This window comes from Paenibacillus hemerocallicola (assembly GCF_006265175.1).
In the GTDB taxonomy this organism is placed as follows: domain Bacteria; phylum Bacillota; class Bacilli; order Paenibacillales; family NBRC-103111; genus Paenibacillus_AB; species Paenibacillus_AB hemerocallicola.
Genome location: NZ_VDCQ01000026.1, coordinates 58,347 through 111,764, shown reverse-complemented (window position 1 = coordinate 111,764; position 53,418 = coordinate 58,347). Strand labels below are relative to the sequence as shown.

The window sequence follows — 53,418 nt, the reverse complement described above, 5'->3', positions numbered from 1 at the left end:
AGAGCAGCCGAAGCTTTCTCGCTCGTCGTAACGTCCAGCGCGTACTCGACGTTTTTGTTGTCGGAACCGCTATTGACGTTGGAAACAGCCGTGTACGAAGCAACGGAGCCGTTGTTCGCCTTAACCGTACCGACCGAACCGTCGCCGCTGATGCCCAGAGCTTCGGAACGCATGTCGCCTACAGTGATCGTCATGCTTTGACCGCTGTTTGCACCGATTTGGAACGTTGCCGTGAAGTCGCCTTCGGACGAGTTTTTGGTGGATACTTCTGGAGCTTTCTCGGATGTAGCGAATTGCGTTTGAGTCAGCACCAATTTGCCATCATCGCCGACGGAAGCTGTGTATTTGCCTTTCAAATCAGCATTGGTGTTAATTGCATCAGCCAATGCTTTTGATTGGTCTGCGAGCGTTTCTGCTACTTTAATCGCTGTCCCATTGTCATAACCGACATGTTCGTTCTTATTGCTGATCAAGATCTCTACATCGTCAACGATGAATTTCGAGCCACTCTCCAGCAATTTATCTTGATCCACTACAAATTGTCCTTGAGTTCCGCTTGCACGAACAGCCGTTGATTCAGCCTTCAAATCTTTACCCGAAGCTGTCTTTTCCTTGAGTTTGATCGACAAACTTTCGATAGAAATTTCAAATTTGCCTGCCAAGTCTTTATTCAACCCGATTGCATCTGCTAGACCTGCCACTTGAGAGGTCAAGCTTCCGCCCTCAATATTAAATTGCCCTTTATACGGGTCGGCTTCCCCATCTACTGCAGTGAAGTAGTGTCCGTTGATTTCAACAATGTCTCCCGCTGCAAACGCCCGAGTGACCTCAAATTCGTACTGGCCCTTCTTCTCTGCGGTACCGCCTGCCAACGTACCTGTTGCTGATTTAATGCTGAGTCCGGTTGTGTTTTTATCCCAATTCCCTTCAGCTTTGAATTCCAGTTTACTGAAATCGACGCCGCCGGTGTACTGCTTCCCTGCAAGTTTAGCAACCTCTTTTTGGATTTCCGCAGCCGTATTTTTGCTAGCTGTTTCGTTAGCCAGATAGATCTTCAAATTGCCGTTATTTTGCTCGACAACCAGCTTATCTCCACCGGCTGGAATATCAGTGATACCACCACCAAAAGTAAGCGTGGCTTGAAGATCAGTGAAAGCAGCGCCAGCATCAACAGTAAGAGTGTTCTGGAAACCAGCTTTTGACAAAGCTCCATTAATGGCAGCTGTAGCTGCTGCTACATTCGCAAACCCGCCTGTTACATTAACAGTAAAGGTTTTTGCGTCAAACTCGGCCTTACCACCGGTACCTGCCGCTACAGTAGTGTCACCTTTAATTTTCAATCCATTTAATTCTGTTCCAGCTACATCTGAAGTAAAAATAGGCGTACCGCCACCAGTAGTAGCAGTTGCTCCCGTCTGAGCACCATTAGGTGCGCTGACTATTTCGATGTTTTTCAAGTTTTGACCGCCGTAATTGGTCACAACCAATTTATCATCGGCACCATAGCCTTTTACTGAAGGATTAGTCAAATTAACCCCGGTGGCTTTTCCAGCTTTCTCAGTAAGTATAAGATTGGAAGTACCACCACCACCATCTGTCACAGCAAAACGAGCACCTAAGACGCTATCGTTCTCAATAGCAGCTTTCAAACTATCTCTTTGTTGTTCTGCGGTTAACGTTACACCCGAACCATTGGTAATATCAAACTGACGCAATGTAGGGTCCGCATTTTCAGTAACTGCAGTAAATGTTCTACCACCGATTGTGATCGTATCCCCTGCTTCTGTAAATGCTCTCTCCACCGAGAACTCATAAACGCCTGCGACTTCATTAACACCACCGGTAAATTTGTTTGTAGAGTTAACATTTGATACCGTAGCATCCGTACCAGACGGCTCTGCAACAGTGAACTCCATTCCCGCGGATCCACCTGTAAAGGTAAATCCGTCAATTTCTCCTTTTATCGCATTGTATAGATCTGCACGTGTCTTGACTAGAGAAGTACCATTATCGTCTGTTCCAATAGTAATAGTGAACTTACCATTACCGCTTGCTACAAACTGCATATCATTGGTTGCATTTACGCCGGTTGCCTGCACGATTTCAATTTCAACGTCATTTAGTGCATTGGCTGCCCCTGGTGCTACTACATCCATATTAGCTTTAAACGTGATGCCATTAGAAAGTGTTACCGAAGACCCCTTTGCTGCCGTGCTACCTGTAAATGTAAATGTAGATTCACCTGTTGTTTGATCATTAATCGATCCTGTTGCCTCTGATCTACCTGCTTGTACCGAGGCTGTGGATTGAATAGCTACCACACTTTTTTGAGTGGTTACCATGGAGGAAACTTCTCCTACAGCTACACCAGTAGTACCGGCAGTGACTGTATTCAAGTTCGCAGCCGACTCCACTACAGGAACATTCTTACCTTTCAACAGCGACTGCGTATTGAACTCGGTCGTGTTGCCGATCCGGTTGATCTCGGAAGTCAGCTGGTTGATTTCTTTTTGGATTTCTTCGCGGTCGACGGATACGTTCGTGTCGTTCGCCGCTTGAGCAGCCAGCTCGCGCATACGCTGCAGGATGGAGTGCGATTCGTTAAGAGCACCCTCCGTCGTTTGGATCATCGAGATGCCGTCTTGCGAGTTGCGTTGCGCTTGATCCAAGCCGCGGATTTGCGCGCGCATTTTCTCGGAGATGGCAAGACCCGCTGCGTCGTCGCCTGCACGGTTGATGCGGAGACCCGAAGACAATTTCTCGATCGATTTACCGCTTGCCGTCGAGTTCGTGCTCATTTGACGATACGTGTTCAATGCCGCGATATTGTGATTAATTCTCATGCCTTTTCTTCCTCCCTGAAGTAACTAATTCCCACATCCTTGTGGGTCAGGCATTTCTATCAGGCCGGCCGGTCCCGATAGAAAAGTCCTACTACATATATCGAAATTTCGCGAGAAAAATATAAGAGCAAATTTTGAGCGCTGCAGATAGCTTAAGGCGGTTTTCGGCCATTTCCCGACCAAAAACCGCCTATATCTCTACATTACGGCTATTTACTTTTCTTTTCTAAAGAATGCGGATAAATCCTGTGCCAAAACGGTGCGCTCCGTCGCTTCTTTATTGGACGATTGGATCGAATCGTATAATTCTTTCCGGTACACTTCGACAGATTTCGGCGCGCGAATGCCCAGCTTCACCAAATCTCCTTCTACTCCGATCACTACCAGCTCTATGGAATCGCCGATCATGATCGATTCGCCCTTTTTTCTCGTCAATACAAGCATAAGCTCACCCCTCCTCGCTCAAGGCTGCAGCGGTGGAACCGGCGGCCTCCGTCTCCGGCATTAGCCGATGCTTTGTACTGTATTTAGAGCCTGCCAGAATGATCTGCTTGCCGCTCCGCTTGCTTTTGTTGAACACTACGGGAGCGAGCAAATTCACCGTCGCGTCCGCGATACGCTCGCGCACGGAAACGACGGCGAGCACGACTACTTCGGCGCGATCCCCGATTTCCAGTTCTTCCTTGACCGAATCCGATAGCTCCACTTCATAGTCAGGAAAGAAAAAGAACGGGTCGGTCAAAACGAACGACAGCGCCTCCTCTTCTACGGATTGCAAGTAGTAAAACGAGCTGCCCTCCCCGGCCTGCAGCATAATAAACGCCGTTCGATCCTCGAATCCGGGAATGCCTCCGGCGAACCGGTAAATGTCCTGCTCCTGCGCCTCGATCTCGCCGAAGTCTCTTGTCCTCAATATCATGTCGAAACCACTCCGTTTCCATAAAATCTTCTTGACTCGAACAATACCGAAAAAGCGTCCGAAATACAAATAGCTATAGACGCTTGGGCTTCCTGCGACATCCTAGCGCAATGGCCCGACGACTATAGCTACTATACTTTCATATCGATCTGGGGCGGAATCATCTCGACGTTCGGATACTGCTTCATATAAATTTCCATCTTGCCCCTACGGTATTCCACGATCGGATTGTTCACCTTCGTATTGAATTCGATTCGTCCCGGCGTAACCTCGATCTGAGCTTTACGCGCCGTGTACGTAATATCTACATTATCGAACGAAGTGGGTCCCGCATAATCCATCTCCGGAAAGCCGGTAAGGTTAGCCTGCGCATTGTCCGCGATCGGGTTGCCGCCCAAGTGGATCGCCGCCAGCCTATTGCCGTTCTCCACGATACGGGCGATCCCGTCCATGGCGACGTTACGGGCGGACGAATAAATCCGATGCATCATTTCCAGATTGCCGCCTTGTCCGAGGGCATCCCGTGCCTTGCTGGAATCGATCTGCAAATCTCCGCGCGGCTGCTGAATGTCCAGCTTCGGGTCGATCCGCTTCATTTCGAAAGTCGGCCTCGGCTGCTGAATGTCGTATTTCCCCAAATCGGCGTCGATATGCAGCTTGGCGTGCTGAAGCCTATAATGAATTCTGGGCAAATCCATCGAGCCTGCTCCTTCCTACTTCAGGAAGTCTACGAGGCTCGGTCGAATCAACTTCGATCCGGCCGCAAGCGATGCCTGGTAAACGTTCTCGTCCGTCTTCAGGTTCGTGATCACTTCCGCGATATCGGCATCTTCCGTCTTGGACTGCAGCGTCTGCAAGTTGATGCTCATATCGTCCAAACGTCCCTTAGCCAATTCGATACGGTTCGTCTTCGCGCCGATGTCCGAACGGATTTGCAGCACTTTGTCCAGCCGGGTCTCCAGCTTTCCGATCATTGTGGAGATGTCGGTATATTTGCTCTCGGACAAGTAGCCGGCGAATTCGTCGAACAGCTTGAACAAGTTATCCTCGGAATCCGGTTCGCCGAATACTTGCGTTCCGGTTACGTTTATGCCCAGCTTGACTCCGGCCCCGATCTCGTAATGGATAACCCCTTGGTCCGTATCGACCAGCAAATTTTGCGCGTCCGGATAAGGCGTCTGATCGGTCTTTTGCCCGTTGAACACAAACTTCCCGTTAAACTCGCTGTTCGCGATATCCAATACCTGATTTTTCAACTGGCTCACTTCTTGGCTCAGCGCCGTCATCGCGTTGTCGTCATTGGTGCCGTTGGCCCCTTGAACGGCAAGCTCGCGGACGCGCTGCATGACGTTGCCCAGTTGATTCATCATCGTATCTGTAAAATCGAGCCAGGATAATCCCGCATCAACGTTGCTTTGGAATTGGTCGGTCGCTCCGAGCTCGCTTCGATATCGCATAGCGAAGCTGATGCCGACGGGATCGTCGGAAGGCTTGTTGATCCTTTTTCCCGTGGCCAGCTGGTTTTGCAAATTGTTCATCCGATTCAAATTGTTGTTCAGGTTGAGCAGCAGCTGCGAATTCATCATGCCTTGCGTCACTCGGTTCAAAACGTTTCACCCTCCGCGGATCGGCTTGTCGGATTACCTGCCGACGACGCCCATTCCATTAATGACTTTATCGAGCATCTCATCATAGGTGGTCATAGCGCGAGCAGCCGCATTGTATGCGTGCTGGTACTTGATCATATTGGCCATTTCCTCGTCCAACGACACGCCGCTGACCGATTGTCTTCTGGATTGCACATGCTCGACCAAAACTTGCTGATTGGCCATCTGACGATGCGCTTCCTGTCCCTCGATCCCGAGCTTCGTAATGATGGATCGGAAGAAATCGTCAACCGTCCCGGTCTGTCCGGACGTATATTCGAGTTTTTTGTTTCTTAATCCCGCGACCAGCAATGCCAGCTCGTTGCTCCCTTGAACGACCTTCGTATTTCCTTCTTCGTCCACATACGTACGGTTGGCTGCGGCAATCGTAAATACGTCATCCAGTATGCTCTGGTTTAGCTTGAGCGTAGCCGCCTCACTGCCAGTCGTCATCTGGAAAAACGGAGCGCCCGGATTGCCATTCATATCGTATCCGAGCTGATGCAAACCGTTCAAACCGTTTACCCGCACCGTCTTCTCCGCCGTCAAAGTTCCAGTGACCGTAGTGCCGTCGGTTGCGGTAAGCGTAACTCCTGTCGGCAGCATCGTATTGGCCGGCAACGTAATCTCGACCTGACCGTTGACCATCGATTTGACCATCGTGTTCAACTCATCCACATAGGACTTCACGATGGAATCCCTCGACAGGATCATGCCGTATACTTCGCCTGTCTGCATATTTCCGTTAAAAGCCGCTTCCAAATAGGCCGGGGTCACTTCCACCTGCTTCGTATTTCCCTCTACAAGCGAAGCATTTCCCATCGTAATGTTATAGCCCGACGTCTGTTCAGTTACGGATATATTAATCATTTTGGAGAGGTCGTCCACGAGCAAGTCGCGTTGGTCCCTCAGATCGTTCGCATCGTTTCCGAGACCCTCCACCCGGAAAATCTCGTTATTCAGCCGGGCGACCTGGCCGAGAATCGTGTCGATTTGCTGAGCTTTGACTCCGACGTTCTCCGTCAAATCCTTCGACAAATCGTTCAGCTTCGTAGCCGTATCGTTGAGCGCATCCGTCATCGCGATCGTGCGTTCCTTCACGAGCACGCGGTTCGTCATGCTGTCGGGATTTTTGGTCAGCTCCTGCCAGGCGTTCCAGAACCCCTCTATCGTCTGACGGATCCCCGTGTCGGAAGGCTCGTTGATCACCTTCTCCAGCTTCTCAAGCGTATCGCTGCGAATCGTCCACTCGCCCAGCGACTTTTGCTCGTTAATGAATTGATCGTCCAGAAACTGCTCGCGAATCCGTTCGATTCCCGAAAACTCGACGCCTTGCCCGGATTGTCCCGGGAGGTTGGACCGCTGCATGCCGACGGCTTCCATCGGCCGCGCGGCTACGAACTTTACCGTCTGTCTCGTGTATCCCGCCGTATTCGTGTTGGATATGTTATGGCCCGTAGTCGTTAGCGCAGCTTGGTGGGTGAACAAACTCCGCTTCGCTATTTCGAGGCCGCCGAATGTCGATCTCATGGTCGTATCCTTCTTTCCGAATTCGTTCCTTGTGAGCGTCTTTTACCATCAAGCTTTCCGGTCAAAATAACTGCGCTGGTACGTCTGCTGATCGTGCTGCGGATGATGGTACACCGCGTCTTGTTCCGGCGGCCCCGCAATCACGTCGATCGAAAAATCGATGAAGGCCAGAGACTGCTGGATCAACTGACGGTTCAACTCGTTCGCTTGCTTCAGCTCCTCGATCAGGCGCAGCAGCTCGCTCCGCCGTTCCGACAGCGCTTGCTTCTCTTCCAATTTGACCGCGATTTTGCTCAGCGTGTTAATCGTAATGGCGCCCGTCACATACATATTTCTGGAACGCATATACGCTTGCACCGTTTCCGCGCGCTCCGATTCGAATTGGTCCACCAGCCGGATCAGCTTCACTTCTTTTTGCGTCAATTGCATCAGCCGTTCCACTTCATTGCCGACGATCGCTTTCCGTTTATGTTCGCTTAACTCGAGCAGGATACGGTGAACTTCAATCTGTTGATCCAGCGTACGCACTATCGCTTCCATCGCTTCCGTTCACCCGCTCCCCCGATTATTTGATATACGGAAACAGCTTCTCCGCGATTTGCCCCGACTCCACGTGGTAAGTGCCCGTAGAGACCGAATGCTTCAGCTCCTGCACCTTTTGGCTGCGCAGCTCGGAGGTTCCTTGAGCGCCGTGCAGCTCTTGCGCTTGCGCGGAAATTTGCACTTCGTCCTTCTGCTTCTCCCGTTTGCCTTTCAGCTCGGCCTGCTTCGCTTCTTGCCTTGCATAAGGATTCATTCCGCCGACGCGGTTTATGCCGTTGATTTTCATAGAGATCACCTGCTCTTTCGCTTGCTTTACGTTCCGACAGCCTGTTATAGCATATATCGGACGGCTCCGTCCGTTTGTTTAGTCCAATTTACCGTTTATCGAACTTGTCGCGGTCTTTCATGTACGTGTTGCCGAAATCCAAGGCGTTCTGCCTCTCCGCTTTCCGCTTCTCGTCTTCCTGCATATGGCTAAAGTCCTTCGCCAATTGGCTCTTGCAGTTCGCGCACAGCGTTCCTTCCTTAATCAGCTCACCACAAGATTCGCAGGGCGTCAACACATTGGGGGCGTCCTTTGTCGCGATACGGCCTTCACGGATAAACCGGGTTATCATCCTTATCGGAACTCCCGTGCCGTCGCTTAACTCATGAAGGTTGCAGCTGCGGTTTTTACGCAAATAGTCGACGCATTTCCGGTATTGGTCCTCGATCTCCCGCAAGCAGTTCGGGCACAAGTTGTAGCTGTTCTTCACGTATACTTTCCCGCACTGCGGACAATTCGACAAATTCATAGCTCAGCACCCCTTACCCATATTCGAAACCGGGTCCGCGCCGCTTACCCGTTGCGGCTCCAAATCATCTTGCCCATGTCAACCCGTACACGTTCGCATCCGCATGCTCGGCTATCGTCTTGGCGCAATGATGCAAGGTGCTCCCGGTTGTATACACATCATCGATAATTACTATGTTTATCGGCCGCAGCACCGTTTTTTTTAATATCATCTTTATTCCATCTTCATCAATGGCAAAAGCGTCCTTCAAATCGTCCAATCGTTCCGATCGCGACTTGTAGCTCTGCTTCGCCGTATCCCGGCGGCGTCCGAGCAGCGGGACGACGGGAATGCTCGCCCGGGCCCCGAAGCCTGCGGCAAGCTGCCCCGCTTGGTTGAATCCGCGTTCCTCCATCCGTTGGCGGCTCACCGGGACGGGAGTGATCCAATGAATGGCGCCAGATCGGGCATACTCGTTTTCGTACCGCTTGTAGGTCTGGAACAGCATCGAGGAAAGCAGTGCTTGCAGCCGCTCGTTTCTCCCGTATTTATAAGCCGCCAGCCATTCTTTCATCCGCTCGTCATACTTTACGGCGCTCCGGTTGAAGCTTAAGCTGGATCTCCCTCTTCTGGTGCAGTCCATGCATCGCTCCATCCTGCCGCAATGCGGGCATTGGATCGACTCGATCCATGGAATTTGATTCGTACAGCGTGAGCATAGAGCCAGTGACGGGAGCGCATATCGTTTGACGGAAGCCCGGCAGTACGCACAAAGATCCGTCGGCGCTCCCAGTAACGATTCGCCGGTCCTGACCAGCCGCTCCCACAATCGATTGATCATCATAACCCTCCTTTTGTTCTGTTGTCGCGATCGGCTGCTGCCTTTTCTCCCTCCACCTTCTTCCCGTCAATTAAGTATCCTTTTCGTTTGGCGACCCGATTCATCTGGCGAATTTGTCGAATGGCGCGCGATTGAGAGTTTGTAAGGGCGGCAGCGGCAAAAAACACTCGACCCGCGGGATCGTCCTTGGATCGGCCGGAGCGTCCGGCCATCTGGATCAAAGCTGCGGAATCGAACGTCGCCGAATCGGCTTGCAAAATAAAGACATCGGTTTTGGGAACCGTGACGCCCCGCTCCAGAATGGTCGTGGTCACCAGAACCCGTATGTCGCCTTGCCGAAACCGAACCACCTTGTCGGCTCTCTCGGGATCTTGGGAGGAGGTTCCTTCAACGGCATATCCGGACAAATGAGCTCGTATGGTTTTTACCATCGGTTCGACATCGCGAATTCTCGGCACGAAAACGAACAACTGAGCCCCTCTGTCGATAGACTGCTTCAGCGCAGACCTTACATTCCCCGGCAAGCTGTCTTTCCATTTCGACAATTCCTTGATTCGCAGCGCACGCGGAACCGGAAGCGGGTGCCGGTGAAAACGAACCGGAACCTTGACGTGGGCAAGTCGACCCCGATTAGCTAATCGTATGAGATTCGCCGGCGGGGTGGCCGACAGCAAAACGTATGCTCCGGACCGTCTACACACGCGTTCCGCCGCAAACTGCAACATAGGATTGTTATGATAAGGGAATGCATCGATTTCATCGATGATGACCAAATCGAAGCTTCTATGATACCGGAGCAATTGATGCGTAGTGGCCAATGTCAGCTCGCCTTGCTCCCAACGTTCCTCGCTGCCCCCATAGAGCGTGACGATCTTTCGATCGGGAAAAGCGCGTTTCAGACGCGGTTGAAGCTCAAGAACGACGTCCCTGCGGGGAGTCGCTATCAGCACCTTTCGTCCGAGCCGCAGCTCGCGGTCGATGAACGGGAAGATCATCTCCGTTTTCCCGGCGCCGGTAACCGCCCAGATCAGAAATCGTCCGGGCTTACCCGTACCGTTTTCTCTTGTTAAATAGGCAAATCCGGTTTTCACCGCCTCCGTTTGGGCCGGACTTAGACTCCACTGCCATGGACTCTATCGGAGTTACATCGGGTCTCGAGACCGAGACCCGTTCGTTTTCGGCTTCCGATGAACCGTAAATAAGCAACGTACACGTTTGGAGCCGGCCCATTGTCAAGCATTCCTCGCAGTACACGCATTCTCCCGAGCAATATAGACAATCTGCCGGATACATCCGGTCGCCCCCCGTACCGCAGCGATTGCAGCTATAATGGCGCTCGGGCTTCGACCACATATAACGGCGCTTGCGTGAGCTCTCGATCCCGTTGCCGAGTTCTACCCGTCCTCTTAAAAAGGCCGCCTGCAAATAGCTTGTCCACGCTTGGCTCGCCGCTTCGAGTCCGTGATGCTCCAGAAAACGAAGCAGCTCTTCTTTGGAGAAGCAGCGCCCGACGAGCAGCCGTTCCATCTTCAACAACTCCTGCGCATCAATCGATTCGGTTTTTCTCTCCTTCACATATTCTGTATATGTGACCGTCCGGACTTCCACCGTTCCTATTCGGAGACCGGCTTCCGCGCTTATCGAAGCCCACTTCCGCAAGACATGGTTCACATTGTCTGCCGACTCCCGGTTTAAATCCGCCATCAGCGCACAAGCCTCCGATAAAGACAAAACTGGTTCCAACAGATGCAGGGATGCTTTCCCGCCGGTCTGTTCGAACCAGTATGCGTAATCTATATCGATATCTAGACTAAATCGCCACTCTACCCGTCCCGGGACGGCAGCGGCGTATAAACGGACTTTCACCCGAGTCCCCCCAACACCGTTTTTGTAAGCGGTTAATTATTGGAATAGCGGAATGTTCTGCATTTCCTTTTCGTTGCTCAGCCGAACGAGGACAACCTCCTCATTCTCGTAACGCGTAATCAATTGATCCAGCTGCGCGGATTCGTTCCATTCGCTTATTTCGATATGATCCGGCCGTGTCGCTGCCAGACGTCCCGCTATGGCCATCGTATCGTCTTCGGAGCGTTCGTCCATGACGACGATATGAATCGTCCTTGCTTTCAGCCGCGAAACGAACAGCAGCGTGCGCAAATACCATTCGATCTGCATTGCATTGTTTCTTGTAATGAGGACGTAATGGATCGGTTTCCGCCGGTTCCACCGGAACCGGGAACGGCCCAAGTGGACCAAGGCTATCGCGAGTCCGTACGCTCCGAATATCGACAGCAACCCGACTATCATAGCGGCTCCCTCCCTTACCGCTATTATATGCCGCCATGATGTCCAAGGTTCCTGCGCTCGTGCTTGGATTATAACGTTACCCAGCCGTTTTTGATCGCGATAATGACCGCTTGGGTCCGATCTTCCACTTCCATTTTCTGAAGAATGCTGCTGACGTGGTTTTTCACCGTTTTCTCGCTGATAAACAGCATTTCGCCGATCGACTTGTTGCTTTTGCCTTCCGCCAAAAGACGCAGTACTTCCGCCTCCCTGCGCGTAAGCGGACTGTTGGGCTGGTGTATGTACTTGACTCCGGCTTCTTTCGGGCTCTCATTGCCCCCGGCGATGCCGTTCGGATCGAGATAGGTCATTCTCCGCAGCTGGTTGATCAGCTTGCCAGTTACTTTCGGATGAATATAGGCATGTCCCGCGACGACAGAGCGAATAGCGTTTATTAGCGACTCCGCTTCCATATCCTTCAACAAATAGCCCGACGCGCCTTTGCGCAGCGTCTCGAATACGTAGGTCTCGTCGTCATGGATAGACAAAATAATGACTTTGATTTCCGGGAAAAAATCTTTCAGTCTTTCCGTCGCGACTACCCCGTTCTCGATCGGCATGTTGATATCCATCAAGACTACGTCGGGGCGGAGCGAATTGCACAGCTCGACCACTTGGATGCCGTCGCCGCACTCGCCTACCACTTCAAAATCTTTTTCCATATTCAATATGCGCTTGACGCCTTCCCGCAGCAATTGGTGGTCGTCAGCGATAACGATTTTTACATTGCGTTTTGGTTCCATTAGATTACTCCTCTCTTTGTTCCAGACTGATCGGGATGATCATCGTGAGCTTCGCGCCTGCATTAGGCTCGGACTCGATATCCATTCGCCCCCCCAACAGCTCCACCCGCTCGCGCATCCCCATGATGCCGAAATGCGAGTTGCCTCTGGCAATCATGGCTTCCAGCTTATCGACGGAGAAGCCGACGCCGTTATCTTTTACGACAACTTTCACCATTTGTCTCTGGTACGTGATTTCAATGCCCGCATGGCTGGCCTTCGAATGCTTTAATACATTGGCAAGACCTTCCTGAACCAACCGGAATACAGCCACTTCCATTGCGGAAGGCAACCGCGTCTCCACGCCGATAACTTCAAAACGAATATGGATTCTCGTACGGTCCTCGAAATCCTGCACATATTTGCGCAGCGTCGGCATGAGCCCGAGATCGTCAAGGGCCATAGGACGCAGGTTAAAAATAATTTTCCGGACTTCCTCCAGGCCGAAACGGACGGCTCCCTTCAGATCGGAGAGCTCTTCCTTCACGGTAGCATATTCCTGCCTGTCCAGCATGCGTTCGGCAATTTCGGAACGAAGCACCATATTGGCCATAGCTTGAGCGGGACCATCGTGAATTTCCCTAGCGATCCGTTTGCGCTCCTCTTCCTGAGCCAAAATGATTTTCAAACCGATCAACTGGCGATTTTTCGCCGATTCGAGAATACGGGTTACTTGATTCAAATCTCCGGACAAATATTTGAGCACGACGTTCATTTGCCCTACAAGCGCTTCGGCGCGTTCGACCGTCTTGTCGACATTTCGTATGCGCTTCTGCAGTTCGTCGCGCCTTGCTCTCAGGTGGTGCTCCTTCTCGCGGGCCATGATAAGCTGCAGCTGCATTTGGGTGGCTGCTTCGTAGGCGACCCGGATATCTTCTTCCTTGAACCGGTGGAAATCCCGGCTTACTTCCGTCAGCCGGATTCTGGAACGTTTGTATTCGACTTCGAGCTTGTCCACTTGGTCGATCGTCCGGGAGACTTCATCCATCACCTGGTGAAGTTCCTTATTCAGCGCCTCCCATTCGCTACGGGCGCTTTCGCATATTTCGAACATTTGATATTTGCTGGATTCCATGACTCCAATCGCATTTTTGATAACTTTGTCGATCGCGTCGAATTGCAAGCTATCCCGTACCCCTTTGCCTGGTTTTGGACCTAGTACGCAATGGCCATAACGATAGCTCAGCCACTGCGTACTAAATCTTATACTATCATATTTCGACAGGTTTGGAGCGGGATATTTGGCCCTAATTTATTCCAACGTAACCGAACGGGTTTTCTCGTCCCATGTTACTTTCCAGCCCATGTTCTCGGAAATGACACGCAGCGGCACCATTGTCCGTTCCGTCATGAGCAGCGGCGGCACTTCCGCCGTTATCGCTTCCCCGTCGGCGATGAGCTCGGTTTTGTCCAACCATAGCTCGAGCAGATGGTTGTCTTTCATAATAATTACTTTACGCTCTCCGTCGACCCACGTCAATTGTCCTCCCATCGCCTCCACTACGAAGCGGACTGGGACTAAGGTATTCCCATTGTATATAACCGGAGCCTGATCCAGTACAAGCGGCTTGCCGTTAACGGTCAGCGATTTTTGATCGATCGTCAGCTTAACGGCGTTTTTCGTTTGGGAAGTCGATTTTTTATATTGAAAAGCTATATCGTCGAACATGATCTGGCCTTTCAGCTCGCGCTCGTCATGCCCGTTTTCGGGATTGGCCACATACAGCCTGGTCAACGTAATCGGGTACGCAAAGTTGTATTTTTTCAAATCCGCACTTAACGTTTTCCAATCCGACCAATTCGTTAATTCGGTCAAGCTGATCAATTGCACTTTGCCGGCACTATCTTTGATTTCGGCCCGGACCCAGTTGCGGCTGTTATCGCCCTTCACCTTGACGCTGAACGACTCCGGTTGACCATCGATTTTTAATCCATCGGAGAAGGAGGCGTATGCCGCCGTTGTTCCCGTCCCCTGCGAGAAATCGTATTGCAACCCAAGAGCTTTGCTTCCTGCGGCAAGTCCTTCTACCCCGGATACTTTATACACGTTTCCTGTAACTCCCGGCGTAGAAGTAAACGTCGGCTGCATTAAGGTTTCGAACGCTTCGACAATTCGGCTATCGACCACGGGCAATGTAACCATTGTCGAGAATCCGTCATAGCGGGCAATAATTCGGCCTTCAGTCGCATCCTTGTCGATGCTGTCGATCGTCAGCCGGCTGCCTTCCATTCGTCCTTTGAAGCCGATAAATTCAAATTGCATCGCTTCGGCCGGTATGGTTCCCTTCGCTCCGGACTTGGAGGTTACGTTAGCGGTAAGCGTGTAAACCGAGTTGGCCAGCAAAGAGGTTGACGAAGCATTCAGCTTCAGACTCGCCACATCTTTGCCTCCGATGACTTCCACGTCTATGCTTTTCGTGGCTTTGTCGGATACGACGGTCAGCTGTGTTTTGCCCGGTGCGGACGCCGTGAACGTATTGCCCGCGAACGAACCGAGAGGCTGGGTGGTTGACCAACTGGCCGGGATTTGATCAGCCGCTACCGGGTTGAAATAGTCGTCGTATGCTTTCAAGCTGTAAGTGGCCTTCTGGCCGACGAATAACGCGGTTGCACCTTGAATTTGAATATCCCTGACCTGTCCTTTGGGTGATAACGAATAGACGCCAACGCCGTTCACGACCGGACGCTCGTACCCGATATCCGCGCTGACCAGCGCTGTCTGAAACTCGCCAAGCGGTCTTGTCGCCATTTGGGTAGAGCCGCCGCCGTCCAGATTGATTCCTTTCCATACTCCGGCCTTTAGCATGAACTGCTGCAATTCCGCGAGCGTCATACCTGAATCTACCGTTATTAAATAAGCATACTGCTCGTCCTTGGAGAAGCCGATTGCCGAACGGGCGACAGGCGAATAGCCGCTTACTCCATTCACTTCATGTGAAAAGGCTGCCGGTTGGCCCTCGTCCACCAGTATCGTATGCCCGCCGATCATCGTCTTGAAATTGGCCGTATCATATTGCATGGCAGGATTTTGGGCCGATACTTTATAGTCTGCGGTGATCTTGTCGCCTACTTTCAAATGCTGGGCCACAAACTCGTCCGCCTTGCCGGAAGCTCTCAATATATAACCGTCGGCAGGCGCCACCATCTCGAGAACGCCTGGACGCAAAATTTGCTGCACTATCCCGTTTTTGACCAATATTTCCGTTGGCACCGTGACCCCGTCATTGGAGCGATTGACTTGCCCCCAAGTATTCGTATACATATATAGACCGTCGATCATACTATGGGCGCCTTCTTCATGAATGCCGTCATTCTCGTACCAATAGTACGTTTTATTAATGCCTCCCAGCGGATACGAGGTTCCATCCTTGGCTACTATTTTCCCCTGGAACGTAAACATATCGATTACCGGCTTATTCTCCTTAGTCAAAGCGAATGAATACCAGCCAACCAAATACGGAGGGGTAGCCAGCAGCTTGCCACCGGAAATTTGCGGCCCCATCGGCACTCCTTCCGCCTGGGTGTTGAAAAAATCTCCGTTAATCGCAGCGACGGCTCCCGTCTCGTTCGCCATCTTTCGTACGTTTTGCTTCTTCGTATACTGTCCGCCCGTACCTGCGATTGTGTCGAGTTTGACATAAGGATTTTTCAAATCTACTTCTACCACGTTTGCTTTTACGGTAACCGGTTTTTTGTTTCTTTCAAAATTCCATTCATATTTTTTGAGAATCGCTCCATACGTTAGCGGCTCTTGCGCAGTCATCGTTACCGGCGATTCCGCAGCCGAGGCAGCATGAACGGGCACAGGCGCAATCCATGGTTGTACCGCGATCGAAGCGGCCAATAGGACCGCAGCTAATCCTTTTCTTCTTTTCTTTTTGTTGCTCTTGAGCTGTAACAAAGGTGAATCTCCTCTCCGAATCTCTCTATCTCTCTCCATGATTTTTGTACATCATTATAGACTCCAATTTCCCCGAAAAAGTTACGTTTTCCAGCCGGATTCCGTTTCGTTTGTCGCTTTGGAACTAGATATTGTCGATTTTTGGCGTTATCCTATAGCTTTCGTAAGCATTGCTCGGCTTCTGGGTATCGGACACAGAATATTCCAAAGCTTTACAAAGACCCGATAACTCTACTTTTATCAATAAAAATACCACCCCTTTCGGAGTGGCGTTTTTTTAAGATATATAAAGTCCGCTGGTCTAGTTATTAGCTCAGCGCTTCTTTTTTAAGCTGCTCGGCTTTGTCGGTACGTTCCCAAGGCAGGTCCACGTCCGTACGTCCGAAGTGACCATAAGCCGCCGTTTGACGGTAGATCGGACGACGAAGATCAAGCTCTTTAATGATACCCGCCGGACGAAGGTCAAAATTGTTGCGAATTACTTCTTCCAGCTTATCTTCGCTGACTTTGCCCGTTCCGAACGTATCCACGTTGACGGAAACCGGACGAGCTACGCCGATTGCGTAAGCAAGTTGAATTTCAACCTTTTCGGCCAAACCGGCTGCTACGATATTTTTGGCGACATAGCGTGCTGCATAGGCAGCCGAACGGTCGACTTTCGTCGGATCTTTGCCGGAGAAAGCACCGCCGCCGTGACGGGCATAGCCGCCGTAAGAATCGACGATGATTTTGCGTCCGGTAAGACCGGCATCCCCTTGAGGACCGCCGATAACAAAGCGTCCAGTCGGATTGATGAAATATTTCGTTTCATCGTCCAGCCATTCCGCCGGCACAACCGGCTTAATGACATGCTCCCGGATGTCTTGCTGGATTTGCTCCAAAGTAATTTCTTCCGCATGCTGGGTCGATACGACGATCGTGTCTACACGAACAGGTTTGTCCCCTTCGTACTCGACCGTTACTTGCGTTTTACCGTCCGGACGCAAGTAGCCCAGCGTACCGTTCTTACGCACTTCCGACAACTGGCGGGCCAGACGGTGTGACAAGGCGATCGGAAGCGGCATCAGTTCAGGCGTTTCGTTTACGGCGAAGCCGAACATGAGGCCCTGGTCCCCTGCGCCAAGCGCTTCGATCTGCTCGTCCGTCATCGTGCCTTCTCTCGCTTCCAGAGCCTTGTCTACGCCAAGGGCAATGTCAGCCGATTGTTCGTTCAAAGAAGTCAGTACGGCGCATGTAGAAGCGTCAAAACCGTATTTGGCGCGCGTGTAGCCGATTTCCTTGATCGTATTCCGTACGATGGAAGGGATATCTACATATTCCGAAGAGCTGCTGATCTCGCCGATTACGAGAACGAGGCCCGTTGCTACCGATACTTCGCACGCTACGCGGGCATTCGGATCATTTTGCATAAACGCGTCCAATACCGCATCGGAAATTTGATCGCAAATCTTGTCCGGATGTCCTTCCGTTACCGATTCCGATGTGAACAGACGGCGACCGTTTTTTAATGCCATAACTCCATTCAACCTCCTGCAACTATTATTTATCATGAGTACGAACTCTACACGGGAGAGGCGATCACGCTTCTTTTTCGACATGCAAAAAATGAACCTTTTCCAGTAGGAAAAGGCTGCAATGCATGACCTTCAAATATTGATGTTACTGGATTTGTCGAGCTCTGTCAATAAATGAATGATTGAAATTACTTCAGTCCGAAAAGTACCTGCTCCGCTTGTTGCACGAGACGTCGTGTTATGGTTCCGCCGACCGCTCCCGCATCTCTGCTTGCGATATGCCCCCAATAATTTTCTTTGATCGAAGCGGACGGCATACTGCCCAATTCCGTTGCAAATTCCACATTGCCGAATGAAGCCAAGCCATTGCCCACCGGTAGACCCAATTCAGCGGCGATTTCATATTTCATTTGGTCCAATGCTTGATGGCACTCGGGAACGACTTTACGATTGTTGCTGGCCATATTGGTTCACCTCCCTGATAGCTGATGTACCTGTATTATGGCCGCATTCCCGTTGTTCACCCGTATCGATTATTGTTAATAGGGGTAAAATTATGGTGTTGCTGTCGTTCCATCCTCTTTTAGCAATATGTAGATTCCGCGTACCATGACGTAAATATCGCCTTTTTGCTTTGGATCGGGCTTAATCCCTCTTCCTTCACGAGGAATAATAAGAAGATGATTGTTCTCGACAGCAGCCCCTGAGACAATATCTTTTCCTGCAGTAACGTCAGGAATACCGTCGCTATTGCTAACTGCAATCGTCTTGCCTGAGCGCACGATCAGTTCGGTGCCGACTCCTCCGTACAAAGTTTGGCCTGCCTCCAATTGGATGACCTCCAGCGTCGACGGTGCTCCCGTAGATGGTGCGGCCGGTTGTTGCGGCTGGGTCTGTCCCCCTCCTGTTGACGGGATTTGGGCCAGCAGCTCTTGCTTGGCTTTCGCAATTTCAGTCGCGAGTAACTCTTTGACACGTTCTTCCGATACACCTTGACCGGTGCTCGTTTGACCAGTCCCTGTAGTTGGAGTACCGGTCCACTGGCCACCCGTTACCTTTTTAAGCTGCTCATCTAAATAGCTTTTGGTTACAAGCGGGTCATCCGCTGATCCAGGCTGCACCGCCCCATCCGCTCTCGATACGATGGCCGCTTGTCCTGCATATACACCCACTGCAATGGTTATACCGATTAATCCGGTAAGCAACAGCTTTCGTTTCTGTATCACTTTATTCGCCTCCTGACCTTGTTACATTCGACTCCGTAAAAAGAAATCCTTTCGGCCAACGGAAATTGGATCGAAAGGATTGTTTGTTCGGGATTGATTTTCTCAGTCGGAGAAATAAAACCATTCAAGGTCTTTGCTGGCTACAAGGCGTTTCTGACCTTGGAAGACGACATATAAGTTAAGCTTGTACTTTTTGAGCATTGTAACTTTATATCTAAAGTCCTTATCGGTCTTTGTAACCTCCATTTTATTTTCCCCAATTTGGAAGGTAGTCGAACCTACAGGTGTTGTGGTATTTGAAGCTCCGGTTTGTGTACTAGAGTCTTTCTCCATATTGAATGTCCAATCCATCTTCGCCTTCCCATCGGCATCTTCAATTTCCAGATTCAATTTGTATTCATCCGTGTTTACTTCATATTGCGTATCTTTTTCTAACATATAATCAAAATTCACTTTAATGACGTCCTCGTTTACCGTAGTACCTACTCGACTTAAACTAAGCTTATAAGGAAATATATCAATGTCTTTGATGGTATCAGGCGTAACTGGCTTTTCTTTTGGTAAATCAAAAGCCACGGAATTCACGTATGCGTCAGGTTTGTCTGTAATCAAAGAATATTTCCCTTGGGTAATCCCTTCTCCAATAAGCAATTGTGTAATTTCCTGTGATTTACTTTTTGCTACATTTGCCCACACGTTTACCAATGCTTTACCCGATGGACTTATTTTTGTTTTTATTTCAGTTATCGTTGCCGGATATACCGTCCCATCAGAGCCTTTAAAATGCGCTACCAGCTTGGAAAGATCATTTGCTCTTTTTTCCAAATTTTCAATCTCCACCTGAGCCGTAATTACATCCGAGCTCTTACCGCTGTAATTATGAAGCGCATGAACATAGTAATCTCCAGAGCGTCCTATTCCACCGATCTTAAAACGTTCGCCTGCTTTGACTTGAGGTATGTTGTCTAATACTGAATCTACTTTAAATGATACCAAATCAGTCACTGTTCCGGTTGTCGTTGTACTGCCGCTCTTAGCTGCTTCTTTTTCCTGAAGATGTACGGTTAACTTTGAATACTCGTAAGTATAAGGAACAGTCCCCAACAGTTGTACTCTGACTTCTTTTTCCGGTTGCAGTCCGATTACGTTGTCGGTACGAATAACTTTTACTTCTACCTTTACCGAATCGTCTAGCTCGATGTATCCGGTAAGCTCTGGGATAGGTAGAGGTTTTGACTCTTTGGACTTTAACAAGATAGAAGCGGATAATAAATCGTCATCTTCCCATGGAACTCTTTGTATAGATTCCAGTGTAGCAACATAAGTTCCATCTTCATTCGAAAATGATTGCTCTTTTTCCGTTGACGATGTGTCATCAGTTGGATTTGGAATTTTAAATTCCGCGAAAGCCGTATTAACAGTAGTGGTTTCTCCGGTAGACGTATTCTCGGTAATGACCAATTCCCAGTTTTGATCAGATATAGTTCGAGGAAGCTTGCCGGTTAAGGTTATTTCCTTCTTCATTAAAGGGTCAATCGTAGTTGTATTCGTTACGCCAGCAGCTGTTAGCGGATACAACAAGCCATCCGAAGTGCGAATCATATAGTTCATGGTAGGCAGCTTTAAACTGCGAATATCCGTATTTTGCAGTTCCAATAAGATGGATGGCAAAAAGTTCTCTTCATTGCTGCTGATTGTTGATCGTTTTATATAGCCCTGTAGAGATGTCTTGGAAATTTTGATATTGGCTTTTGATCCTGCCGGAGCAACTGTAGTATAATCGGCCGGTATTTGAAGTGTCCCCAAAGTTTTTTGATATTCTGCGGCTGAAAAGTCCCATTTGATAACTTTAAACTGCAAATCCTTCAATTGGATCGCTGAAGTTACATTGGCATAAAATTTGATTTCCTGCGTGCCACCAGCCGGAATAACATTTTTATCCTTGTCCTGCGGCATTACATTAATTGTAAAATTAGCTCCCGAAGACGATAACATACGAACCCAATAATCTATAAACAGGATGTCGCTCGTTCCGCCATTAACAACCTTTACAGTAAATGTCACCGTGTTACTTTCCGCCCCGACGGATAGCCTTGCGTCCTTTAGCTCAAAATAACTATTATCATTAACCCATACGGATCCTACAGATGGCACATCAAAAATGGAATCAGACGTAACTTCCGTCCCGTCAGCATATGTATGGATCGGTGCCGTTGCGGCCAGTAATGAGAATAACACCAATGATTTGACGGACAAATGCTTGAATTTTGATTTCTTTCGCATGTATATCCTCCTTTATTACTTCTATACTAATAGACGAAAGAAATCTCATTTTGTTTCAGTCCTATTTCAGATTTCTTATGAATTACACGATCAGTAATTTGTTTGTCATTAGGTTAATTGCCCGACAAACAAAAAAGAAGCCCGAAGGCTTCTTTTTTGTAAAGCTTATAATTAGCGGATTCTTACAAACGTGCTTACAACTTGACCAGTTGCCGCGACAGCTTTCAGTGTAAATGCTTGCCCGGAAGCAAGATTCTCGAGAACGCCTGTCTTCGCATTGACTGTTACTACACTAGATCCTTCGATCGAGTAGAACACACCAGTAATATTGTCGTATTTGTTGATATCTTCTTTAGTGAACGAAACACCATATTGATCTTTCAATGTCAAAGTCATAAATTTGTATGCTTTATCATACAGACCAATATCCGAAGCATTGATTTCAACGATACTATTTGCCGTTACAGATTGAATAACCGGCACTTCGTTTTTAACTTCAACTTCAAAATTGGTGTATTGAAGAGCATCCTTGAAGTCTCTGTACTGAACAGTAATTGTGGATTTACCGGCTTTAACCCCATGAATGTAACCCGTGCCCATAACCGACATTGGAGTAGCTTGTGCAACCGAGTAAACGCTGCTCGATACGGAAACAATACGTTTATTGCTAATTGCTACCGTGTTGCCCGATGCGTCTTTAGCGCTAAGTTCGATTGCCTTTCTGTATTTATTATTGCCACTCGAAGTTGTGTTCTTGATATCGGATGGAATCAAGTTCATGTCTGGATCGAGCGCAGCATACATGGATGCTGGTTTAGTAACCGAATAAGTCAAGCTTTCAGTTGCAGCGTTGATATATTCGATCTTCTTAGTGATAACATTGGAGATCGCTGTCCAAGTAGTGCCACCGTCGATCGATTTTTGCAATCCGACTTTCAATTCAAGACTTTGGCCAGGAGCGCCAGCAGCAGCATTAAACGTCATGATTTGGTTGAAATCATCAAAGTTTTCGCCTCTGATGTCGAACGAATTACCAGCGTTGTATGTTGCAACTACATTTTCAAGACGGTCTTTTCTCTGAAGCGTCACGCCGCCATTGCCGGTAACTTGACCATATACGCGGTAAGTTACGCTGTTTCCATTTTCATTTACAGCGCTAACGCGATCCAATTGCTTGCCGTTTTGATCGACAATGCTGAATCTGACATTCGAGTTGCCGCCTGCCGTCTTCGGTGCGTTATCCGTTACAACGTTGATCTTATCCGGCGTACGTGCTTTCAAGATCGGAATAGATTTGGTCACATAGCTATTATTTCCGGTTGTAGAGGTGAGGTAAGCCGAGATGAACGCCTGCGAATTTGCAGTACCGGTTACTTTACCAATGTGAATGTAGCCTTTGTATTGACCGTATTCTTCAATCGAAGCATTGGAGATAGCCGTCGTCAAGTCTGCTCCCACAACACCTTGCGCCGAAATGTTAATTCTTGGTTTGTTTTGGGAATCAATAATATCGTCAACGCTCAGTTGGTTACCATCGGCATCATAAGCAAGAATCGGGATATAAATATCCTTGATATCGCCTTCTGCCAGAACGTCAGTTGCTTCGCCGATCTGGATTTTCGTTGCCAGTTTGGCCGAAGCTACTTTGACTTTAGTCGTAGCGCTTGCTCCGCCGATTTGAGCCGTAACCGTATACTCTTCGGTTTTCTCCACACGATCCTTCAGAATAATCTTCAGCTCGCCGAAGTTGTCGTTGTCGAAATCCTTGAATTCTGCTTTTTGGAATGCCATGCTGTAAGGCGTTGTAAAGACATTTTCATTCCAAGTCGTGTTGCTGTCAAACGCCATCGGATTGCCGTATTGATCGAACAATGTAGCTGGGATCAAGACGAAATCGCCATTGGCGGAAAGACTTGTTTTGCCAGACGGGTATTTAACATCACCCAGTTCCATTTTTTGTACAAATGGAGGCGTGCCAAGTTTGAAGTTTTGTTGAATCGATACACGAGAATCATTCTCGTAGATGTAAACCGGAATTACTGTCAAACCAGGTGACGGTTGACCGCCAGTCATCGTAGTGGTATCGATCGTTACAACGAACGTTCCCATATTGTCTTTGGAAATGCTGCTCGAGAATCCAGGAGTATTAACCGTGAAGCTACCAGCACTCAGGGAAACATTTTCACCATATTGGTTTACAGCACGGAACTGTACGCGAGCTTTCGTGCTTTGAGCGATCGTATCGCTAGCCGTCGAGAACTCGATCTTCTTAACAGCTTCTTTCTCAGCAGTAAAGCTTCCAGTAGCCGTTCCGATAGCATCAGCAGCAAGACCGCCGAGGGTGACTGTATACTCACCTTCATTGATTTTTGCGTCTTTCAGCGTCAGAGTAGCTGTTTTCTTATCTTCAGACCATTTCGTTTTAGTCGCGTCAATCGCGATGTCCAAGCCGGCTTTCTTCAACGAGAAAGTAGCTTTAGTCGTATCCACATCACGGTCAAGCGTTACTTCAACTTTTTGTACACCCGCAGCTTTAACGGATTTCACCGAAGCTTTAGCCGGTTTTACCGAATCAGCAATAGCTTTTTGAGCGCTGTACGAAGCTTCTACCAATTCAGCGCGGATAGCTGGTTTCGTGTAGTCCGTTTTCTCGGTCAACAAACCGTTGGCGACAGCGGCTGCTACATAACCTTTAGCCCACTCGGATACGTTACCTTTTACAGTAGCGGAAGTGTTTTGTTGCAGACCCAGAGCGCGAACAGCTACTGTTGCCAGTTGCTCAAGCGTTACTTCGCCGGCTGGATCGAATACGCCGGTTGCTACGCCGTCCATCAAAGGAGGAGTTGCTTTGGATACGGCTTGGATGAAGCCAGCGGACCAACGATCGGATGCAACGTCCGTGTAGCTGGTGCCCGTTACTTCTTTCAGGCCTTTCAATTTGAAAAGGATTTTCGCCAATTGCTCGCGGGACATGTTAGCGTCAAGCTCGGATCCGTTACCTGTTCCGTCTTTATCAAACACGCCAGCAGCGATCAATGCATCCAATTTTTGTTGGGTCGTCAATGTGTCAGCTGCAAATGCAACGGATGCGAAAATGGACGACACCATAGCAGTTGCTACGAGTACAGACAAGCTTTTCTTCATAACCTTTTTTTCTCCTCCTCGATTATCATCATTCGATGTTTGAGAGTTTAATTTAATTTGTAAGCTCTTCTTACTCATCGGCCAATTCACCTCCTTCCCAGAGTTTTGAGCGCTACTTCCTATTTGGACTCTGCAACGTTTGTCGCAGAAACTAGTAAACTGTCGAAGTAGAAAACTAGAGATATAGGCGCCACTATAACATTATACAATGGTGCTTTCATACCGTAAAGCATAAATTGAGAAAAAGTACCACCGCACTCCAGTTTTCTTATGTGTTTCGTGTGCGTTGTTTGTTGTTTCACCTAATTAAACGCAGCGTTTCGAAAAAAGTTGCGACTTTTCGAAAAAACTTTTCTATGTTATGCGCTCAACTCTGGGCCATCCACCTTTCCGTGTAGCAGCTCGTATATCTCTTTGCTACAAACCAAGTATACCTGCATCTGATACATTCGTCATCACGAAGTATTTTCCATGTCCGCACCCTGTAAATTGGCCAAAAAAACCGCCGGTTCTAAGCGAACCGGCAGTCTGTAACTTGCCTTTTTACTTCGGTATTTTCTTCTGATTTTTCAGCACGCGAATGGCGACTGCGGCCGCTTCGGCGCGGGTGAATGTCTCGAGCGGGTCAAAACGCACCGTCGTTTTCGTTTGTCCTTGAAGCAATATGTTCTCCTTGCCCTCGATCAATCCGGCATTCGTAACGGCTTCAACGGCTGTTCTTGCATAAATATCGATGCTGTCGCCGTCGGTAAACGATTTGCGCAGATTCGCCAGTACTTTATCCATATTGGATTCCGAAGACAGCTTCAAATCGGCCGCTCTGGCTATCATGATAGCCGCATCCTGGCGAGTGATCGCATTGTCCGGCATGAACCGTCCGCCTGCAGCGCCACGCACAATCCCTGCCTTTGCTGCGGTCTCGATATATTTGTAATCGTACAGCTTGGTCAGCAGGTTGACTCTTTGCACGTCCGTGAACGTCGGAACTTCCGTATAGTTCAAAGGCAAATCGAAAATTTTAACCAGCATCGTCGCGAATTCGCCGCGCGTAATCGAATCGTTCGGCACGAAGCTCGAGCTTTCCTTGTTCAGCATATAACCTTTGGCGTAGAGCGTATCCAGGTCGTTACGCGCCCAAGGATGGCCTGTCACATCGTCAAAGCTCTTGTCCATGTAAACGACTTGGTAGTAGCCGAACGATTCGAAAGGAACAGTAATCGTGTTTTTGTTCATGTCCACAACACCGCCGAGGTTTTTCCAACGGCCTTGAACGATGCCCGTATAATCCTCGTATATGTCGAAATGGTACACGCTCAAATATTTCCACGCATCGTCCCGAATGGTGGAGTCATACTTTAGAGTAAGAGTTCCGCGTTCGGTCGGTACGACCATATCCGGTCTCGTTCTAAGGTAGAACTCTTCCTTGTCGTAAGGGAGTCGGCCGCTTCCATTCAATGCTTTGATCATATCGGTTTCATTTTTCTTGATCGTTCCCGCATCGATCCAGAACAAATTGCTGGCGGAACGGAAACGTCCCGAAGTTTCCGTGAGCATCAGTTTGCCTACGCCGTCAATTACCGGGTTCGGATTGCCGATTTGACCGTCCGATGCGGACGGGTGTTTGACTTTGTCCACGCGTCCGTCGGCTTTGCTGGCGATGCCGTATAAAATTTTGCGATCCGAGGTCAGGAACTGATTAACCGCTCCCGGTTCGTTCCGGATAAAGTTGGTACCCTTAGGGAATTTCAAGGACAACTGACCGTCGAATATCGTTGTTGTCGATTGCAGCGGAGCTTTATATTGGGCACCATCTACGGCAGTATCCGTGTTGTATAAAATAAAGCTGCCGTTCGTTTTCTCCGTACCGCGGACGACCGTGAACTTAACCGTATTTTTGCCCGCCTTCAAGCCTGTCACTTCATAGAAAAAGTGGTTTTTCTTCACGCCGTTCTCGACCACTTCGCGAATGACCGCTTCATCCTTGCCGAACAGGACGGAGGTCGCATTTTCCGCTTCGATTTGGATTTCCATATAGTTGCTGTTGATGTTGGCTTGATCTTCTTTCTTCTCGTTCTTGATCAATTTCGGAGATTTGATAATGTACGAAAGCGGCTCTCTGTTGATCGTAATCACTTTCGTCACGGTAATCCCCGAAGCATTGGTGATCGAGAATTCGAAAATCGTATCGCCCTTCGACACCAGCGGAATCGAATTCGTACGGAACAGTCCGTTGCCGATCGAGCTGAAAAAGTTCGGATTGCTCGTCTGCGGATCGGCGCTTCCGAAGTTGCCTCCAAATCGGCGGTCATACTTTACGACCGGCAGACCGTTGGCGTCCTTCGTCCGTACGGTTAGTCTGATTTCGGACGCATTCGCAAACTGACCGGAAAAAGATACCGACGTTTCGCTTGTCGCATACGAGTCAGGGTTCGTTCCCGATATAAATTTCTTCACATCGGTCGTCTCGACCGGATTGACCGAGATGAATTCCGGAGCATCCGTGCTGAATACGAATATTTCATAGGAAGTCGTCGTTACGAGCACTTTGTTGACATAGATTTGAAACACGAGCGTATTTTTGCCTTCTTGCAAGTCGCTGACCAGCAACGTGAATGTATTGCCTGCCCCGGTTAGCAACGACGTGTTCTCAATGCCGTTTAACGTTACCCGAATGCGATTGTCTGCATCCAATACCGGCATATTGATTATCCGGCCGGATACACAGCTTCCGGTTAATCCTCCCCGGTCGCATGTAATCTGAGTACTATGGGTTTTGACAACCATTCCGTTGTAAATATTATTTACGATCAAATACGGAGTATTGGAGATCAACAGATCGTATGCTCTTTTTCCGGACAAATTCTCAGCGGTTTTATCCAAATCCGTATTGGCTCCAGGTACAATCGTCATTTTCGTTAGCCCGTTTACAACATTCGCGGGAAGGCTGAACGTAAATACCTTATAGGTGACGTTTCCGATCGTCTCGACCGGGCTATTTATCGCGTCATAAACCGCTGTTGTAAAAATGGACGAGTTGCTCGTGAATTCGCCCATATAAACATTCAGCTTGTTCGTATTGGTGTTCGCCAACACTCTGAACGTTTTAGGCAGCTCTGTAATGTTGTTTACAACTGTTTCAGACAAAGCATCCACTTTCTCCACGTATGGCAACGTAGTATTGACATAATTGAAGGTGAACGCGGTAACAGGGATATCGTCGGTCGTTGCATTGTAAAACTTGAACTGGACTACCTGCAGACGATCGGACGGAATATCCAGATCAGCCGAAAATTGAAACACTTTGAATCCGGATTGCGACCATTCGGCAACTTCGTTCAGCTGCGTCGCAGCGGCGTTAACGCTGTAATTGAACGGATTACCAACAGCCGTATCGTTATAGAGCAAACTGACAGTATATCCGCCGTTGGATAGGTCGGAAGGCTTGTTGAACTTAACCGTTCTTCCCGATACGATCTCGAGCGCCGGGGTTTCGGATACATACGAGGCATTGTCGTTGGCGACAAATCTCAGCTTCAGCTTGGAGCTGTCGCGTCCGAAGTTCATGCCTGTAACGGATATCGTATTATCAGTTACGCTAAAGCCTGTCGGAATAGGGTCGACTACCGTAAACGGGTATTGTCCGAGCAGCACATTATCGTACATGACTCTCATTAAATAGTTGCCCGCGGTAATACCGGCAATATTGGAAAAATCGCCGATCACCGAAGTCGTTGTCGAAGCGTTAGTATCGATTCTGGCGTTCCGCTGATTGGAGCCGTCCTCGTTCATAATAACGGCAGCTACGCCTTTGGTCGGAGTAACGTCAAACCCGCTTCCTTGAATAGAAAACGTAGCCGTATTTACTTCGGACAGCGAAATTTGCGGTATCGTAACCGAATCGATTCTGGCCGGTGTCGTCGCTGCCGACACATAGACACTATTCGTAACCGTTCCGCCTGTAATCGTTGGCGAAGTGCCTGCGTCCCCCCCGTTCGGATACCTTAATTTCTTCTCGAACTGGACTTTATAGCGCGCGCCCGGCACCAAATTATTTTGACTGCTGGTCAAAGCGCCATCCAACGGTTGAAGAAGCAAAGCGGTATCTCTTACTTCATACACTTTGAGCGGTACAGGTGGAACTACCGCCGGAATATTCGCATCGACGAGCTGCGGATTCAAAATATCGCTTGCGATTGTCCCCAAATTCGTTCCGGGAACGTAAATGGTAGTCGGCGACGTCGTCTTCGTCGTATTGATTTGTCCGGTTAGCTGCAAGGTTGGCAAGTCCGGATCTTTCAGCGCGATCAGGAATGGCGTTTCCGTCAGCGGAATGCTTTTATAAGTAACCTTGTACTTATACAAGCCGTCAGTTGTAATAGTAGGACCGGCAAAAGTAAAAGTAGTGTTCGTTCCATCGTTGGTCGATGTTACGACAGACGATTGCCCTACCGGCTTGCCTGTCAAATCGGTATAGTTGATCGCAAAGTCCGTCGAATCCAACCCCACGCCGCCAACTACCACATTCGGCTGCGGCATTGGAGATTGCCCCGCCTTGGCGAAGTTCTGAGGTACGTCAGGAATCGACGTGCCTACTATAGTCGGCAATGGCGCAGACGGCGCATTAACCGTAATGGAATACGACTCTTTATTCAATACGGGAACCAAGCTTGCAATAGTGCCGTTGCGCAAATCGGCTTTGTACGGACCATTGGCCTTTACAAACGTATTCGCCGGAATCTTATATACGGCGACGGTTTTGGACGTGTTGACCGCTTCAGGTGACAAGTCCTGTAAAACGACGGCACCGGCCGTGTTGGTCAGCGTTAACAAGATGGAGTTGCTCAATGCTTCCCCGGACACAAACAGCCTTGTCGCGCTATGCCCTTCATACACGATGTTGGGAGAAACCGAGTTCGTTTTGGGGGCAGCGGCGGCACCGGACAAATTATACGGTCCGAACGATTGACCGCCGACCAGAACGTCGACAAAATTGTATTGCAAATCCCCAAGAGTAGTTAAATCATCCTTCAACAAAGCCGAAATGTTTACTCTGGAAGAGGTAACCGTCGGATTGCTGATGAGATCCTTGGAGGCACCGCTAGGCAATTCCTTGATCTTGGCGTTGAATGCGAACGGCAAGCCGTTGTTGTAAATCAGGTTTTTGCTGATTTGGTACGTCTTCGTGTTGTTGACGGCCATTACGGTAAGCGGGTTATCCCCGGCACGCAGACGCAGGTTGGCCGTCGATTGCGTATTGTTCACATCGTCCGCCACGAAGAAAAAATCTCCGTTGTTCAAATAGGCGTTTATCGGATTCGGATTGCCTTCCGTATAGGCTTTTACTTCCGTTGCATTGGGTGCCGTACCGGAAATGTTCAGCATTGTGGATTGAGCCGGATTTTCCGGGTACATTTTGCCGTCTTGAAACGGTTGGCCGTTAATGTTGATCGTCGTAAGCGTAGTCGTCGGCGTAAAATAAACCCACGCCGGAGCGGACGATATGACGCTTGTCTCGCCGAGCTTGATAATAATTTTGTTCAAGCCTTCCGTTAAAGCGACATTTTTGAACGTAACATCGAACTGCCCGACTTTTTGCGCTTTATTCGCTTTCTCCACAACCGGCGTTTTCGTCGTGGTCATGTTCGTCACTTCATAGTACAGCTCCGTTAGCTGCGAATCGCTAATATTCTCGATCGTGGCCGATAAATCTATCGGACTGGAAGTTACTCTTGTAATGCTGGAATCATCGCTCGGCTGCGTATCCGCGACATACAAATCCTTTATCGTAATTCTCGCGGTAGCCGCGAATGCGCTCATGGCCGGAAGCAGACTCATCAGCATGGCTAGAACGAGAACCATGCTCATCCATTTTCGATATGTCTTTCTCAAAGCCGTTTCCTCCTTAATGGTGTTGAACTTATGAATTGCGCTGCTGTGCAGCTTTTGTTAAAACGTATGGATTTCGTTCTCTCCTCCGTCTCCTTCCCTCTCTGTAACAGCTCTCTTTATTCCAATAGGGCAGCGTTCTCCCTGAGAAAAGATTCTTGTAGTTTTGTTATCGGTTATTTCAAGTCGAAAATTTAGAGATTTCGGCGTAAAAATGAAACCGAACTATAAATGATGAATGACAAAAAAATCCCGACCTTTTTATCGGCTGGGATTTGTTGTATTCCTTCATTATAATATACATTTATTTGGATACGTTTTTGGACCTTGCCCGCAAAAACAAGTTCAGTACGGGACGTTTGCTTTTGCTCACGATCCCGATCGCTTCCGCGCCTACCTGAAGAACTAAAAGGATAACCGCTATAAGCCCGAGCGCAACCCACTGCGAAGTTTGAGACAGCAGAATGGCGCAAAGCCCGAAAAAGAGCGACACTCCGTAGATGAGGAGCACCGTGTTGCGGTGGCCGAATCCCAATTGCAGCAAGCAATGATGGAGATGATTTTTGTCTGCTACTGAAATCGGCATCTTGTTTAGCTTCCGCCGTACGATTGCGAAGAACGTGTCCGACAACGGCACGCCTAGAATCAGAATCGGAACGATAAAGGAAACGAGCGTAGCTTGCTTGAAACCGAGTACGGATAAAGTGGCCAAACAAAAACCTAAAAACAATGCTCCCGAATCGCCCATGAAAATTTTGGCGGGATGGAAATTATAGAACAAAAAGCCGATGATGCTTCCGAGCAGCAGTGCGCTAAAGAGAATAACCGTGACATTGCCCATCATGATAGCCATGACCAGCATCGTCGCATTGGCGATTCCCGAGACGCCTGCAGCCAAGCCATCCAAGCCGTCAATCAAGTTAACCGCGTTTGTAACGCCTACGATCCATAAGATCGTGAGCGGCATGCTCAACCATTTCGGTTCAAACACGTCGCCAAACGGCAAGTTGACCAAATCAATCTGAATATCGCCGTAGAAAACGATAACCATTGCGGCCACCAACTCGACCAGCAGCTTAGTCTTCGGAGACAAATCGAATCTATCGTCAAACGCTCCGACCAAGACAATCAGCGTACCTCCGATCAGCAAGGCGGATGCGACTTTCCAGTTCAAATCGTCCGTCATCGGCGCGATGACGAAAAAAGCTCCCACGAATGCCAGAAATACGGCCAAACCGCCGAGACGCGGCATAATGCGCGTATGTACTTTGCGTTGGTTCGGTTTATCCACCGCTCCTACAAAGAAGGCAAACCGTTTAACTGCAGGTGTCAGGATGACGGCTAAAATGCATGCTGCTAAAAAACCTATGCCGTAGTATAAATACTCCATCCGACTGTACCCACCCCCATTATCTGTCTGCAAATCCCCCAATAAATCATTGCTCTCAAGAGACCAATGGTCCTATTATACCCCGAATCGCAAGGGAACTCCAATGCGAAATAAAGCAAAAAGCGTTGTTTTTAGGCAAATTTCAATCCCATTTACAAACTTTTCGGACATTCTCGTGCAGCGGAAAACCGTTGCTCGACTTCTCTCGGCGGGGCAAGCATTTCATTCATGATCTGGCGGATTTCACAATCGAGACAATTTGCTCGGCGGGCTGTTGTGCCTGCAATTTTAATCGGATGATCGAATCCTTTTTGGAATCAATCCAGCCTTCACGGTTGTCCAATATACGCACAGCTTCCTCGGCGAAGGCCCGAGAATCAAAACCGTCAGTGGAGGCTGCGGCTTTCATTCCGAGTCGTTTAAGAAACTGATCGATCTTCGGATCATAGGAAATGCCTATCAGCGGAACTTCTTGGGAAGCCGCATAAATTAACGAATGGAGCCGCATACCGAGCAAAATATCGCAGCCGCTCACTTCCGCCAGCATATCTTGCGGGTGAACAGCATTCTCGATCATATCCATATCGGACATTCCAGGCATCGTTCCAATGCGATCCATCACATAACGAGAAGCTTCTACGTCGTCCGGCAAGTGAAATGGCAAAAATCTTATCTTAACCGGACGCTGCTCCGCGATTGTCCGCAGCGACTCAGCAAGGCCATCCAGTTCCGAGCGGTCTCGATTCCAAAACCGTACCGAAACGCCGACAATCGGCCTCTCCTGCCTGGACAGTACTGTACCTTCCTTTAAAGGGAGTCCCATGACCGGATCGGGCACTACTTCTACCCGCCCCTTTACTATACCCATTTTTCCGAGAAGCGACTCGGATTCTTCATCGCGAACGGAAATATACTCGCACTTGTTGAAGACGTTTCGAATAAACGGGTAAAACAGCTTCCGGCTTACCGGACCGATACCTTGCGCATATATAAAGGTAGGTTTCCGGTAAAACTGGGCCAGCTTCAATATCGCCAAATAATACGGAATCGTTTTCAGTCCGGTTGCATCCTGCAGCAAGCTCCCTCCGCCGCTAATCAGTCCGTCGCACTCGTGCAATGCTTTCTTAACGTCAGAAAGACGCATCCGATGAACGGCGGAAACGCCATATACGCGGGACGTTTCCTCAGGCCTTATGGAGAGAACGACAGGCTCGATCCGTATGCCTTGCCGTTCTCCTTCCGCTCGCAGAGCGAACAAAATCGATTGAAGTACCGCTTCGTCCCCGCTGTTTCCGAACCCGTAGTAACCGGATAAGGCTATACGTTTCACTTGGGTGCCCATCTTCGCCATCCCTTCGCGAGCAATTCCCACACCGCGACGTACGCCAAACTAATGACGATGCCCAATACGATGCCTAATCCGATTCGAATAAACGAAATGTACAGAGGCGTGTGCAAGTGCGCAAACGTATCGATGATCGATAGCTGGCCCATTACCGCGCCGGCGAACAGGTAGATCGCATTGCGGTGCTTCATGAACAAATATGCCGCGAAAATAAACAACGGATGCGCGAACACAAATTCCTTGAAGCGGGGGCGAACGCCCAAGCCGTTTTCCAAATACGTGCGGAACAACTTCTCCATCTGGGAGGCTTGTCCCTCGTTTCCGGTGCGAGTCAAGTAATAGTAGATCGTGCCGCCGAATACAGCGGCCAGTACGATCCACAATACCGTTATTTTGGCGAACAAAATCGCCCGGAGCCGCTGAAGCAAATCGCTCAGCTTGATTGAATCGGCAAACAGTAGAGCATATATACTTACAAGCACGATTGGAAGCAAATGAAGCATGGCTACGCCGCGATACTGTTCTAGCACCAAATAATACGTAATGCCGCTCAACAACGCTACGACATACATTACGCCTACTATCGTCAATACCGTAGCACCGAGGAAAACAACAAGCGCACGGCCCAATCCCGAGCCTTCTCCGTTACCTTTTCTACTACGTGTATATCGGATAGCCAAAATCGTCGACAGCGTCGGAGCGCAAACCCCTACCCCGAAGGCCATCGCCTGCAGTGCAATCGAGCTCGACAGCACGTACAAGCCCAATACGCCAACGGCGCCAATAACGAAAGAGGCGGAAACGATCGCCGGGATAAACAGTCCGATCGTCAGTGCGATTAACGCCGCACCGGCTACTAAAAGCACCAGCTTCAACGGCTTCCAAGCTTCGCCGTGCAAAACGAACGCATGTGCCTCGTCAATGGTGTACCCCAGCTTTTGGATTCTCGCTACCGCGCCTTCGGAAGGCGCTTCTTCAGGACCGGTCAAGCTGCCGATGATGTTGTCGAGGTAATCGTTTATATATCCTTTTTCCATATCTTTGGCCGCTCTCGTATTCAAGAACAGCATCCTCAGATTGCGGTCCTTGACGGCCAGCACGAGCTTATCCGCAATGACTTCGGGCTTCAGATTGGCCTCCGTTTCGTACAAAGGGAAAAGTCGGACGACATTATAGTCCAGCTCTTTGACGAAAGAAACGTTGAAGCCTTTCTGCGGTGCCTTCAGCCGGTCGATGATGGCTGCGCCCATTTTGTATTTATTCATGAGCTCGGCAGTAAGTTTAACGTTATCTTCGTCCGGTTCCTCGTCATAGCCGGTTACGGCGTTTCCGTCGAAGACGATCCGCTTAATGTCGCGCTGACTCAATTTCCTCAGCAAGCCTTCGAGCTCTTCTTCCGTATACGGCTGCATCCGGTTCGATAAACGGGCCACTAGGCGGAAGCCTTGGGCTTGCAGCATGTCCATCGTAATCGGATCCGGCTCCAACGGCTTCGTGTTCGCTTCCTCATACGGGACATTGATAATCAGACCCGGACGGTTGTTATACGACCACGAGCTGACGCCGATCTTCAATCGTTCCTTGTACGATTTCTCGATAATGGGTTGAATCTTGTCCCTCGCCTCTGTGCTCGTGAACAGCAAATACGTGTTGTTCTCTCCCGAGGTTAGCGGCTTGCCGGTCAACAACGAATATTCTTGAGGCGTATACACCTGAATGCGTCGACTGTTTTTTAGCTCGTCCAGAGAACTTTCATAGACGGCCATACTGCCGATGCCCGCCTCCTTCATGGTTTTCAACGAATCTTGGATATAAGATTCGGGATTCGGCCGATAGGCGGACGCCTCGAGCAGATCGCGATAATCGAACACAATCTCTACATTTTTCGTGGACCTTTCCGTCTGTACCCGTTTGTAGGCGAGCGGCAGCGATGCGATCAGCCCTAGCACAACCAACCACCAAAGCCATTTTCGCAGTCGCTCATTCACCGATAAATATCGCTGAAGCAAACCATTCACTCCTTGTTACGTGTCTTGTATGTTCAAAGCCTGGTGAAAACCCGGAAAACCTCTTTGACTTCGCATCGGCGGCACGGGCTCGTGCGAGACGACACGCGGTCAAAGAGGCAACGTATCCGTTATTGAATTTGATCGACCCGGGACATGACCGAAACCCGCAGCTGTTCCAGACGCTCTCCCGCATCCTCTACGGAAGATCCGCGAACGGCGAAGTACATTTTGATTTTGGGCTCCGTGCCCGAAGGACGAAGGCAAAACCACGAATCGTCCGCAAGCGTGTACTTCAGGACGTTTTCGACAGGTAGACCGTCTATTCCTTTCGAGTAATCCTGCACGCCGACGACCTGTATGCCCGCCACCGAAGCCGGAGCATTGTTGCGCCAGTCTTCCATGATCCCTTTGATTTGTTCCAAGCCGTCCTTGCCCTTCATCGTGCGCGATTCCAGCTGCTCCCGGAAATAACCGTATTTGCCGTACAGCTCCTGCAGAACGTCATAAAGCGTTTTGTCTTGACTCTTATAGTAGGCGGCCGCTTCGCATATCAGCATCGAAGCGAGCACCGCATCCTTATCGCGGCAATAGGTGCCCGCCAAATATCCGTAGCTTTCCTCGTATCCGAATAAAAAGCGGTACTCGCCCGTTTTCTCGAACTCGGTCATTTTCTCGCCGATATATTTGAAGCCGGTCAACGTGTTGATCGTGCTGACACCGAAGCTACGGGCAATAACCGCACCCATCTCGCTCGTTACGATCGTTTTGATCAATACCCCGTTGTCCGGAAGCTCGCCGCGCTGCTTCAAGCTATCCAAAACATAATACGCCATAATGGCTCCGGACTGATTGCCGTTCAGCACGATAAAGTCGCCTTGATCGTTCTGTACGACCGCACCCATCCGATCGCAGTCGGGGTCCGTTCCGATAATAATATCGGCTTTCGTTTCTTTGGCCATACCGAGCGCGAGCGTAAACGCTTCCCGCTCCTCCGGATTCGGAGATTTCACCGTCGAGAAATTCGCGTCAGGCTTTTCCTGCTCCGGAACGACGTGCACGTTGTCGAATCCGATCCGTTCGAGTACGTTGCGCACGGACAAGTTTCCGGCTCCATGCAGTGGGGTGAATAAAATATTAAACCGATCGCTCATCCTCTTCACCGTATCCGGATGCAAGCTGACTCCCGATACCGCATTTACGAAAGCCTCGTCGACTTCGGAACCGATCCATTGCAGCAGCTCCTGTGCTTCCGCAGCGCTTCGCTCCAGCCGCTTAATCCCGGACAGCTTATCAACCGTGTAGATTTCCGCCAGCACTTGCTCGGCGTCATGCGGCACGAGCTGGCCGCCGTCGTTTCCGTACACCTTGTATCCATTATATTCGGGCGGGTTATGGCTCGCCGTTACGACGATGCCCCCCGCGCAGCCCAAATGACGTACGGCGAAAGAAAGCTCGGGAGTCGGACGAAGCGACTCGAACACGTAAGCTTTCACGCCGTTGCCTGCCAACACCAAGGCGGCCTCGAGGGCGAACTCCGGCGACTGGTTGCGCGAGTCGTAAGCGATGGCGACTGATGACGGCCGTCCTTGAGCCTGCTTCTTTATAAATTGCGCCAAGCCCTGCGTCGCTTTGGCTACCGTATACCGGTTCATCCGGTTCGTACCCGCGCCGATTACGCCGCGCAGCCCGCCGGTTCCGAATTCGAGATCGCGGTAAAATCGGTCTTCCAGCTCTTTATCATTGGTTTGCAGGGACGCAAGCTCGTGTTTCGTTTCTTCGTCGATCAAAGGATCCTTCAGCCAAAGCTCGTATTGCGCCAACGCACGCTCAAGACTCAACGCTCATCTCTCCCAATCTCATAGTGATAGGCTTAATTTCACCCTTGCAACTTACGGATTCGCCAACGCGAACATGAGCTCGCCTTCGGCAACAACCTTCTCCCCGACCTTGGCCACTCCGCGTCCTTTGCCGATCGTGCCTTTCATCCGGGTAATTTCCATCTCGAGTATAAGCGTATCCCCAGGTCTGACTTGATCGCGGAAACGGAACTCGTCGATACCGGCGAGCAGTCCGATTTTGCCCCGGTTCGCTTCCGAGCTGAGCATGGCCACGGCCGCCACTTGGGCGAGCGCTTCGGCGATCAATACGCCGGGCATAACCGGATAGCCGGGAAAATGACCGACAAAAAACGGTTCATTGATCGTCACGTTTTTCAAGCCGACGGCGCGTACTCCCTCCTGCACCTCCAGAATGCGATCCACGAGCAAAAACGGATACCGATGCGGTATCGTTTCCTGTATTTGCTTACTATCCATCATTGACTTCGGCCCCTTCCACGTCACCTGCATAAAATAATGCGAATTAACTTAAACTAGTGGATGTCCCTTCACGACCTGCAGTAGTGAAGGTTGATATAAGGGAGCATAGGTGGAAGGACTCCGATATAGTCCTATACATATGCTCCTTTTTATATTTCAGTAAAATCTTATTGACTGAGCGTATCGTTTTTCCGGTTTAAAGCCAGAAACAGGATGATGTAAATAATGGACGTAACGAACGAAACGCCGACTACGAACCAGAGATAGGCAATCGCAAACGAAAAATCGAAAAAAATAAACAAAAAGGCAAAATAATACAATACCGTCGTCAGCTTGCCCAAACTGTTGGCCGGAACCGTCTGTTTGCCGCGGAAGTGAAAAAATGCGGAACCGATAATCATGCCTGCGTCGCGAATAAACATGGCTACCGCCACCATCCAGGGGATCATCCCGGACACCAGCAGCGAAATAATGACGGTCAGCATCATGCACTTGTCGGCAAGCGGATCGAGCATGGCGCCCACTTGCGTAATTTGTCCCCGCTTGCGGGCCAAATAGCCATCCAATACATCGGTAACCCCTGCCAATACGACGATCAAAAAAGCCGTCTTGAGTTGGTTTGTAGTGAAAAAGACGACGTAGATCGGGATCAACCCAAATCGACATAGCGTTAAAAGATTTGGCAAGTTCACCCGTTTCGCTCCCCCGGATTGTACTTCCACACCTATCCATTATACCGTTGTTACCTCAAAAATAAAACTCCCCGATCCGGGGAGTTCAGGGAGTTGCCGTGATAGCGATTGTCGGATTGTCAAAGTAGCATGACCGCATATAAGCTCGACTTGATGGTAAAGTCACTTAGTTGTTAGCTGGCAAAGACAAGATCGAACAAATGCTTCCACGTACTCCATTCCCAAACGTCCGCCCCATCTTTGCCGCCGATATACACGTACCCGAGCCATAAGCCGCCGAGAAGAGCCACGAGGCACAATACCGGGACGAGCAGCGTTCTGAGCAGCCAAATCAATATCCGAACCCATCGCCGTCTCAGCTTGGGTTTGTTTTTCGCTTTGGCCTGTCCTTGCGGTTTAGGACGGACACTGGTTTCTTTATCATTCATTACGGGCCTCCTCGAACGTCGAATTAGCCGCGGAGTGAATTGGCCAAAGACATCATGTTGTCGGCTGAAGTCAGCGCTTTGGCGTTCAATTGGAACGCCCTTTGTGTCAGCATCAGCTCCGTCATTTCTTCTGTCAGGTTGACGTTGGATTGCTCCAAAAATCCTTGCTGCACCTTCACCTTCGCCGCTTCCGGATTCGCTCCGTCAAAAGCTACTACCCGCAGCACTTCACCGAGCGCGGGATCGATCGCATCCGGAATCGTATACATGTTATCGCCTATGTTCTGCATCAATTGGGGACGCACGACTTGAACGAGCTTGAGACTTCCAGCTTGTACGGGCGGCTGATCCGGCAGAAGATTGTTGTATGCCACAACGGTCCCGTCGGCATTAACCTGGATCCGGTGATAGTTGGGAACGCGAATCGGCTGGTCGTCCGTTCCCATAACGAGATGACCTTCCTGTGTAGTCAAATAGACGTTTTCCAAGTCCCCCGGCTGCGCCTTCAAAGAGAAAGCCCCATCGCGCGTCCATGCGGTCCGCTGCCCGGCTTGTCCATTCTCGTCTACGGAAGGAATGGTTATTTCGAACAATGCATCGCCTTCGATTGCCAAATCGGTCGGCAAATCGGTCTGCTGGAGCGACCCTTGGGCCATCAGCGTCTGAATCTGGCTAAGCTTGGCTCCCCAACCTTGGGTCAACCCGAGCGGCGACAACCGTCCGACTTGCTGGAACGTATCAGGCTGCCTCATCGTCGTCGTCAATACATCGTGGAATGTAGCTTCTTTCCGCTTAAAGCCTGTCGTATTGATGTTGGCCATATTGTTCGCGACAATGTCCAGCTTCTGCTGAAGACCTTGCATGGAGACGAGCGAATTGATCATCGAATGGTTCATGCGTTACCCCTCTTACACTCTTCCGATTTCGTTCACGGCTTTTTCCATGCTTTTATCGTACGCTTGGATTACTTTCTGGTTGGCCTCATACATCCGCGTCGCTGTCATAATGTCTACCATAGCCTGAGTCGGATCGACGTTGGAGGTTTCCACGAAGCCCTGCTTCACTTCAACGTTGTCGGCGACGGCTACCTGCGCAACCGTCCCTTCGTCGTCCGGCTCCAAACGGAACAACCCCGTCCCTTCAGGGATCATCCGGACCGGATTGTCGACCCGGGAGATCAGCAGCCGGATCGGGTTTCCCGCCGCATCGAGGAGAGCTTGTCCGTTCATGGAATCGAGCAGTTGTCCGTATTTGTTGACCGTCACGTGGGTGATCGGAATTTGGGTCGCCGGATCGAGCAGCACGATCGGCTGCCGATTGTCCCCGAGAACGCGGAATCCTTCCGCCGTGACAAGCTCGCCCAGCTCATTAACGCTGAATTTGCCGTTACGCGTATACCGTTCCACGTCATCTCCGGCAGCTACCGTGAAAAAGGCTTGGGGCTGGAATATGCGCTGTCCGTCCGCCGTAATCGTCTTGCCCCCGTCGAACCGGAGCCCGTCCACTTGAATATCGGAAACGATAGCGAAATCGAACGGATTGGCCGTTTCGCGGATTTCTCCTTGGACATTGACCGTTAACGCTTCTTCCGCCAAAACACCCGTGTTCAGTCTGCCTCTGTTCGCCACTTCCATCCCCGGCTTCCCTTCCAGCAGCTCGATCAGCATTTCCGGGAATGAACGGGAAACCGCTCGGCTCTGCTTGAATCCGGGCGTGTTGATGTTCGCGATATTGTTTGTTATCGTGTCGTGCTTGCGCTGCTGCGACAGCATGCCGGCTGTGGCGGTATACAGTCCTCTTAGCATGGGAAACCTCCTGGAACTTTTCGTAAGAAAAGTCTCTACGTAAGCATATACTGAGCTTTTTCTCCGAAAAAGCGGCTATGTAAGCAGAGGCTAAACTCCTCTTACCTTATATATCGGTACGGTTACCCGAATTTTTTCTTGGATACTTTATCCAGATTATCCAACATGATGCCTGTGCCGCGCACGACGCAGCTCATCGGATTCTCGGCGATTAGCACGGGAACCTTCAATTCGTCGGCGAGCAGCTGGTCGATGCCGTGAAGCAATGCCCCGCCCCCGGTCAAAATGACGCCGCGATCGATAATATCGGCCGACAGCTCCGGCGGAGTACGCTCAAGTACGACTTTCGCCGCGGAAACGATTGACGCCACGCTTTCAGACAACGCTTCCTTCACTTCATCCGATCGAATGGTCACCGTGAGCGGCAGGCCCGATACCATATCCCGGCCGCGGATGTCCATCTCCTCTTTGCGCAAATCGGAATAGACCGTTCCAATCTTCAGCTTGATATCCTCGGACGTACGTTCCCCGATCAACAGCTTGTACTTCGATTTGATATATTTCATGATCGCGGCATCGAACTTGTCCCCCGCAATCTTAATGGAAGAGGAGGTTACGATGTCGCCCATCGACAATACGGCGACATCCGTTGTCCCTCCGCCAATATCGACAACCATGTTGCCGCTAGGCTGGAATATGTCCATTCCAGCCCCTATAGCCGCGGCTTTCGGTTCCTCTTCCAAATACACTTCCCTCGCTCCGCTCCGTTCCGCAGCTTCGCGAATCGCCTTTTGCTCCACGGAAGTGATGTTGGCTGGCGCGCAGATCAGAATTCGCGGATGACTGAACCAACGTTTCCCACCGATTTTCAAAATAAAGTGCTTCAGCATGAGTTCGGTTATTTCAAAATCGGCAATGACTCCGTCCTTCAAAGGGCGAATTGCCACAATATTGCCCGGCGTACGGCCGACCATCCGGTGGGCTTCCTCGCCAACGGCGAGAACCCGTTTCGTCTCGCTCTCGATCGCCACGACGGACGGTTCATCCAACACGACGCCGCGCCCTTTGACGTGAATCAAAACATTGGCCGTACCCAAATCGATTCCGATATCTTTGCTAAACATCCTGCATCCTCCCGGGAACATTACGAAACCATGTCCGCGTCGCGATTTTTCAGTCGCGCACGAACGTTCCGTACGATACCTACATACACATAAGTATACTTAATTCGACAGTTTTTTCAAAACTCCTCTTTTTCCATCACTGGTTTGCTCAAAGTTTAACCGATTTCTGTACAGCGTCAACACCTCACGGAGAGGGACGGGTATAGGTTCTGGTGCGAGGTGCCCGGTTATCTGACTGTAACCAGATGATCGGCGGGCTTTTGCTGACGGGTGCGTTTGTATTTGACCTTCGTGGCTTCTCCTCCTCTTAAATGCCGGATCGACTTGTGGTATTCCAAAATCAGCTTTACTTGGTTGGCCAGCTCCGGATTGATCTCGGGCAGCCGCTCCGTCAAATCTTTATGAACCGTGCTTTTCGAAACTCCGAATTCCTTGGCAATCGTGCGCACCGTTTGCCTGGTCTCCACAAGACTGCGACCGATCTTGATTGTACGTTCTTTGATGTAATCGTGCACGCCCCTCGCCTCCCTACTCGAGTTGGTTTGGTACAGTATATGAGGGGCAGGACCATATATTCTTTGTTTCCAAGCCTGACAAGCTTGCCTGTTCAATTATTTTTGCGAAAAAGACAAAAAAGCAGAAGGCGCGCCCTCTGCTTTGGCCTTGCTATGTAAGGTTTGTTCGGCTTATTTCTCGCCGATAAGCGATTCCGGATTTACCGGAACTCCATTTTGCCGAACCTCGAAGTGGACATGCAATCCCATATCCTTCTCCAGCTCGTTGCGCCCGGCGATCGCAATAACATCGCCCTTCTTCACGTCTACGTCCTTGGCCACCTTCACGTCGGACAAGCTTTGGTAGATCGTGACGGTACCGTCGTTGTGCGTAATTTCGACCAGTTGACCGACGACCGGGTCTTTCTCCACTCTCGTCACTTTCCCGCTCATGGCGGCCATTACGTCGAACGGCTTGTCGTCCTGACGGGCGAAATCGACGCCTACGTGCGGAGTCAGCGTGTCACCGTACTCGATCATCGCGGCTTGACGAACTTCATTGGAAGACTTGCTGTCAAAAAACTGCATCAGCACTTCAACTTCGTTGCGGTCTTTCACCGGCCATTGCATCGTTTCGGCGTTGGCTGTTACGGCGAGCGCTCCCGGTTTGTTCGTGGCGTCAGTGACGGTTTGCGTCTTGGCAACGTCGAGGCCCAACTCGGCTTCGGACAAATTCTTCACGCCCGAATCCGTGTAGACCCACATTAACGTTAAGATAATTGCCGCTGCTGCCATGTAAGTCGCCGGGAATACCCATTTTTTTGCCATCAGTCGTTTCCATCCGGAAGATTTTACGGCTCCATCGGTCGATTTTGGAGCACTTTCGGTTTGCAACTCTTTTTCTTTGTTTTGATCACTCATGTTATATCACCTCAGTCACCATTGTTGCCAGTTCAATAGGTTTTATACGTGAGGTGATAGAATAATTGTATCGAAGCGAGATTGCCCCCGGGAGCCCGCTTAAGCCCCCGGCTTGACGAACGAAGACACGTTCTCCAGCTCCACTCCCTGGTAGTAGTATTTGAGAATCGCCTCCGCATTTTTCCCTTCCTTCGCCATCCCGTTGGCGCCCCATTGGCTCATGCCTACGCCGTGTCCATAGCCGAATGTCGTAATTTCGATAGAAGACCCGTTCAGCTTCCATGTAAATTGAGAGGAATTGAGCTCCAGCTTCTCTCTAACCTCACGCCCCGTAAATGTTTTCCCGCCGACGGTAATCGTCTTGATGCGATGGCCGGCCGTCGTCGACAGCACCTTCAGGCTGCCGCTCTTCGCCAAGACAGGAACCGAACCGATGCCAAGGCGCTTGGCAAACTCCTGCAAGCTTAGCTTCGTCGTAGCCGTATATTTGGGAGATAGGTCTTTATCCCACGGACTCGGCACGCTGCGCAAATAAGGGATATAGTCCCGCCAGTACTCTTCCGAATTTTCCGTATATCCGTTGCTTGTCGAGAAGAAAGAGGCTTGGATCGGTTTATGCTGGTACGTAATGACGATACCGCTTGTTTCGTCAACCGCCCGGTTCAGCTTGTCCAAACGAGTCGCATAGTCGGCCCCCTCCCAATTGCGCTTCATCTGTTCTTCCGTCACGTACGCCTGATGTGCCACCGTATCGGTCACGATAGCCCCTTGTACCGGAACCTGCGAGGAGTCGCCATCAAGCCACCGCTTCACGATATAAGTTCGGGAGGCGATCGCCTGCGCCTTTAGCGCTTCAAGCTCGAACAGCGTGGGCATCTCCGCGGCAAGCACATTGCGGACATACGTTTCGAGCGGTACTTGGTCGACTCGCTGTTCTCGGGTCAAATAAATAGGGATGAGCAGCTGCTGTTGCTGCTGCAATTGGCTGCCGGTCGAAACGGTCTGTTCGGCAGAGTTGCTTCCGGACATCCGATTTACTAGAATACCCGGGACAAGCAAGGTGACGATCAGCAAAGCGGCAAAGACGGTGGCGGCAGGCAGCCAGGCTTGGGCGGATATACGGTTTCTCATCGTTTCCTCCATCATAGGTAGAAACTGTCGGCAGCAATGCCGCAACAGCTCCAAAGGTCGCATTCCTTCATACTCTAGCGAATCTTCCCTTTATCCTATGAGAGAAATAGAGAGGATAGAACTTTAGATCGTGCTCGCCAAAAAGAAGAACCGGCATCACTCCGAGAGTGAATACCGGTTCTTCTCCAAGCGGTGAAACCTGCTTACGCCCATGTAGGCTGTACCGTAAATATTTTCATTTCGTGATTCGTGACCGGCTCCATTTCCTCCGCGGGCTCGACACGACGAATATCGGCTCCCAAATCCCGCAGCTTCCGCTCAATATTCACGTAGCCCCGGTCGATATGGTGAGTACCGGTAATTTCCGTCTCTCCGTCTGCGGCAAGCGCAGCCAGTATAAGGGCCGCTCCCGCCCGCAGATCGGTCGCGCACACTTTGGCGCCGCGCAGCTTGGCGTTGCCGCTTACGATAGCGGTGCGACCGTCGACCTTGATCTGGGCCTGCATACTGCCAAACTGCTCCACATGCATGAAGCGGTTCTCGAAAACCGTTTCCGTCACGATTCCCGTTCCGTCGGACACCGTTAACAGCGCCATCATTTGCGACTGCATATCGGTCGGGAAACCGGGGTAAGGCAGCGTCTTCACGTCAACGGCCCGCAGCGGTTTTTCAATCGAGACGAGAAGACCGTTCTCGTCCTCCCCGATCGAGACGCCCATTTCCTGAAGCTTGGATATGACCGGTCTCAGATGGTCCGCAATCGCGCCTTCTATATATAACGTACTGCCGGAAATGGCAGCCGCGATCATGAAGGTTCCCGCTTCAATCCGGTCCGGTATTACCGTATGTACTGTACCTTTCAGGCTTTCGACCCCATCGATCCGGATAACGCCTGTTCCGGCGCCGCGAATGCGGGCTCCCATCGCGTTTAAATAGTTGGCCAAATCGACGATTTCCGGTTCGCGCGCGGCATTCTCGATAACCGTAGTTCCGTTTGCCAATGTCGCGGCCATCATGATGTTTTCTGTAGCACCTACGCTCGCTACGTCCAAATATATTTTGGCACCCTTCAGCCTTCCCTTGACTTTGGCCTCGATATAGCCTTGCCCCAGGTCGATTTCCGCTCCCAGAGCTTCGAAGCCTTTCAAGTGCTGATCGATCGGACGAGTGCCGATCGCGCAGCCTCCCGGCAAGGAGATGCGGGAATAGCCTTCGCGGGCGAGCAGAGGCCCCATCACCAGAAAGGAAGCTCTCATCTTTCGCACCCATTCATACGGGGCTTCGCAGGTCGAGATATGTTCGGCGTTCACTCGAATCGTCTCGTTATGATAATGGACGCGTACGCCCAAAGATTTCAATACGTGACTGATGGTCATCACATCATCCAGAGGAGGCGCATCATGTATGACGCTTTCCCCTTCGACCGCCAAAAGCGACGCTGCTATGATCGGCAGCACGGCATTTTTGGCTCCGCTGATTTTGACCCTTCCCGACAATCGTTTGCCACCGCGGACGATTATTTTGCTCATCTTGTTCCCCCTCCGCGTTTGTTGAGCGGTATCGACATTGGAAGCATGGGAAAAGTCCCAACGTCCAGTTTAGCATCCGTGCCATCGCCATAACAACTGTTAAATCGTGGCTGCCGACACACTCCAGCTAAAGGTTTCGTAACCGCATTTCATTTTGGAACCGTGGTGCTTCGTTGTTGCGAAAAGTTGTTAGTCCTGCAGTCCATTGTATTACCATTGTTGACAACATCCGACAATGTTATTCCATGGAACGATTCTAGAAATCCAATCTTTCGGCAAATGCCCCCGCACAGCTAAAACATTCCTTTCAGCATACGCGACCAATTGAAATAATCGAGTATGAACCGGGCTATTTCATAACCGAGTGCAACCGAAAGCAGCACCTGCAGCATTTTGGCGGGAGCGCTTTTCGGCTGCTTCAGGAACAGATCGAAGCGAAACTGCTGCAGCGCCCACCAAGACAGCCCGATGCAAACGAGCGCTACCGTAATCGATACGAGGCTCGTCATGCCCATAGAATAATCCAGTACGTCCGATGCGTCCATGTCCGTCACCTTTTTCCTAATGATTGATGGAGCCCCTTTTGGAAAGGGGCGCTGCTCCCGGCAACCGTTTATCGACGGATGACACGGCGCAGCATAGTAGCAAATTCTGCGCGCGTAGTAGGCGAATCCGGCCGAAACGTGTCGTCGTCATACCCGGTAATCCAGCCCTCCGCATTCATTTGCTTCAATATCGGCAGCGCCCAATAGTCGGAATCGATATCCGCAAACGGGATGTCACCGCGCAATTTGCCGCCTACTCCGATCGCCTTGGCGAATAGAACCGCCATCTCGACCCGGGTCAAGGAACCGTCCGGATTAAACCGCCCGTCCGGATATCCTTGCACGATACCGGCTTGTATCGCTTTCGTTACGTTTTCGAATGCCCAGTGGCTGGGAGGGACGTCGGGAAAAGCGACATCTTTCTTTTTCGTATATCCGAAAGCCTTCACTATCAAAGTAACGGCTTCGGAGCGCGTGATGGTTCGATCCGGATAAAACCTGTATGTGCCGTATCCTTCTACGATGTTCATCCCCGCCAAATCGGCTATCTCATCCTGCGCCCAATGTCCGGCAATATCTACGTAGTCTCCGATCAGAACGTCCGTGTGGATGAGCAGCTTATACATCCGGTCAGGGACGGCCTCATTGGTGCCAAGACGGATATAATAGGTACCCGGATCCAACGGAACGGACATTTCGATCCGCTCGGCACCCGCCGCATTCGTCTGCTTCGCGATCGGACCGAGTCCGCTGTTCTGCAAAGCGACGCTGATGTCGACGTTGCCCGGTATGTCTCTCAGTGACAGCTGGACAAGATTGCGTTCTGTCATTGTAAACTTGTAATAGTCCACGTCCGCCGACCGGTCGAACACTCCCTCGTAAATCGTATCGGGACTGATCACCGTCGCTTGATAGGACCTGTCGTTCGGTTCGTTGGGATCGATAAATCGGGGCTCGTATCGGATTTCCAACGCATATTCGCCTATAGCCGGACTTGGAATCGTTTTTCCTACTTGATAGTAGTAAGTACCCGGAAATACTTCGAATGAATACAACTCCATATCCCCGTCGTCATTGTCGTCCACCGTAATCGCGCGTTCGCCTTTCTTTTGCACCGTCAAAACGGGATCGATCCGTTTCGTATCGGGCGTAACCTTGACCGTCACGACTCCCGACTGCTCGAATGTCATGGCATACCAATCTTCGTCACCCTCGTGATCGAACGTTCCGACAACGGTCTGACTGCGCGGGGGCAGCTTGTATGCTTTGTACTGCCGATCGTTATCCTCGAACGGATCCCGATATATGGAGAACGAGCTGGACAGTTGATACTTCCAAGCCGTCGGCTCCATGCCGTCTTCAAATTGAAGCGCGATCTGGTTGGCTCCTTTGGCGACCTTGAGCTCGAGCGTCGTTCCAGGGGTAAACGGATATGCGAATACGCCCGGTCCTCCGGCATGCGTCAGCTTCACCGCAGAGGGAGCCGCCCAATCCGACCTTAGCTGCAAGCTCAATGTTCCGTCGTAGGGAACATCGATTTGAAACCAGTCCACATCCGCTCCGCCTGTCAATTCAGCGGAAATCATTCGTCCGATCGAGTATGGCTTCGCGTCGGCCCTACGATCGTTCGGTTCGTACATATCCGTTTTATACAGCTCGTTCAAAGCTCGATCGACTCGCAGCAGCCCATAGCCCGTATACTCGTCCCATCCCGGCTGGGCGATATCGTCGGCCGTCTGGCGCAGCAAATTCCGCACCTCGTGCGCTTTCATGTCGGGGTACTTGGCCCACACCATCGCTGCCGCCGCGGCCACCTGCGGGGCCGCCATCGATGTACCGTCACGGTACTCGTACTTTCCCCCGACGGCTGTCGTGAATACCGACCAAGGAGCTACCAAATCGAGCTCGGGACCGTAATTCGCCCGTTCCTCGACCGTATTGTCCTCTCTGATCCCTCCGACTGCCAGCACGGTCGGATAAGCGGCAGGGTAACGGATAATTCGCCCTTCGTCGTTGCCGGTCGCGGCAATGAGCAGCACGTTTTGATCCTCCGCATATTGGACTATTTCTTGCAAATAGGAGTCATTGCGCAGCAGCCCTACGGACAGCACAACGATTTTCGCTCCATGTTCGACCGCATATCGGATTCCCGCGCCAAGCTTGTCTTCGTCTCCCCGGCCGCTCGGCTCCAATGCCTTGATCGGCATAATTCCCGCCTTCCAAAGCATCCCGGCGATCCCTTTATTATTGTTGCCGATCGCGGCGATCACGCCGGCTACATTGGTGCCGTGCCCGTTATCGTCTCTGGGCGGCAGATTCGGCTGAACGAGATTGACCCCCGGAACGAGATTTCCTTTCAGATCCGGGTGATCGAGATCCACACCGGTATCGACTACCGCGATGACAATCGACTCATTCCGATCGATTTGACTCCAAGCTTCAATCGTGCGGGTTTGCGACAAGTAAGATTGCTTTTCGAGAAACGGATCGTTAGCCGCAGCGGAAATGCTTATTTCCTTGTTTGGAACGATATATTGCACTTGCGGAGAATGCTGCCAGCGAGACAGCCATTCTACGGTACCGTTTCCGTCCGTCGGACGAGCGACGACCGTATGGGACTGATCGTATTCGCGCTCAATGACGCTCGAAGCCATAAATTCCGGATCGGGCTCGTTTCTCCACTTCACAATCCAAGTCGCGCTCCCCTTCTGAGGAACGGTAATCGTCCGACTATCCGAATCCGCGCCCTTCGCGGCAGCGGAATTATGCCAAATCTCTATGTCCAGCGCAGCCAACATCATCGTGATCAGTAGTATCCACGCATACCGCTTTCGTTGGTTTTGCATCGCAGATCCTCTTTAGTTTGTGTCATATCTTTATATACCCGAACTTATAGATTTCGTCACACTTTCCATCATTCCTTTCCATTTTAACAAAATCGGGCCCAAAGGCCCACCGACGATTGTTGGAACTTTTCGCCACAACGAAAAGAAGCCTTATCCGTGACCGGATAGGCTTCCTGAAGCAGTAGCGACTGCTTGGACTAGTGAATGAACAAATCGTTGGGTACGCTGAAAATCGTTTCGATAAACCGGAGCACCACATGCGGGAAAAACCCGGTCAAAAGCGTAGCGCCTACGCATATCCAAATAGTGATTTGCCCTGTCACGGACCGCCTTATACCTTTATCTTCCGAGTCCGAGCGCAGAAACATTTGGCGGATAATGCCGAAGTAGTAGTAGAACGAGATAACGCTCGTGCCGATCATGACGGCGGCAAGCCAATATTTATGCATTTGCAGCGTTCCCAGCATAATATACAGCTTTCCGAAAAATCCGCCGGTAACCGGCAGCCCCGCCAAGGAAAGCAGAAGAATCACCATCGCGACGGCCGTGACCGGAGCCCGGTAATACAATCCGGCAAAAGCGGAAATATCTTCGCTTCGCGCCGATTCGCTCACCAGCATAAAGACGGCGATTGCGCCTATATTCATGAACACATAGGCAATCAGGTAAAAATACAGCTCCGAGAAATTCGAGAAATGCACCATGCCGAAATGCGTACTGATCGGGACGAGCAAATAACCGGCATTGGCAATCCCCGAATAAGCAAGCAGCCGTTTCATGTTTTTTTGACGCAGCGCGACGAAATTGCCCACAATCATGGCCGCGGCCGCAAGCACGGCCGTTGCGGTCAGGAAATCCGCATGGATGCTCGTTTGCAGCAGCCCGCCAAGCGCGAATACGCTGTACAATACCCGGAACGTAAGGGCAAAGCCTGCCGCCTTGGATACGACGGCCAAGTAAGCCGTTACCGGCGAAGGAGCCCCCTGGTACACATCGGGCGCCCACATGTGGAACGGCGCAGCCGCGATTTTGAACCCGAACCCGGCCAGCAGCAAGAAGAAGGCTACGTAGATCAATGGCTCGAACGAAGCGTAGTTTTGTCCCAGCGCTTGATTGATCGTTGCCAAATTCGTCGAACCGGACATCCCGTACAAAAACGACATTCCGTACAGAATGACTGCCGAGGAAATCCCGCCCGTTACGACATATTTGAACGCCCCTTCGTTCGAGGCGTATTGTTTCTTGCGCATGCCGACCAGCACGTACGATGTAATGCTCAGCAGCTCCAGACCGACGAACAACGTAATCAGGTCGCCGGAGGAGGCCATGACCATAGCGCCGATCGTGGCCGGAAGAAATAAGTAAAAGAATTCGCCCTTGTGGGGAATATCGTCCTCTTTCACATTGCCGATGCTCATGAAGAGAATTAACGCCGTTCCCGTCAGGAAAAGCAGCTTGAACAAATTCGCGAAATCGTCTATTCGCCAACTGCCGCCTAGCAAGGTTATCGGCTCCATCGGCTGAACCGCACCCGCAGGGTTCAGCAATGAAATATCCCCGATAACAAATGCTGCGGACATGGCTACTCCGAGAAGCGCCAACCATCCCAGCACGTTACGGCTAAACGAGCGCGGGAAGAGCAGGTCGAGCAGCGACAAGATGACCGCTGTAATGACCAAGGAGAGCTCTGGCGCCAGATGGACGATATCTCCCGCCGTCAAACGTTGAAGTTGATCCATTGGCCTACCCTCCCATCTTCCCGATGTTGTTGATCCACTGTCCGATGCCGCTGACGGTCTGCTGCATCGGCTCGCTGAGTACCGCCGGATATACTCCGATCAACACGATGAACGCGGCCAGCGTGATCATCGGGACGGCCTCGATCAGTCTGGCATCCCGAATATCCTTGAACGAGTCCGGCATCGGCCCGTAACTCACCTTGAGAACCCCGCGCAGCACATAGACAGCGGTGAAAATAATGCCCAGCGCGCCTATTACGGTTACTACCGGCATACTGTCGAACAAGCCGAGAAACGCAAGGAATTCGCTTATAAATCCGGACAGAAGCGGCATTCCGAGCGATGCCATCCCCGCCAGCATCAGAAAGCCGCACAGAAACGGAAGCGAAGTAGCGAGGCCGCCCAATTTGCGCATTTCCGTCGTCTCCGTCCGCTCGTACAAGCTTCCGACGAGCAGAAACATTAGCGCCGAGATCAAGCCGTGGGAAACAAGCTGGAAAATCGCGCCCTTCAGTCCGATATCATTAAACGCGGCCAGTCCGATCAGCACGATTCCCATATGGCTTATACTCGAATAGGCCAGTACGAGCTTGAAATCCGTTTGCCGGAAAGCCAGAACCGCACCGTACAAAATGTTGACGACACCCAGTATCGCAAGCGCCAGCGCAGCAGCCTTCGCCTGCTCGGGGAAGAGCATGATGCCGAAGCTCAACAATCCGTACGCTCCCATTTTGAGCAGGACGCCGGAGTGGATCATGACAACCGACGGATGCGCTTCCGTATGCACTTTGAGCATCCACGTATGGAACGGGAATATCGGCAGTTTGATGCCGAAGGCGATCAGCAGCATAATGAACAGCGACCATTTCATCGCTCCGCTCATATAAAACGGATTCTCCGGAAATACGTCCGGACCCGCGTGCACGAATGCGGCCGTATCTTGGAACAAGTTCTTCGTAATCACTTCCAGGCTTCCGCTATAGAAAAAGGAAGTGGCGTCTCCGACCGTCTGTGTCGTAAAGCCAGCCGTATTTACAATAATAAAGAACGCGAGGAGCATAATCGCCGAGCCGATTCCGTTGTAGATCAAAAACTTGTTGGCCGCCTTCTCCCTCTCGATATATCCCCAAATCCCTATAAGGAAAAACATCGGAATGAGCGTAAGCTCGAAGAACAGGAAGAACAGGAACAAATCCCGTGCCATGAATACGCCGAACATGCCGATCTCGAGCAGCAGGAACCAGATGTAGAACGCCTTCCACCGCTTTTTGATATGAACGGACGCCAGCGCGGCCATGGCCGTTACGAGCGCCGTAAGAAAGACTAACGGCAAAGACAAGCCGTCGATCGCCATCGTATAGTTGAACTCATAATAAAATTCCTTCACGTCTTTGATTTCGCTGACTTCTTTATTCAGCGGAACCTTAATCCAGTTCACGTCTTCCTTGTACTGCATGTCCGCGGTATCGTGCTGGAAATTCGCATACAGCAGCGCCGCAAGAACAAGCGGAATCAGCGTCGCGATAATGGCCGTCGTCTTTAATGCACGACCTTTATGCTTGGGGATAAACAACAGCGCTGCAATACCGAGCAACGGCGAGAAGGCAATTGTCGAAAGAATAGGCCAACTACCAAACATTCCATAACCTCCTTCCGACAAACACCAGAGTAAGCGCCACAAGGCCAAGCAGCATAACTAGACCGTAAGTTTGAACTTGCCCGTTCTGCACGCGTGAGCCGACTTTGCCTAATCCGATCACGGCAGATGCGCACAATCGTACGGCACCGTCTACAACGTATCGGTCGAACAGCATCAGCACGGATCCCAATGCTTTCAAAGGCTTGACGATGATAACGCCATACAGCTCATCCATATAATACTTCCGATTCACAAGTTGATACAGCCAAGGAGCGCCGCCCGTGACGATTGTCCGGGACACGCTGTTTTTGACATACATCAAATATCCGAGACCGATTCCGAGCAGACCCACTACCGTAGAGAGCACCATGACCAGTGCCGCATTGTGTTCTTCAGCCGCATGCCCGGTAAGCCACTCGCCGAACCAGCCGTTAAAAGGCGTCATGACAAATCCCGAGACGACCGCCAGAACCGCCAATACGATAAGCGGTACGGTCATGACAGCCGGTGACTCGTGCGCGTGCTTATGGTGCTCGCCTCTCGGCTTGCCCGTAAACACGAGGAAGAACAAACGGGACATGTAAAACGCCGTGAAGAAAGCGGCGATCAAGCCTACCGCGAACAAAACCCAATGACCGCCGGCATAGGCTTCGGCCAATATCGCATCCTTCGACCAAAAGCCCGAGAACGGAGGAATTCCCGACAAGGCCAGCGCCCCGATCCCGAACGTCCATGTGGTGATTTTCATTTTGGCGGACAAGCCGCCCATCTCATGAATGTTTTGCGTATGTACCGCATGAATCACGCTGCCTGCCGCGAGGAACAGCAGCGCTTTGAAGAAAGCATGGGTAAACAAATGGAACATTCCGGCCGACACGGTTGCGCTGACGCCGAGCGCCATCATCATATAGCCGAGCTGGCTGACCGTCGAGTAAGCGAGGATCCGTTTTATATCGTTTTGGGCGATACCGATCGTAGCCGCGAAAATAGCGGTGAATCCGCCCACGTAAGCGACCGTATCGAGCGCGGCAGGCGACGCTTGAAAAATATCGAACGTGCGCGCCACCAAGTACACTCCCGCCGCGACCATCGTTGCCGCATGGATCAAGGCGCTGATCGGAGTCGGACCTTCCATCGCGTCCGGCAACCAGGTATGCAGCGGAAACTGACCCGATTTCCCGACCGCTCCCACGAAAATAAGCAGGGCGATCAGCGTCGCCGTACCGCCTGATATTTTGCCTTCGGCGAAAGCATTATGAATGCTTGTAAAATCGAGCGCATGGCCC

Annotated in this window: 40 protein-coding genes and 1 pseudogene (1 of these 41 cut by a window edge); all 41 read right to left on the bottom strand. The window is 50.6% G+C overall.

What is annotated here, in order from left to right; all coding sequences use genetic code 11:
• Positions 1 to 2,428: 2,428 nt before the first annotated feature.
• Positions 2,429 to 2,843 (bottom strand): annotated as a pseudogene (locus tag FE784_RS42895) (flagellin N-terminal helical domain-containing protein); the annotation flags it as partial.
• A 213-nt stretch (positions 2,844 to 3,056) separates the two neighbouring features.
• Entirely contained in the window at positions 3,057 to 3,287 is a 231-nt protein-coding gene (gene csrA / locus FE784_RS19155; RefSeq protein WP_139603829.1) for a carbon storage regulator CsrA, read from the bottom strand.
• Positions 3,288 to 3,291: 4 nt separating this feature from the next.
• Positions 3,292 to 3,762: a flagellar assembly protein FliW gene (fliW, locus tag FE784_RS19150; RefSeq protein ID WP_139603828.1), complete on the bottom strand. Its 471-nt coding sequence runs from the start codon at positions 3,760 to 3,762 to the stop codon at positions 3,292 to 3,294.
• 131 nt (positions 3,763 to 3,893) lie between these two features.
• Complete coding sequence (locus FE784_RS19145; RefSeq protein ID WP_139603827.1) at positions 3,894 to 4,460, bottom strand: DUF6470 family protein; 567 nt, start codon at positions 4,458 to 4,460, stop codon at positions 3,894 to 3,896.
• A gap of 15 nt (positions 4,461 to 4,475) precedes the next feature.
• Positions 4,476 to 5,360: a flagellar hook-associated protein FlgL gene (flgL, locus tag FE784_RS19140; protein ID WP_342779118.1), complete on the bottom strand. Its 885-nt coding sequence runs from the start codon at positions 5,358 to 5,360 to the stop codon at positions 4,476 to 4,478.
• Positions 5,361 to 5,402: 42 nt separating this feature from the next.
• Positions 5,403 to 6,938: a flagellar hook-associated protein FlgK gene (flgK, locus tag FE784_RS19135; protein WP_139603826.1), complete on the bottom strand. Its 1,536-nt coding sequence runs from the start codon at positions 6,936 to 6,938 to the stop codon at positions 5,403 to 5,405.
• Between the two features lie 48 nt (positions 6,939 to 6,986).
• Positions 6,987 to 7,478, bottom strand: coding sequence for a flagellar protein FlgN (locus tag FE784_RS19130; RefSeq protein WP_139603825.1), 492 nt, complete (start codon positions 7,476 to 7,478; stop codon positions 6,987 to 6,989).
• A gap of 25 nt (positions 7,479 to 7,503) precedes the next feature.
• On the bottom strand, positions 7,504 to 7,767 hold the full coding sequence (gene flgM, locus FE784_RS19125; RefSeq protein WP_139603824.1) for a flagellar biosynthesis anti-sigma factor FlgM: 264 nt from the start codon (positions 7,765 to 7,767) through the stop codon (positions 7,504 to 7,506).
• Positions 7,768 to 7,855: 88 nt separating this feature from the next.
• Positions 7,856 to 8,275: a TIGR03826 family flagellar region protein gene (locus tag FE784_RS19120; protein WP_139603823.1), complete on the bottom strand. Its 420-nt coding sequence runs from the start codon at positions 8,273 to 8,275 to the stop codon at positions 7,856 to 7,858.
• Between the two features lie 64 nt (positions 8,276 to 8,339).
• Entirely contained in the window at positions 8,340 to 9,095 is a 756-nt protein-coding gene (locus FE784_RS19115) for a ComFC family protein (RefSeq protein ID WP_139603822.1), read from the bottom strand.
• Positions 9,095 to 10,186 (bottom strand): helicase-related protein, encoded by a 1,092-nt coding sequence (locus tag FE784_RS19110; RefSeq protein WP_246132092.1) that lies wholly within the window; start codon positions 10,184 to 10,186, stop codon positions 9,095 to 9,097. Before FE784_RS19110 ends, FE784_RS19115 begins: the two co-directional genes overlap by 1 nt.
• A complete protein-coding gene (locus FE784_RS19105; RefSeq protein WP_139603821.1) occupies positions 10,140 to 10,799 on the bottom strand; it encodes a hypothetical protein in 660 nt (219 codons plus the stop codon). The genes FE784_RS19110 and FE784_RS19105 overlap by 47 nt, the downstream gene beginning before the upstream one ends.
• Before the next feature lie 198 nt (positions 10,800 to 10,997).
• Positions 10,998 to 11,402: a hypothetical protein gene (locus tag FE784_RS19100; RefSeq protein ID WP_139603820.1), complete on the bottom strand. Its 405-nt coding sequence runs from the start codon at positions 11,400 to 11,402 to the stop codon at positions 10,998 to 11,000.
• A 68-nt stretch (positions 11,403 to 11,470) separates the two neighbouring features.
• Complete coding sequence (locus FE784_RS19095; protein ID WP_139603819.1) at positions 11,471 to 12,184, bottom strand: response regulator; 714 nt, start codon at positions 12,182 to 12,184, stop codon at positions 11,471 to 11,473.
• A gap of 4 nt (positions 12,185 to 12,188) precedes the next feature.
• Positions 12,189 to 13,346, bottom strand: a complete 1,158-nt coding sequence (locus FE784_RS19090; protein ID WP_139603818.1) for a sensor histidine kinase — start codon at positions 13,344 to 13,346, stop codon at positions 12,189 to 12,191.
• A 129-nt stretch (positions 13,347 to 13,475) separates the two neighbouring features.
• Complete coding sequence (locus FE784_RS19085) at positions 13,476 to 16,124, bottom strand: stalk domain-containing protein (RefSeq protein ID WP_246132091.1); 2,649 nt, start codon at positions 16,122 to 16,124, stop codon at positions 13,476 to 13,478.
• Between the two features lie 308 nt (positions 16,125 to 16,432).
• Positions 16,433 to 17,638, bottom strand: a complete 1,206-nt coding sequence (gene metK / locus FE784_RS19080; protein ID WP_139603816.1) for a methionine adenosyltransferase — start codon at positions 17,636 to 17,638, stop codon at positions 16,433 to 16,435.
• Between the two features lie 188 nt (positions 17,639 to 17,826).
• Entirely contained in the window at positions 17,827 to 18,102 is a 276-nt protein-coding gene (locus tag FE784_RS19075) for an alpha/beta-type small acid-soluble spore protein (protein ID WP_139603815.1), read from the bottom strand.
• Positions 18,103 to 18,192: 90 nt separating this feature from the next.
• The gene (locus FE784_RS19070; protein ID WP_139603814.1) at positions 18,193 to 18,864 is read right to left on the bottom strand and encodes a hypothetical protein; all 672 of its coding nucleotides are present in this window, start codon (positions 18,862 to 18,864) and stop codon (positions 18,193 to 18,195) included.
• Between the two features lie 102 nt (positions 18,865 to 18,966).
• On the bottom strand, positions 18,967 to 21,147 hold the full coding sequence (locus FE784_RS19065) for a hypothetical protein (RefSeq protein WP_139603813.1): 2,181 nt from the start codon (positions 21,145 to 21,147) through the stop codon (positions 18,967 to 18,969).
• Between the two features lie 171 nt (positions 21,148 to 21,318).
• Positions 21,319 to 24,369 carry an S-layer homology domain-containing protein gene (locus FE784_RS19060; RefSeq protein WP_139603812.1) on the bottom strand — a complete coding sequence of 1,017 codons (3,051 nt, stop codon included), beginning with the start codon at positions 24,367 to 24,369 and terminating at the stop codon, positions 21,319 to 21,321.
• Between the two features lie 465 nt (positions 24,370 to 24,834).
• Positions 24,835 to 30,180, bottom strand: coding sequence for an S-layer homology domain-containing protein (locus FE784_RS19055; RefSeq protein ID WP_139603811.1), 5,346 nt, complete (start codon positions 30,178 to 30,180; stop codon positions 24,835 to 24,837).
• A gap of 301 nt (positions 30,181 to 30,481) precedes the next feature.
• Positions 30,482 to 31,567, bottom strand: a complete 1,086-nt coding sequence (locus tag FE784_RS19050) for an MraY family glycosyltransferase (protein ID WP_139603810.1) — start codon at positions 31,565 to 31,567, stop codon at positions 30,482 to 30,484.
• A gap of 226 nt (positions 31,568 to 31,793) precedes the next feature.
• Positions 31,794 to 32,909 carry a polysaccharide pyruvyl transferase CsaB gene (gene csaB, locus FE784_RS19045; RefSeq protein ID WP_139603809.1) on the bottom strand — a complete coding sequence of 372 codons (1,116 nt, stop codon included), beginning with the start codon at positions 32,907 to 32,909 and terminating at the stop codon, positions 31,794 to 31,796.
• Entirely contained in the window at positions 32,894 to 34,861 is a 1,968-nt protein-coding gene (locus FE784_RS19040) for a DUF5693 family protein (RefSeq protein ID WP_139603808.1), read from the bottom strand. The genes csaB and FE784_RS19040 overlap by 16 nt, the downstream gene beginning before the upstream one ends.
• A gap of 188 nt (positions 34,862 to 35,049) precedes the next feature.
• Positions 35,050 to 36,759: a phospho-sugar mutase gene (locus tag FE784_RS19035; protein ID WP_139603807.1), complete on the bottom strand. Its 1,710-nt coding sequence runs from the start codon at positions 36,757 to 36,759 to the stop codon at positions 35,050 to 35,052.
• A 51-nt stretch (positions 36,760 to 36,810) separates the two neighbouring features.
• On the bottom strand, positions 36,811 to 37,239 hold the full coding sequence (gene fabZ / locus FE784_RS19030; RefSeq protein ID WP_139603806.1) for a 3-hydroxyacyl-ACP dehydratase FabZ: 429 nt from the start codon (positions 37,237 to 37,239) through the stop codon (positions 36,811 to 36,813).
• Positions 37,240 to 37,406: 167 nt separating this feature from the next.
• The gene (locus FE784_RS19025) at positions 37,407 to 37,931 is read right to left on the bottom strand and encodes a CDP-alcohol phosphatidyltransferase family protein (RefSeq protein ID WP_139603805.1); all 525 of its coding nucleotides are present in this window, start codon (positions 37,929 to 37,931) and stop codon (positions 37,407 to 37,409) included.
• A gap of 173 nt (positions 37,932 to 38,104) precedes the next feature.
• A complete protein-coding gene (locus FE784_RS19020) occupies positions 38,105 to 38,359 on the bottom strand; it encodes a DNA-directed RNA polymerase subunit beta (RefSeq protein WP_139603804.1) in 255 nt (84 codons plus the stop codon).
• A 23-nt stretch (positions 38,360 to 38,382) separates the two neighbouring features.
• Positions 38,383 to 39,255, bottom strand: a complete 873-nt coding sequence (locus tag FE784_RS19015) for a flagellar hook-basal body protein (protein ID WP_139603803.1) — start codon at positions 39,253 to 39,255, stop codon at positions 38,383 to 38,385.
• Positions 39,256 to 39,267: 12 nt separating this feature from the next.
• Positions 39,268 to 40,164, bottom strand: coding sequence for a flagellar hook-basal body protein (locus FE784_RS19010; RefSeq protein WP_139603802.1), 897 nt, complete (start codon positions 40,162 to 40,164; stop codon positions 39,268 to 39,270).
• Positions 40,165 to 40,286: 122 nt separating this feature from the next.
• Positions 40,287 to 41,288 (bottom strand): rod shape-determining protein, encoded by a 1,002-nt coding sequence (gene mreB / locus FE784_RS19005; protein WP_139603801.1) that lies wholly within the window; start codon positions 41,286 to 41,288, stop codon positions 40,287 to 40,289.
• Positions 41,289 to 41,515: 227 nt separating this feature from the next.
• Positions 41,516 to 41,803, bottom strand: coding sequence for a sporulation transcriptional regulator SpoIIID (gene spoIIID, locus FE784_RS19000; protein WP_139603800.1), 288 nt, complete (start codon positions 41,801 to 41,803; stop codon positions 41,516 to 41,518).
• A gap of 171 nt (positions 41,804 to 41,974) precedes the next feature.
• Positions 41,975 to 42,610 (bottom strand): peptidoglycan DD-metalloendopeptidase family protein, encoded by a 636-nt coding sequence (locus tag FE784_RS18995; RefSeq protein WP_342779116.1) that lies wholly within the window; start codon positions 42,608 to 42,610, stop codon positions 41,975 to 41,977.
• Between the two features lie 192 nt (positions 42,611 to 42,802).
• On the bottom strand, positions 42,803 to 43,834 hold the full coding sequence (gene spoIID / locus FE784_RS18990; protein WP_139603798.1) for a stage II sporulation protein D: 1,032 nt from the start codon (positions 43,832 to 43,834) through the stop codon (positions 42,803 to 42,805).
• 203 nt (positions 43,835 to 44,037) lie between these two features.
• A complete protein-coding gene (gene murA, locus FE784_RS18985) occupies positions 44,038 to 45,363 on the bottom strand; it encodes a UDP-N-acetylglucosamine 1-carboxyvinyltransferase (protein ID WP_139603797.1) in 1,326 nt (441 codons plus the stop codon).
• Between the two features lie 293 nt (positions 45,364 to 45,656).
• Positions 45,657 to 45,908 (bottom strand): DUF1146 family protein, encoded by a 252-nt coding sequence (locus tag FE784_RS18980; protein WP_139603796.1) that lies wholly within the window; start codon positions 45,906 to 45,908, stop codon positions 45,657 to 45,659.
• 68 nt (positions 45,909 to 45,976) lie between these two features.
• A complete protein-coding gene (locus tag FE784_RS18975) occupies positions 45,977 to 48,754 on the bottom strand; it encodes a S8 family serine peptidase (protein ID WP_246132090.1) in 2,778 nt (925 codons plus the stop codon).
• A 197-nt stretch (positions 48,755 to 48,951) separates the two neighbouring features.
• Positions 48,952 to 50,493, bottom strand: coding sequence for an NADH-quinone oxidoreductase subunit N (locus tag FE784_RS18970; protein ID WP_139603795.1), 1,542 nt, complete (start codon positions 50,491 to 50,493; stop codon positions 48,952 to 48,954).
• 4 nt (positions 50,494 to 50,497) lie between these two features.
• Complete coding sequence (locus tag FE784_RS18965; RefSeq protein WP_139603794.1) at positions 50,498 to 52,132, bottom strand: complex I subunit 4 family protein; 1,635 nt, start codon at positions 52,130 to 52,132, stop codon at positions 50,498 to 50,500.
• Positions 52,122 to 53,418 carry the 3' portion of an NADH-quinone oxidoreductase subunit L gene (nuoL, locus tag FE784_RS18960; RefSeq protein WP_139603793.1) on the bottom strand. 587 nt of this gene lie beyond the right edge of the window, so 1,297 of the gene's 1,884 nt are visible here — the last part of the coding sequence; its start codon lies beyond the right edge, outside the window — the gene reads right to left on this strand; it ends in the stop codon at positions 52,122 to 52,124. The genes FE784_RS18965 and nuoL overlap by 11 nt, the downstream gene beginning before the upstream one ends.

Coding starts and splice junctions, on each gene's coding strand:
- csaB (WP_139603809.1), bottom strand. CDS start 32,909: ATGGGCACCCAAGTGAAACGTATAGCCTTATCCGGTTACTACGGGTTC.
- FE784_RS18995 (WP_342779116.1), bottom strand. CDS start 42,610: ATGGCAAAAAAATGGGTATTCCCGGCGACTTACATGGCAGCAGCGGCA.
- fliW (WP_139603828.1), bottom strand. CDS start 3,762: ATGATATTGAGGACAAGAGACTTCGGCGAGATCGAGGCGCAGGAGCAG.
- FE784_RS19100 (WP_139603820.1), bottom strand. CDS start 11,402: ATGATAGTCGGGTTGCTGTCGATATTCGGAGCGTACGGACTCGCGATA.
- FE784_RS19050 (WP_139603810.1), bottom strand. CDS start 31,567: ATGGAGTATTTATACTACGGCATAGGTTTTTTAGCAGCATGCATTTTA.
- FE784_RS19075 (WP_139603815.1), bottom strand. CDS start 18,102: ATGGCCAGCAACAATCGTAAAGTCGTTCCCGAGTGCCATCAAGCATTG.
- FE784_RS19095 (WP_139603819.1), bottom strand. CDS start 12,184: ATGGAACCAAAACGCAATGTAAAAATCGTTATCGCTGACGACCACCAA.
- FE784_RS19065 (WP_139603813.1), bottom strand. CDS start 21,147: ATGCGAAAGAAATCAAAATTCAAGCATTTGTCCGTCAAATCATTGGTG.
- FE784_RS18980 (WP_139603796.1), bottom strand. CDS start 45,908: ATGGACGCATCGGACGTACTGGATTATTCTATGGGCATGACGAGCCTC.
- FE784_RS18975 (WP_246132090.1), bottom strand. CDS start 48,754: ATGCAAAACCAACGAAAGCGGTATGCGTGGATACTACTGATCACGATG.
- csrA (WP_139603829.1), bottom strand. CDS start 3,287: ATGCTTGTATTGACGAGAAAAAAGGGCGAATCGATCATGATCGGCGAT.
- fabZ (WP_139603806.1), bottom strand. CDS start 37,239: ATGATGGATAGTAAGCAAATACAGGAAACGATACCGCATCGGTATCCG.
- FE784_RS19130 (WP_139603825.1), bottom strand. CDS start 7,478: ATGGAAGCGATAGTGCGTACGCTGGATCAACAGATTGAAGTTCACCGT.
- metK (WP_139603816.1), bottom strand. CDS start 17,638: ATGGCATTAAAAAACGGTCGCCGTCTGTTCACATCGGAATCGGTAACG.
- flgK (WP_139603826.1), bottom strand. CDS start 6,938: ATGAGATCGACATTCGGCGGCCTCGAAATAGCGAAGCGGAGTTTGTTC.
- FE784_RS19010 (WP_139603802.1), bottom strand. CDS start 40,164: ATGCTAAGAGGACTGTATACCGCCACAGCCGGCATGCTGTCGCAGCAG.
- FE784_RS18970 (WP_139603795.1), bottom strand. CDS start 50,493: ATGGATCAACTTCAACGTTTGACGGCGGGAGATATCGTCCATCTGGCG.
- FE784_RS19015 (WP_139603803.1), bottom strand. CDS start 39,255: ATGAACCATTCGATGATCAATTCGCTCGTCTCCATGCAAGGTCTTCAG.
- FE784_RS19145 (WP_139603827.1), bottom strand. CDS start 4,460: ATGGATTTGCCCAGAATTCATTATAGGCTTCAGCACGCCAAGCTGCAT.
- mreB (WP_139603801.1), bottom strand. CDS start 41,288: ATGTTTAGCAAAGATATCGGAATCGATTTGGGTACGGCCAATGTTTTG.
- flgM (WP_139603824.1), bottom strand. CDS start 7,767: ATGAAAATCAACGGCATAAACCGCGTCGGCGGAATGAATCCTTATGCA.
- FE784_RS19120 (WP_139603823.1), bottom strand. CDS start 8,275: ATGAATTTGTCGAATTGTCCGCAGTGCGGGAAAGTATACGTGAAGAAC.
- FE784_RS19105 (WP_139603821.1), bottom strand. CDS start 10,799: ATGGCGGATTTAAACCGGGAGTCGGCAGACAATGTGAACCATGTCTTG.
- FE784_RS19060 (WP_139603812.1), bottom strand. CDS start 24,369: ATGAGTAAGAAGAGCTTACAAATTAAATTAAACTCTCAAACATCGAAT.
- FE784_RS19020 (WP_139603804.1), bottom strand. CDS start 38,359: ATGAATGATAAAGAAACCAGTGTCCGTCCTAAACCGCAAGGACAGGCC.
- murA (WP_139603797.1), bottom strand. CDS start 45,363: ATGAGCAAAATAATCGTCCGCGGTGGCAAACGATTGTCGGGAAGGGTC.
- FE784_RS19115 (WP_139603822.1), bottom strand. CDS start 9,095: ATGATCAATCGATTGTGGGAGCGGCTGGTCAGGACCGGCGAATCGTTA.
- FE784_RS18965 (WP_139603794.1), bottom strand. CDS start 52,132: ATGTTTGGTAGTTGGCCTATTCTTTCGACAATTGCCTTCTCGCCGTTG.
- spoIID (WP_139603798.1), bottom strand. CDS start 43,834: ATGAGAAACCGTATATCCGCCCAAGCCTGGCTGCCTGCCGCCACCGTC.